Here is a 54,832-nt window from a genome sequence, read left to right on the forward strand (position 1 = left end):
CGGGCTGACACCTCCACGAAGCCCGCCGCCGAGGCCAGGGCCCCCGCGCCGGCCTCGTCCAGGGGGAACGACAGGTCCGTCGGCACGAACTCGGCGAACGGGCCGGACGGCTTGAACCGCGACCCCGAAACCACCGAAAACGCCAGCCGCCCACCCGGCCGGAGCACGCGCAGCCAGTCCGCGAACGCGACCGCGCCCAGGAAGTGCAGCGAGGACGCGCACAGCACCACGTCGGCCGACGCGTCCGGTGAAGGCATCGGCACCGCCGGCCCGACCCGCCACTCGATGACCCCGTCCGGGTCGAGCGAAGCCGCCTTCGCCGTGGCCCGCTCGACCATCGCCGGCGACAAGTCGACAGCCAGCACGCGCGACGGCTTCAGCTGCAATGCCGCGTACGCCGCGAAGCCCGTCCCCGTGGCGACATCCAGGACGAGTCCCGGCGAGGAGGGGAGTGGTGAAACCAGCGCGTCGGCCACCAAAGCGTGAAATTCGTCTTCGTCGTAGTGCTCGGCCGTGCTGTCGAAGAGGGCTGCCCTCGAGTCGTGGTCCACGGACCCAACCTAGTGGGGCTCACCAGCGAATTTCAGGGGACGGCGGCCCGCGAACCCCAGGTCGGTGCGGTGGTACCAGCCCAGCTCCGGGTCGCCTTCCAGCCAGCACAGCAGCACGTCGACGCCGTCGAGCTCGGCCGGGAAGTCGACCAGTAGCGGCGCGAACCCCTTCAGCTCCGCGCCGGTGTGCTGGACCGTCGTCATCAGGTCGTCGAGCCGGGCCTGCGCGGCCTTCCACTCGGGCAGCCCGCCCAGCTCCGTGGCCCGCCCGCCGGGGCGCAGCGACGCCGCCAGCTCGGCCGCGTCGGCCCGGACGCGGACCAGTTCGTCGAGGACCGGCCGCAGCCGCGCCAGTTCGTCGCGTGCCTCCGCGACGGTGAACAAACCCATCGCGCGATGATCCCACCGGCGTCGCTCAGGCCTCCCGGCGCCGCCGCACCAGCGCGTTGGCCAGCCCGCTGCCGACCAGCAGGAAGCCCACGCCGAGCAGGCCGCCGATGAACAGGAAGTCCATGACGCCGTACGCGATGTCGCTCTTCGGCATCAGGTTCACCAGCTTGAAGCCCCACTCCGGGACGGCCATCGCGGCCACGCCCGGCAGGACGCCGTAGATCAGCCCGCCCAGGATCGGGCCGACCGCGGACAGCGCGCCGAGCGCGGCGACGACCAGCAGCAGGATCGCCCCGCCGGCCAGCAGCGCGATGCCCAGCGGGTCGCGGTTGGTGCTCAGCGTCGCCTGGATCAGCTGCTGCTGGCGCAGGCCGCCCCAGCTCAGCAGGCCGAGCGCGACCGGTGTGAGCAGGAGCCCTCCCAGCGCGCTGACCAGGTGGGCGACACCGCGGCGCGGCCGCTCGTCCAGCACGTCCGTGGTGTCGTCGTAGTCCTCGTAGTCGTCTTCGTACTCCGCGTACCGATGGGTCGACAAGGCCGTCACCTCCCGCATGATGAGTTCACGGGTGGCATCGTGCCCTGGTTCACCCCATCGCGCGACGGTCGCTCGGCGAGCGGTCGGATCCGGCGAACGGCGGTACCGCCCCGTGAGGCTCGCCACAACGCGCGGGTGGAGACTTGATACCGACCACTACTTGAACCATCCAGGTCCGTCAAGCAGTACGCTTGTACCGCTACCGGCGAAGACTTAAAGAAGAACGCGAAGATCCGCGGAAGGAGCACCGCTGCTCATGGCCAAGATCAAGGTCCAGGGCACCGTCGTCGAACTCGACGGCGATGAGATGACCCGCATCATCTGGCAGTTCATCAAGGACAAGCTGATCCACCCGTACCTGGACGTGAACCTGGACTACTACGACCTGGGTATCGAGGAGCGGGACCGCACCGACGACCAGGTCACCATCGACGCCGCCAACGCCATCAAGCAGCACGGCGTCGGCGTCAAGTGCGCCACGATCACCCCGGACGAGGCGCGCGTCGAGGAGTTCGGCCTCAAGAAGATGTGGCTGTCCCCGAACGGGACGATCCGCAACATCCTCGGCGGCGTGATCTTCCGCGAGCCGATCGTCATCCAGAACATCCCGCGCCTGGTCCCGACGTGGACGAAGCCGATCATCATCGGCCGCCACGCGCACGGCGACCAGTACCGCGCCACCAACTTCAAGGTCCCCGGCCCGGGCAAGCTGACCGTCAGCTACACCCCGGACGACGGCTCCGAGCCGATGGAGTTCCAGGTCGCGCAGTTCCCCGAGGGCGGCGGCGTCGCCATGGGGATGTACAACTTCAAGAAGTCGATCGAGGACTTCGCGCGCGCCTCGCTGCAGTACGGCCTCGACCGCGAGCTCCCGGTGTACCTCTCCACCAAGAACACCATCCTCAAGGCCTACGACGGCCAGTTCAAGGACGTGTTCGAGGAGATCTTCCAGAACGAGTTCAAGGCCGACTTCGACGCCAAGGGCATCACCTACGAGCACCGCCTGATCGACGACATGGTCGCCGCGGCGATGAAGTGGGAGGGCGGCTACGTCTGGGCGTGCAAGAACTACGACGGTGACGTCCAGTCCGACACGGTCGCGCAGGGCTTCGGCTCGCTCGGCCTGATGACGTCGGTGCTGCGCACGCCGGACGGCAAGACCGTCGAGGCCGAGGCCGCGCACGGCACGGTCACCCGGCACTACCGCCAGCACCAGCAGGGCAAGCCGACGTCGACCAACCCGATCGCGTCGATCTACGCTTGGACCCGCGGCCTCGAGCACCGCGGCAAGCTGGACGGCAACCAGGAGCTGATCGGCTTCGCGAACAAGCTGGAGCAGGTCGTCGTCGAGACCGTCGAGAGCGGCCAGATGACGAAGGACCTCGCGCTGCTCATCAGCAAGGACCAGCCGTGGCAGACGACCGAGGAGTTCCTCGCGACGCTGGACGACAACCTGGCGAAGAAGATCGCCCAGGGCTGAGTCGCTTTCGAAGAGGGCCCCTTCCCAGTTCCGCCGGGGAGGGGCCCTCTTCGTGTTCACGCCGTGTCACCACGGAGTGACGCCGCTGGCGCCTCCGGGTGGTTGCTGCGTCCGGCGCTGTCCGTCCGGGTAAAGGATTGCCTACCCTTGGCACGGGACGGGATTCGCGGTTGGAGGAAGGCGTCATGCTCGGGTTGTCGAAGAAGACGCTGATCATCATCGGTGCGGTCATCGCGGTCGTCGTCATCTACGCGTTGAACACCGACAAGCAGGCCTCGGGAGCTTCGGCGACCGGGTGCAAGGTGACCGTGACCGCGGACGTCCTGAACGCCCGCGAGACGGCCGACGGCAACGCCAAGATCGTCGGGAAGTACCTGCGGGACGCCCAGTTCGACGCGCTGCCGGGCGTGCAGAACGGCTTCCGGAAGGTGGCCGACGACAAGTGGGTCGCCGCGGCGTTCACCCAGCCGGTCGCCGGCTCCACCTGCTGAGCGCGTTCAGAGCCCGATCAGGTCGGCCGCGAGCGTCACGACACCGAACGCCGCGGCCGACAGGCCGAGCGTGCGGGCGCGCTTCGGGTCGCGTTTCGCGGCGGCGCGCCAGTAGAGGCCGATGCCGACGGCCAGCAGGAGCAGTTCGACGACGGCCGAGACAGCGGGCAGCCGCCAGAGCCCGAAGCCGAACGTCGGCAGGTCGCCGGCGTTGCCGGGCAGGATCGGCAGGTCGGCGCGGTGCACGACGAGGTCGAGCAGCCAATGTGAGAAGACGACGCCGCTTAAGATGAGCCCGGCTTCGCGGCCGAGCCAGTGGCTCGCGACCAGGCCGAAGAGCGCGGCGAGCACGAGTGCGCCGACGAGGGAGTGCGTGTAGTCGGCGTGGATGACGCCGCCGCCGTAGCCCTCGCCGTCGACCGTCTCGACGCCGGTCAGGTAGAGGGGCACGAAGACGACGTCGAGCCAGGCGGTGGCGAGCATGAGCGTCCACACGGGAATGGCCGGCCGTCCCGCCTTGACGGCCGCGGCGAGCCCGAAGTGCCCGGCGATCATCTGCGGGCCTCCGTCCAGGGGAAACGGGCGTCGAGCACGCCAAGCACGACGGTGAAGAGCAGGACGGCGATGATGAAACTCATGGTTGCTCCGCGTAGTTCGTGAGACCTTGGACGAGCATGGATTTGAGGACCTCGAAGCTCTGGTCGACGTCCTCGGGCCGGCCGAAGCCGCCGGACGCCTCGAGCCCGGCGAAGCCCTGGACGGCCGCGCGCAGGCACCGGGTCGCGTGCACGGCTTGGACGTGGTCGAAGCCGAACGGCCGCAGCACGGCGAAGACGACTTCCGCGACGGCGTGGGTGGCCTTGCTCAGTTCGGCATCGGCTTCGTCAGGAGCGGTGACGAGCGCGCGGGTGCGGTGCGGGTGCCGCCGCAGGTAGTCGCGGTAGGCATCGGCCACGGCTTCGACGGCTTTCGCCCCTTCCCTTCCGGTGGCGGCGTCCCGGAGTGCTTCAGCCATCTCCTGGACGACCCTCAGGTCGACGAGCCGCCGCAGGTCGGCGAGGTTCTTGACGTGCTTGTAGAGCGACGGCGCGGCAACCCCGGCGCGTTCGGCGACCTTGGCGAGGCTCAGGGTTTCCGGGCCGGCCTCGTCGATGAGGGTGAGGGCCAGGTCGACCACCGCTTCGGTGGTCAGGCCCGCTCTAGGTGACATCTGCTTGGCTACTGTGCATAGCTTTAAAGCTAATTGCCGTAGCCTGAGCCGTCAAGGCGCCGTTTTTGTCGGTGGTGGGTGCTAGAACTTTGGTCAGTGGAAGTTCGCAGGTCGGCGGCGTTGGGCCGCGGAAGAGGAGGTGCCCGCCCGGGGCCGGGCGACAACTGAATGCGGCAGGGGTGCGGCGGTGTCCGCGGGGTCTCCAGGGGGAGTCTCGCGGGCAGGTGGATCCTGGTTGCCGGGGGATCGCGCCTGGGGACCGCGCTCGGACGGGGGTCCGAGCGCGGGGGTGAGATTCACTTCGCTCGCGCGGTTCGGAGATCGACCGAAAGGTCCTCGCGTGCGTCATGAGGTCGACCGAAAGGTCCTCCGCGCGCGTCATGAGGTCGACCGTGAGGTCCTCCGCGCGCGTCAGAGTTCGACCGTGAGGTCCTCCTCGGCAACCAGCACCTCCCCGCCGAACTCGGCGGCGGCTTCCGCGGCGGCCGCGGCGCGGTCGGTGCCCGGCCAGAAGTGGGTCAACAGCAACCGGCGTGCTCCGGCGCGTGCGGCCCACTCGCCGGCCTCGGTCGCGGTCATCAAGAAGCGAGGCTCCCCCTCCGCCGGTGGGGTGCGGAGGGTGGCGTCGCAGATGACCAGGTCCGCGTCGCGGCCGAGGTCGGCCAGGGCCGGTGAGGGGCCCGTGTCGCCGGTGTAGACCACCGTGAGCCCGGGTGCGGTGAGGCGCACGCCGAAGTTCGGCACGTAGTGCGGCAACGAGAACGCCGTCATGCGGAACGGGCCGAGGTCGGCCGGTGTGGCGATGTCGTGCACGTCGAACAGTTCCGCGGGGTGCGGCCGCGGCTCCATCGCCTCGAGGCGATGGACCGTGCCGGGCGTGCAGAACATCGGCAGCCGTGGCGGCTCGCCGGTTGCCTCGGCCTGGACCGTGTAGTGCCAAGCCCGCCCGAGCGCGCTCACGTCGGCGCAGTGGTCCGGGTGCTCGTGCGTCACCACGACGGCGTCCGGCAGCCGGTCGCGGCTGTGCGCGAACAGCCGCGAGGCGGCGCCGTACCCGAGGTCGAGGACGACGCGGAAGCCGTTGTGCGACAACAGGAATCCGGCGCACGCCCGCCCGGGTTCCGGCCACGCACCGCAACTCCCGAGCACGGTCAGCCGACTCTCGTCCATGGCGGCAGTCTGGCACGGCGGGCCTGCCACCCGGGTCAACGCGCGACGCCTCGCCGGGTAGCGTGCAGGACGTGCTGACCGTCTCCACCGTGAACGTCAACGGCCTCCGCGCCGCCGCCAAGAAGGGCTTCGTCGAGTGGCTCGCGGCCACGAAGGCAGATGTCGTCTGCTGCCAGGAAGTGCGCGCCACGGCGGAGCAGCTTCCCGCGGACGTCGTCGAGCCCGAGGGGTGGTTCGCGGTGCACGCGCCGTCCGCCGCCAAGGGGCGCAACGGCGTCGCCGTCTACAGCCGGGTCGAGCCCGAGGAAGTCCGCGTCGGCTTCGGCGAGCCCGAGTTCGAAGACAGCGGCCGGTACCTCGAAGTGCACCTGCCGAACGTCGTCGTCGCGAGCCTCTACCTGCCCAGCGGGGACGTCGGCACCGAACGCCAGGACGAAAAGGAACGCTTCATGGCCGCGTTCCTGCCCTACCTCGTCGAGCTCCGGGCGAAGGCCGCCGCGGCCGGGCGCGAAGTCGTCGTCGTGGGGGACTGGAACATCGCCTACGACACCATCGACCTCAAGAACTGGCGCGGCAACCGCAAGAACTCCGGCTTCCTCCCCGAGGAACGCGCCTGGCTCGGTCGCGTCTACGCCGAAGCCGGCTACACGGACGTCCAGCGCCGCCTCGACCCCGAAGGCCCCGGCCCCTACACCTGGTGGTCCTACCGCGGCCAGGCCTTCGACAACGACTCCGGCTGGCGCATCGACTGCCAGCTCGCGACGCCCGGCCTGGCCGAGAAGGTCGTCGAGGTCGTGGTCGAGCGCGCCGACTCCTACGACCGGCGGTGGTCCGACCACGCGCCGGTCACCGCCACCTACGACATCTAGGCCGCGCGGGCGGCGCGCCACACCTCGCTGTCCACGAAGTGGTTGTCGAACCGGTCCTGCGACGCCAGGATCTCCGCCGGCGACGCCTCGCCCCGCCGGATCCGGTCGATCATCCGGAAGTACTCGAAGCGCTCGACGCCGGGCGTGAACACGATCAGCACGTCGGCGCCGGATCTCGACGTCGCCCCGAACGCGTGGTTGTTGTGCGGCGGCACGAACAGCATGTCGCCCGCGCGCACCGTCACGATCCCTTCACCGTTCAGCACTTCCAGTTCGCCGTCCAGCACGAAGAACATCTCCGCCGAGGACGTGTGGAAGTGCGGCGTCGCGCCGTCGCGCCCGCGGCCCAGTGACGCGCGGTTCGCGCTCAGGTGCCCGCCGGTGTGGGACACGTCCGCGAGCAGGGTCATGGTGTCGGGGGTCGAGCCGAGCGTCTCGGCTTCGTCGTGCCGTACCAGCAAGGTCGTCATGCCCGAGATGATTCCACGTCTGATAGTTCGCTGTCAAACTATCAGGCGACGAATAGTGCTGGCATCGAATAAGCTGGGCCGGTGAGTGACGAAGACGCCGTCGACGCCGTCGTGTCGGCCTGGCAACGCGAACGCCCCGACCTCGACCTGACCGCCATCGGTGTGGCCGGCCGGCTCGGGCGGCTGAGCCTCGTGCTCGGGCCGGCCCAGGAGCGCGTGTTCGGCAAGTTCGGCCTGCAACGCGGGGAGTTCGACGTCCTGGCCGCGCTCCGCCGGTCGGGGTCGCCGTACACGCTGATCCCGTCCGAGCTGTCCGCGACGCTGATGATGTCCCGCGCCGGCATGACCAGCCGCCTCGACCGGCTGGAGAAGGCCGGGTTCGTCGAGCGCGCGCTCGACCCGAACGACCGGCGCAGCTTCCGGATCCGGTTGACCGACAAGGGTTTCGAGGCCGTCGACGCCGCGATGACCGAGCACACGGCGAACGTCACCGAGCTGCTGTCTTCCTTGGGGGGTAAGGAAATCGCCCTGCTCGACGACGTCCTGCGCAAGCTCCTCGCCGCGTTCGACACGCCTTGAGCGCGAAGAAGGGCCTCCCCGGGCGAACCCGGGAAGGCCCTTCTCGCCGCGCCCGGCTCAGCAGGAAAGGTTGTCGCCCGTCGGGACGCCGAGGATCCCGGTGATCTGGGTGTACTTGTCGATCCGGCTCTGGACCTGGGCGGGGTTGCCGCCGTTGCACTCGATCGAGCCGTTGATGCTGCGGATGGTCTCGCCGAAGCCGCGCTGGTTCACCATCGCGTCGTGCGGGGTCATCGTGCCCGGGCCGGTCTGCGTGTTCCAGTACCAGAGGCCGGTCTTCCACGCGACGGCCGCGTCCTGTTCGACGAGGTAAGGGTTGTTGAGCAGGTCGATGCCGAGGTTGTCGCCCGCGGCCTTGTAGTTGAAGTTCCAGCTCAGCTGGATCGGGCCACGGCCGTAGTAGGCGGCCTGGCCGGCCGGGCAGCCGTAGGACTGGCTCGCGTCGCAGTAGTGCGGGTAGTTCGCGGTGTTCTGCTCGACGATGTAGACCAGCCCGCCGGTTTCGTGGTCGACGTTCGCGAGGAACGCGGCGGCTTCTTGCTTCTTCACGGTGTCGTCGCCGGTGTTCGCGAAGGCGGGGTACGCGGACAGGGCGTCGGTGAGGCCGCTGTAGGTGTAGAAGCTGTTGCGGCCCGGGAAGATCTGGTTGAACTGGGCCTCGCTGACGACGAACGAGGCGTCGGGGGCGGCGGACGCGGTCGTGCCGGGCAGGACGATGGCCGCGGCCGCGGCGGCGAGCGCGCTCACCGCCACTCCGGCGCGCTTCAGGAACCGGGGGATCGACATTCGGGACTCCTCTTGATCACGCCGGTCGTGCGCGGTCCGACCGAGCCGAATGGGCTACTCCAAGAGGTATAGACCAATCACTATCGTGTGAAAAGTTTTCCGAATAAGAGGGCGCGATCGGAGCAGTGGGCACTGCGGCAAATGGCAGAGGGTGAGAGCCGATTGGGTTGAACGGGTGATGAACGACCGGACAAGGATCGGCCACTCTCTACTTTGGGTATGAGCGTTCCGCCTTCCGCAACACCCACTCGGGTGGCGACGTGAACCGCGGGGGTGCCCGGATCGTGTTCTCGGTTGGGCGATACCCTCGGCCACCGAGTCGACAGGGACCTCCGGGCCTTGACACACTCGGTAGTTTTTTGACCAGTAGCACGCAGCGTCTCACTCGTATGGGTGAGACTTTGGGTGAAGACACTGCGCTCGTCACTCGCGGGAGGCACTCCGGTGCGCAACCCAGGTCAACTCCTGATGCGGTCCACGCTGCGCGGATTCCGCGCGGCCGCCGTCGTCGCGCTCGCCCCGGCCGGGCTGCTCCTGGCCGGCGCCGGCAGCGCGTTCGCCGACGCGACGACCGTGCAGGCCGACACCAACGCGGAAGCCTTCGGCGTGCTCGGCCCGGTCGGGCTGGTCGCGGTCGCGCTCGGCATCGTCGGCATGACGCTGGGAGTGCTGCGCCAGCGCCGCAAGACCCGCGAAGCCGCGGCGACGGCGGCGCAAGCCCCGGCCGCACCACCGGTCGACCCGAGGGTGGCGGCCCCGGAGGTCCGAGGCCCGGTCACGGCAATGGCCGAGGCGGTCCTGGCCGACCCCGACGCGACGCCGACCCGCCCGCTGTTCACCCAGCGCCCGCACGCCTGACCCAGCCTCTCCGCAGGGAGTACCCGGCTGGAGGCGCTCGCCACGGGACGGCCCTGCTGTGGCCGAGAACCGGCCGGAGGTCCCGGCTCGCTCGCCGCGGGACGGCCCTGCTCACCGCCGAGAACCCCGGCTGGAGCGGTGCCTGGCTGCCCTTTCGGGAAGATTCCACCCCGAATTCAGCGGGGTCCCGCGTCCGCCGCGAACACCGGCCGTCCTGGGGGAAACCCCAAGGCTGGGCCCCCTCCGCGCCCGCTGCCGCCCCGGGCCTGGAAGAATCCTTGCGTGTCCGATGAGCAGACCGTCGCCGCCGCACGTCGTCCGCGGGTTCTTTCCGGGATCCAGCCGACCGCCGACTCGTTCCACCTCGGGAACTACCTCGGTGCGCTGCGCCAGTGGGTGCGGCTGCAGGACACCCACGAGTGCTTCTACAGCGTCGTCGACCTGCACGCCATCACCGTCGAGCAGGACCCGAAGGTCCTGCGGCAGCGCACCCGCGTCTCGGCCGCGCAGCTGCTCGCCATCGGCATCGACCCGCAGCGCACCGCGCTGTTCGTGCAGAGCCACGTCCCGGAGCACGCCCAGCTGAGCTGGGTCATGGAGTGCCAGACCGGCTTCGGCGAGGCCGGCCGGATGACGCAGTTCAAGGACAAGTCCGCGAAGCAGGGCTCCGACCGCTCCAGCGTCGGCCTCTTCACCTACCCGGTCCTGCAGGCCGCGGACATCCTGCTCTACCAGGCCGACGCGGTCCCGGTCGGCGAGGACCAGCGCCAGCACCTCGAGCTGACGCGCGACCTCGCGCAGCGCTTCAACAACCGGCTGGGCGCCACGTTCGTCGTGCCGGAGCCGTACATCATCAAGGACACGGCGAAGATCTACGATCTCCAGGACCCGACGGCCAAGATGAGCAAGTCGGCGCCCACCGTCAACGGCCTGATCGAGCTGCTCGACGACCCGAAGCGCTCGGCGAAGAAGATCCGCTCGGCGGTCACCGACACCGGCCGTGAGGTCAGGTTCGACCCCGAGAACAAGGCGGGCGTCTCGAACCTGCTGACCATCTACTCGGCGTTGAGCGAGCGGACGATCCCCGACCTCGAAGCCGCGTACGAGGGCAAGGGCTACGGCGACCTGAAGAAGGACCTCGGCGAGCTGTTCGTCGAGTGGGTCACGCCCATCCAGGAGCGCGCCAAGTCCTATTTGGACGATGTCGCCGAGCTCGACAAGGTGCTCGCCGCGGGCGCCGAGCGAGCCCGTGAGGTGGCCTCGAAGACCCTGGCCAAGACCTACCGCCGGATCGGGTTCCTGCCGCCGGTGCGGTGAAGCTGCTCCTGCTGAACGGCCCGCCGGGCAGCGGCAAGTCGACGCTCGCCCGGCGGTACGCCGACGACCACCCGCCGGCGCTGGCCCTCGACGTCGACCGGCTCCGCGCGATGGTGGGCGGCTGGCGCGCGGAGCCGGGCCACGCGGGCCTGCTGGCACGTGACGTCGCCGTCGCGGCCGCGCGGGCGCACCTGATCGCGGGGCACGACGTCGTCGTGCCGCAGCTGGTCGCCCGGCCGGGCTTCCCGGAACGGCTCGAGGAACTGGCCCGCGAGACGCAGGCGACCTTCCACGAGTTCGTGCTCCTGCCGGGGCGCGAAGTGGCTCGACAACGCTTCGCCGAGCGTGGGACGTCGGAGGTCGAGGCCGTCGTGCCGCTGGGCGGGTCCGAACTGGACGCGGCCTACGACGCCGTCGAGGCGTTCGCCGCGAGCCGCGGGGTGCCGGCCCTCACCGCCGCGGACGCCTACCCGGGCCTGCTCGCCTCCCTCGCGTAGGCCGCTCGCGTTGCGGGAGTCACGGGCCGTGGTTAGCGTTTCACAGTGGCGAACGAAGAGAAGGAAAAGCTCCTGCCGCGGTTGCGGCGGAAGTACCCGTGGCTCGACCACCTGATCCGCGCCAACGACGCCTTCACCGAGCGGTACGGCAACCACTACGCCGCCGCGATCACCTACTTCAGCGTGCTGTCGGTGTTTCCGCTGTTCATGGTGGGCTTCGCCGTGTTCGGGCTGGTCGTCAACCACGACCAGGCGATCATCCACAACATCACCCAGAGCATCAACGACTCCGTGCCCGAGGGCCTGCGCGGTCTCGTCATGAGCATCGTGAACGGCGCGGTCGACTCCGGGGGCGGGATCGGGATCTTCGGTCTCCTCCTCGCCCTCTACTCCGGCATCGGCTGGATGTCGAACCTGCGGGACGCGCTCACCGCGCAGTGGGGCCAGGAAAAGCAGTCACAGCCGATCGTCAAGCAGACGCTCAAGGACCTCGTCGCGCTGATCGGGCTCGGCGTCGCCTTGGCCGTCTCGTTCGCGCTGACCGCCGTCGGCGGGTTCGTGGGGCACAGTCTGCTCAAGCTCGTCGGGCTGGAAGGGGCCGGCTGGGCGAACTTCCTGCTCCGCGTCGCGACGATCGTCCTCGGCCTGCTCGCCAACACCCTCGTCTTCCTCTGGGTGATCGCGCGGCTGCCGCGTGAGCGGGTCGCGCTGCGCAGTGCCGTGAAGGGCGCCGTGGTCGCGTCCGTCGGGTTCGTCGTCCTGCAGCAGGTCGCCACCGTCTACCTGGCGAGCGTCACGAAGTCGCCCGCGGCCGCGATCTTCGGGCCGGTCATCGGGTTGCTCGTGTTCGCGAACCTCGTCTCGCGCTTCCTCCTGCTCATCACGGCCTGGACCGCGACGGCGAAGGAGAACGAGCGCCGGGTCGTCGTGCCCCCGCCGCCGGTGCGGCTCGAGCAGAGCGTCACGGTCCAGCGCGGACCGGGCCTGGGTGCCGTCGCGGGGGCGTTCAGCGCCGGTGCGCTGCTCGCGTGGCTCGGGGGCCGCCGCAAGCCTTGACAGCGAGCACGGCGGTAAAGAAACTGAACCGGTAAGAAATCTGAACCGGAGGTTTCATGCTGGACGCCGCCCGCGAGTGCGCCGCGCTCGCCCGGACGCTCGCACCCGTCACCGAACGGCAGCGCGCCCTGCCCGCCGAACTGGTCGCGAAGCTGACCGACGCCCAGCTCCTGCGCAGCGGCGTCCCGGGCTACCTCGGCGGCCCCGAAGCGCCGCCGGCGCTCAGCCTCGAAACAGCCGAGACGGTCGCGCGCGGCGACGCGTCGGCGGGCTGGTGCGTCTCGATCGCCGTGACGAGCAGCCTGCTCTCGGCCTACGCGCCGCGTAAGTGCGCCGAGGAGGTCTTCGGGGACCCGGACACGGTCGCGGCGGGCGTCTGGGCACCGCGCGGCACCGGCGAGAAGGTCGACGGCGGCTACACCATCTCCGGCCGCTGGGCGTTCTGCAGCGGTATCTCGCACTGTGACTGGCTTTTCGCCGGGTTCGTGCACGAGGGCGCGCTGTCCGTGGCGGCGCTGCCGAAGGCCGACATCGAGGTGCTCGACACCTGGCACACCACCGGCCTGCGCGGCACCGGCAGCCACGACTGCGTCGCCGACGACCTGTTCGTCCCCGAGCACCGCGTCTTCTCGGTGCTGGGCGGGCCGCCGGAAGAAGCCGTTGCGCTGCACCGGTTCCCGCTCTTCGGCTACTTCGCGCTGTCGGTCGCGGCGGCCGCGCTCGGCAACGCGCGCGGCGCGATCGACGACCTCGTCGAGCTCGCCTCGACGCGCAGGCCGCTCGGCTCCAGCCGGTCGCTCGCCGAACGGTCGCAGACACAAGCCGCGGTCGCCGAGGCCGAAGCCGCGCTGCGCGCCGCGCGGTTGCTGTATTACACGAGCATCGACGACGCCTGGCAGGCCGCGCAGGGCACCGAACCCGTGCCGGACCAGCTGAAACTCGGTCTGCGCCTGGCCGCCACGCACGTCACGCGCACGGCCGCGAAGGTAGCCGAAAGCATGTACGACCTCGGCGGCGGCGCCGCGATCTATGAGACTTCGCCGCTGCAGCGCCGGTTCCGCGACGCCCACACGGCGACCGCGCACTTCCAGGTCAACCCGGCCAGCTTCGAGCTGTCCGGCAAGCTCCTGCTGGGCGTGCCCGCCCGCACCGAACAGCTCTGAGGAGTCCCGTGCCCGTCAACGCCCAGTACCGCCTCGCCGCCCGCCCGGCCGCCGGGCTGCCGAAGGACACCGACTGGCAGTACACCGAGGAAGCCGTCCCGTCGCCCGGCGAAGGGGAGTTCCTGGTCGAGGTCCAGTACCTCTCGCTCGACCCCGCGATGCGCACCTGGATGAACGCCGGCCGCTCGTACGTGCCGCCGGTCGGGATCGGCGAGGTGATGCGCGCGGCCGGCATCGGGGAGGTCGTCGAGTCGCGCCACCCCGGGTTCACGGCCGGGCAGCACGTCTTCGGCACCTTCGGCGTCCAGAACTTCGCGGTCTCCGACGGCAAGGACGTCCAGGTCGTCGACACCTCGCGCGCCCCGGCGCCGACGTTCCTCGGCACGCTCGGGATCAGCGGGATCACCGCCTACTTCGGGCTCTTCGACGTCGGACGGCCCGAGCCGGGCCAGACGGTCGTGGTGTCCGCCGCGGCCGGGTCGGTCGGGATCGTCGCCGGGCAGCTCGCGAAGATCCACGGCTGCCGCGTCGTCGGCATCGCCGGCGGGCCGGAGAAGTGCCGGATGCTCGTCGAGGAGTACGGCTTCGACGCCGCCGTCGACCACCGCGCCGGGAACGTCCGCGCCGACCTCAAGGAGCACGCGCCCGACGGCATCGACGTCTTCTTCGACAACGTCGGCGGCGAGGTCCTCGAGGCGGCGCTGGCGCGGCTCGCGCGCGGCGCCCGCGTGGTGCTCAGCGGCGCGGTTTCCCAGTACAACAGCACCGAAGGGCCGCGCGGACCGGCGAACTACATGCAACTGCTGGTGCGGCGCGCGTCGATGACCGGGTTCGTCGTCTTCGACTACGCCGACCGGTACGCCGAAGCGGTCGACGCACTCGCCGGCTGGTTGCGCGAAGGCAAGCTGAAGTCGCGCGAGGACGTCGTCGCGGGCGGGATCGCGAAGTTCCCGGAGACGCTGCTCAAGCTGTTCCGCGGCGAGAACACCGGCAAGCTGGTACTCGCGCTGTGACCGACCTGCGGCACCGGTTCACCGCGGACTCGGTCGGGCGCGCGCTCGACCTGGTCGGCGAGCGGTGGAGCCTGCTCATCCTGCGCGAGTCGTTCTTCGGCGTGCGGCGCTACGGGGAATTCGCGCGCCACCTGTCGATCCCGCGCCCGACGCTGTCGGCCCGGCTGAAGACCCTCGTCGACGCGGGCGTGCTCGAGCGCGTCGACCCCGTGCCCGAGTACGTGCTGACGAAGGCGGGGCGCGACCTGTTCGGCGCGGTCGTCACCCTCATGCAGTGGGGCGACAAGCACCTCGCCGGGCCGGAAGGGCCGCCGATCCTGCTGCGGCACAAGGACTGCGGCGAGATCGCCGACACGTATGTCGCGTGTGGACACTGCGGGGGCGCGATCGCCACCGACAAGGTGACCCCCGAGCCGGGCCCGGGGTTCCGCTAGCCGGCGGCCTTCTTGCGCTGGTGCCCGACGACGAACCCGCCGACGATGATCAGGAACACCACCAGCGTGATGATCCAGCCGGTCGTGCCGAACGGGTCCTCCTTGGCGGCGGATGCGGTCGAGGACGTCCCGCTGCCGCCGGTGCCGTCGGCGAGCGACGTCGGGTTGTTGCCCTGCGGCGTCGCCTGGGCGTTCTGGTAGTCGATCTTGCCGACCGGCTCGGCGTGGTCGGCCTCCAGCGCGAAGCCGTAGTCGAGCAGCTTGGCGGCCTGGTCGACCACCCGCGTCGGCTTCTGCTCGGCGCGCAGCATGACGACCGCGAGCCGCTTGCCCTTCTGCTGCGCCGCGCCGACGTAGGTGTGGCGGGCGTCGTCGGTGAAGCCGGTCTTGCCGCCGAGGAAGCCGGGGTAGACGCCGAGCAGCTTGTTGTCGTTGAAGATCGGGATGGCGGGCTTGCCGCCGGTCGCCGGGATTTCGAAGTTCTTCGTCGAGACGGTCTTCGCGAACTCCGGCTGCTTCATCGCGTAGTGGAAGATCAGGCTCAGGTCGTAGGCCGAGGTCGACATGCCCGGCCCGTCGAGCCCCGACGGCGTCGCGGTGCGCGTGTCGAGCGCGCCGATGCGGGCCGCGAGCGCGTTCATCTTCGCCACCGCCGCGTCGACCCCGCCGAGCTGCGTGGCGAAGGCGTGCGCGACGTCGTTGCCCGAGTGCATCAGCAGGCCGTGCAACAGCTGGTCGACGGTGTACTGCCCGCCGGCGACGAGCCCGACGCAGGTGCACTCCTGCTCGGCGTCCTCCTTCGTCGCGACGACGACCTGCTGCGGGTTCAGCTGGGTGACGACGACGAGCGCGAGCAGCGTCTTGATCAGCGACGCCGGCCGCTCGCGGGCGTGCGGGTCCTTCGCCGCGATGATCGCGCCGGTGTCGAGGTCCTGCACCACCCACGAGGCCGCGGTGTTGCCGTCCGGCGGGTTGAGCGCGCCCTGCGGGGTGATCAGGCCGCACTCGGCCATCCGCGGACCGCCGACCGGGTCGGCGGGCACGGCGAGCGGCGCCGGGGCCTGGCGGCCCGGGGCCGGCTTCTCCGACGTGTCGACCGGCGCCGGCGGGGCCTGCCGGTTCGCGCACTGGCCCTGCTGCGGCGCCGCGGCCGCGAAGGCCGGCGTGCTCAGGGCCAGGAGGGCGGCGGCGAGCGTCGTCGTGAGGACCTTGAGCGACCGGGAAACAGCGGAGTGCACCCACGCAATCTAGCGCCGCGGCCCGGGCCGCATACTCAGGGGCATGCGCATTTCGCGAGGCACGTCGCTGTTCCTGCTGGCCTTCGGCGTGTGGTCCTGGATCATCTGGATCACGTTCGCCAAGAACCTGTGGGACAGCGACCGGTCCTGGACGCCCGACGGCTCGCCGACGGCGTACTTCGTGGTGCACGCGGTGCTGACCGTGGTGTCGTTCGTGCTGGGCACGATCATCGGCGTGCTGGGGTGGCGCGGGGTGCGTGCGCGGGCCGCTTCCTGACTTTGGTCGGTGGCGCGGTCCCCGGGGCCGGTTTAGGTTGACGCCACTGACTCTGGAGGTGGAATGTCCCGTTTACGCCGAATGGCGGCCTCGTTGGCACTGGTCGTCGGGGGCGGCCTGTTCGCCGCGGCACCGGCGGCCGAGGCCGCGCCGGTCGCCTGCGACACGACGAGCACGCCGTACACCTACGTGGTGACCTACCAGCCGGGCACGCGCGCGTCGGCGGTCGACAACGAGCTGGCGGCCAAGTGCGGCACGAAGGTGGCGTACTACGGCGAGATCGGCGTCGCGATCGCCAGCTCGCGCAACGCGGACTTCCAGCAGAAGATCGGCGTCTACCGGGCTTATTCGGGCGGCAAGGACGTGGCTTCCGCCGCTTCGGCCCGGTCCTCGCTGGGGGCGGTCCGGACGCTGGAGGACACGCGGTCCGTCACCGCGGCGGGTGACCTTTCGGCGCAGCAGTGGGACATGAAGGCGATCCACGCGCCCGAGGCGAACAAGGTCTACCAGGGCAGCTCGTCGGTGACGGTGGGCGTGCTGGACTCGGGCATCGACGCCACGCACCCGGCTCTCCGTGCCGCTGTCTCGCCTTCTTCGTCTGCGGGCTGCGTCACGGGCGCCCCTGACCTGACGCCGGCCTCGTGGGCCCCGACGACGTCCGACCACGGAACGCACGTGGCGGGCACGATCGCGGGCAAGGACCCGGCAGCGGGCTTCACGGGCATCGCGCCGGGGGTCCGCCTGGCCTCGGTGAAGGTGGTCAACGACGACGGCTACATCTTCCCGGAGTCGGCGGTGTGCGGCTTCGTGTGGGCGGCCAAGCACGGCTTCCAGGTGACGAACAACAGCTACTACATCGACCCGGGCATGTTCTTCTGCTCGCACGAGCCGGGCGACGCGGCGGCTTACGAGGCGGTGCGTCGGGCGGTCGAGTTCTCGACGCGCCACGGCGTTCTGAACGTCTCGGCGGCCGGCAACTCGGGCTTCGACACCCGGACGCAGACCACGGACCCGAACCGCCCGCACCCGGTGGATTCGTCGTGCGGCATCCTGCCGAAGGCGATCGACGGCGTGGTGACGGTCTCATCGGTGGGCTACGCGGGCACGAAGTCGTCGTTCAGCAACTACGGCGAGATCGACGTGACGGCCCCCGGTGGGGACTTCTCCCAGCAGCCTCCTGACGGCGCCGGTCCGGCCTGCCCCCTCTCGACGACGGTGTTCGGCGGGCCCTATGGCTCGAAGTGCGGAACGTCGATGGCTTCGCCGCACGCTGCCGGCGTCGCGGCACTGCTGGCATCGAAGTTCCGCGGCCTGCCGCCGCAGCTGCTTTCCCGGCTCCTGACAGGCGAGGCCGACCCGGTGAAGTGCGCATCGGCGGAGACGGAGTGCACAGGCCCGGCGAAGAACAACTCGTACTACGGCCACGGCTTGGTGAACGCATTGGACGCGGTGCGCTGACCGTGAGATGAAGGGCTCCTCGTCCGATGTGGACGAGGAGCCTTTCACTTGTTCGGACCACTGAACGCTTTCTTCGCCTGACCGAGTGTAATTTCGCAGCGGAAGAGAGCTGTTTTCCCTCGCCCGGTGTAACCTGACCGGACCAACTGGCCCGAACAAAGAGCCACCGGGAACGGCGGCTCGGGAATGGATTTCCATGTCAGGCGGCTCCGAGACGGGTGGCAACTGATCGTTTCGATCGGTGCTCCGCAGCCCGGACCGCCTTGGTGGCTCCGGGCTTTCTCGTGTCAGGACTGCGAATAGTCGGCGACGAACCCCATCCGCTGGTTCATCTCGGGTTCGCGCGCGGAGAACTCGACGATCACGTCTTGGCCGCGCCGGAGCCGCTGCAGGTTCTGGGCACCCTGGTTTCGCACCTTGAAGGCGTTGGGGTACCGGATGTTCCGGAAGATCACCCGGTGTTCGAACTGCCCGATTTCCTTGGCGAAGAGCACGTCGAAGCTCTCCGGACTCGTGCCGTTCATCAGGTCCGCCGAGAATCCCGGCCAGTCCCACTCGACCGTGACGAGGTCGCCGGCCTGGACCACGGAACCCAGGTGGATGTAGATGTCCAGCCGGGGCTTTCCTTCCCGCGAGAACGTCCACACGGAGGTGGCGTTCGCCCGTGTGCGCTCTTCGGTGTCGTCCTCCCCGGCATGGAACGCCTTGCACTGCACCTTCCGCCTGGCCCGGTTCGTCAGGCGGGTGCTCCCGTAGTAGACGAGGTTGACCGAGACGTACCGGAGAGTGCCGTTGGAAGCGGCGTCGAGGACCAGTTCGCGCCGGCATCGGGCGTCGCCGTTCTCGTCGACGACCACTTCTTGCCGCCATTCCCGCACCGCGAGCGGTGAACTGGAGTGCATTTGGTCGGCGTAGGTGTGCAAGAGCTGTTCAATGTGCTTGAGCTGGCTGCGCAGTCGTTGCGTCCCAGCGAAGGAAATGGCGCTGACCAGCACGAACAGGCCGGCCGCCAAGGTCGCGAAGGTGATCCGGAGCCAAGTCAGCCCGAGGATCTGGCCGAGCAGGCCGACGGTTCCGAGGGAGGCCAGTGCTCCGGCCAGCGCGCGGAAGTAGCCGTGCCGGAAAACGTACTCTTCGAGATCTGCGACCAGGGGCACCAACCGGCGCGCGACGAGTCTCCGGATGTCCGAAGCAGCACCCATTGCGCTCGCATTCCGTAGTCGGCCCGTAGAGAGACCGTTCCCACCAGCAACTCTTCACGTTAGCCCAACTACGCACCGTTTCACAGGAGTGCAACAACGAAGGGCCCTCCGACATAGTCGCCGGAGGGCCCTTCGATGTTGCGGAAGGTGTCAGACGCGCTTGAAGAGCAGCGCGCGCTTCACTTCCTGGATCGCCTTCGTCACCTGGATCCCGCGCGGGCAGGCGTCGGTGCAGTTGAACGTCGTGCGGCAGCGCCAAACGCCTTCGCCGTCGTTCAGGATGTCCAGGCGCTCCTCCGAGCCCTCGTCACGCGAGTCGAAGATGAACCGGTGCGCGTTGACGATCGCCGCGGGGCCGAAGTACGAGCCGTCGTTCCAGTACACCGGGCACGACGACGTGCAGCAGGCGCACAGGATGCACTTCGTCGTGTCGTCGAAGCGGTCGCGGTCGGCCTGGGACTGGATGCGCTCGCGCGTCGGCTCGTTCCCGTACGTGATCAGGTACGGCTTGATCGCGCGGTACGCCTCGAAGAACGGGTCCATGTCGACGTACAGGTCCTTCAACGTCGTCAGGCCCTTGATCGGGGCGATCGTGATCGTGGTCTTCTTGCCGTCCTTCTCGAGCAGGTCCTTCATCAGGACCTTGCAGGCGAGCCGGTTGATGCCGTTGATCTGCATCGCGTCGGAGCCGCACACGCCGTGCGCGCACGACCGGCGGAACGAGAACGTCCCGTCGATGTAGTCCTTCACGTAGAACAGCAGGTTCAGCAGCCGGTCGGTGCGCTGCGCCGGGACGTCGTAGGACTCCCAGTGCGGCTCCGTGTCGACCTCCGGGTTGAACCGGAGGATCTTCAGCGTGACCGTGATCGGGGTGTGCTCGTCCGAGGCAGAAGACGAAGGAGCTTCGGCAACGCTAGTCATCAGTACTTCCGCTCCATCGGCTCGTAGCGGGTGAAGGTGACCGGCTTGTAGTCCAGCCGGATGTCGGACGACAGACCCGAGCCCTCCTTGTAGGCCATGGTGTGCCGCATGAAGTTCGTGTCGTCGCGGGTCGGGTAGTCCTCGCGGGCGTGGCCGCCGCGGGACTCCTTGCGGGCCAGCGCGCCCACGACCAGGACCTCGGCCAGCTCCAGCAGGAAGCCCAGCTCGACGGCCTCGAGCAGGTCGGTGTTGTACCGCTTGCCCTTGTCCGCCACCGTGATCCGCTGGTACCGCTCCTTCAGTGCCTGGACGTCGGTCAGCGCCTGCTTCAGCGTGTCCTCGGTCCGGTACACCGACGCGTGCGAGTCCATCGTCTGCTGCATTTCCTTGCGGATGTCGGCGACGCGCTCGTCACCGTGCTCCGACAGCAGGCCCGCCAGCTGCTCTTCCACCAGCTGGGTCGGGTTCTCCGGCAGCTCGACGTGCTCGTGCGCCAGCGCGTACTCCGCGGCCGCGATGCCGGCGCGGCGGCCGAACACGTTGATGTCCAGCAGCGAGTTCGTGCCCAGGCGGTTCGAGCCGTGCACGGACACGCACGCGACCTCGCCCGCCGCGTACAGGCCGGGGATGACGTTCTCGTTGTCCCGCAACGCTTCGCCGTGCACGTTGGTCGGGATCCCGCCCATCACGTAGTGGCAGGTCGGGAACACCGGCACCGGCTCCTTGACCGGGTCGACGCCCAGGTAGGTGCGCGAGAACTCGGTGATGTCCGGCAGCTTGGTCTCGAGGACCTCGACCGGCAGGTGCGTGACGTCGAGGACGACGTAGTCCTTGTTCGGGCCGCACCCGCGGCCCTGCAGCACTTCCTGCACCATCGAGCGCGCCACGATGTCGCGCGGCGCGAGGTCCTTGATGGTGGGGGCGTAGCGCTCCATGAACCGCTCGCCGGAGGCGTTGCGCAGGATCCCGCCTTCGCCGCGGACGGCTTCGGAAATGAGGATGCCCAGGCCCGCGAGGCCGGTCGGGTGGAACTGGAAGAACTCCATGTCCTCCAGCGGCAGGCCCTTGCGGAAGATGATGCCGAGGCCGTCACCGGTGAGGGTGTGCGCGTTCGACGTCGTCTTGAAGATCTTGCCCGCGCCGCCGGTGGCGAACACGATCGACTTCGCCTGGAAGACGTGCAGCTCGCCGGTGGCCAGCTCGTAGGCGACGACGCCGGAGGCGATCGGGTTGCCGTTCTCGTCTTCCGAGGTGATCAGGTCGAGCACGTAGAACTCGTTGAAGAACTCCGTGCCGTACTTGACGCAGTTCTGGTACAGCGTCTGGAGGATCATGTGCCCGGTGCGGTCCGCGGCGTAGCAGGCGCGGCGCACCGCGGCCTTGCCGTGGTCACGCGTGTGCCCGCCGAAGCGGCGCTGGTCGATCTTGCCCTCGGGCGTCCGGTTGAACGGCAGGCCCATCTTCTCCAGGTCGAGGACCGCGTCGATGGCTTCCTTGGCCATGATCTCCGCGGCGTCCTGGTCGACGAGGTAGTCGCCGCCCTTGACCGTGTCGAAGGTGTGCCACTCCCAGTTGTCCTCTTCGACGTTCGCCAGCGCGGCGCACATGCCGCCCTGGGCCGCGCCGGTGTGGGACCGGGTCGGGTAGAGCTTGGTGAGGACCGCGGTGCGGGCGCGCTGGCCGGACTCGATGGCCGCGCGCATGCCGGCGCCGCCGGCGCCGACGATCACCACGTCGTACTTGTGGAACTGCATGGTGGGAGCTCTCCGGGCTTCAGTTCGCGGGCATGTTCGGGTCGAAGGTGAAGATCACCATCGTGCCGACGGCCAGGATCAGCGCCATGGACACGTAGAGCACGATCTTCAGCCAGAACCGCGTGCTGTCCTTGCGCGCGTAGTCGTCGATGATGGTCCGCAGGCCGTTGCCGCCGTGGATCTCGGCGAGCCAGAGCATGGCCAGGTCCCAGAACTGCCAGAACGGCGAGGCCCAGCGGCCGGCGACGAAGCCCCAGTTGATCCGGTGGACGCCGCCGTCGAGGATGTTCATGATCAGCAGGTGGCCGAGCACCAGGATGATCAGCGCCAGGCCCGAGATCCGCATGAACAGCCAGCTGTAGAGCTCGAAGTTGCTGCGGCGCGCGGCGGGACGCTTCGGCGTGCGGGGGTTCGCGAGGGCGAGGTCGGCCATGTCAGTTACCCCCGAAGAGCGTTTCGACGGTGCGCTTCAGCATGAAGAACGCACCGGGGACCATCACGACGACCCAGACCACGCCGATGACCCACAGCATCGCCTTCTGCAGCTTCGGGCCCTTCGACCAGAAGTCGACCAGCATGACGCGGATGCCGTTGAGAGCGTGGAACAGCACCGCGCCGACGAGGCCGACCTCCAGGAGGTTCACGATCGGCGTCTTGTAGGTCTCGATGACCTGGTCGTAGGTGTTCGGCGACACGCGCACGAGCGCGGTGTCGAGCACGTGCACGAACAGGAAGAAGAATGTGAGCACGCCGGTGATGCGGTGCAGCACCCAGGACCACATGCCGGGGTCACCCCGGTAGAAGGTCCCCTGCCGGCGTGAGGCACCCGCCCGATCGCTCGCGCCTGCCTCGGGGGCAGTGCTCGCCGTGGTGGACATCGGTGAACGGCCTCCAACGTCTGACTATGTGCCCGGTGGCCGTGAGGTCCGCAGTCGCCGTGAAGCGGCGGCAGTGCCGAGATCAACGTCATCGAGCCTGGATGAATCGGATGCTAGACCCGCACCCGGCACGCGGCTCACCTCCGGGTTCCTGTCTGTGATGGACCAGACACCGGTATTCCCGCCCCGCCACCCGGCGGTGTGGCGCAGCACACTCGGCCGTGCGGCCCAACTGTCCACGCTCCTCACTGGTGATCCGATCTCTGCGACATCTGATATCTGATGCGCTAGGCCGATAGGCTGGTACGTCCGGTTTTTTGTTGACCAACTAGCGGCCTATTCCTACTGTCACTCCCACATACATCGGATCTCTCACGATGGGGTGACGTTCTGGTGAGACGACTCGGCTTGGTGATCGCCGTCGCGGCCCTGCTCCCCGTGGTGGCGGTCACTCCCGCCCGGGCCCTGCCGGACGGGCTGGCGCTCAGTCCTCCGATGGGCTTCAACAACTGGAACACCACCGGGTGCGCCGTCGACGAGCAGATCATCCGCGACACCGCCGACATCTTCGTCGCGCAGGGCCTCGAAGCGGCCGGCTACCAGTACGTGAACGTCGACGACTGCTGGGCGGAGGCCCAGCGCGACGCCGACGGCCGGATGCAGGCGAACAAGGCGCGCTTCCCGCACGGCATCAAGGCGCTGGCCGACTACGTCCACTCGAAGGGCCTGAAGTTCGGCATCTACACCAGCGCGGGCACGCTGACCTGCGCGAAAACCCAGCCGGGCGCGCTCGACCACGAAGACGTCGACGCGCAGACGTTCGCGGACTGGGGTGTCGACTACCTCAAGTACGACAACTGCAACAACCAGGGCCGGCCCGCGCTCGAGCGCTACACGAAGATGCGCGACGCGCTCGCGAAGACCGGTCGCCCGATCGTGTACTCGCTCTGCGAGTGGGGTGAGAACAAGCCGTGGGAGTGGGGTGCGGACGTCGGGCACCTGTGGCGCACGACCGGCGACATCAAGGACAACTGGGCCAAGGTGCTCCAGATCCTCAAGGCGAACGCGCCGCTCGCGCCGTACGCCGGGCCGGGCCACTGGAACGATCCCGACATGCTCGAGGTCGGCAACGGCGGCATGACGACCGTCGAGTACCGGTCGCACTTCTCGCTGTGGGCGATGATGGCCGCGCCGCTGCTCATCGGCGCCGACCTGCGCAAGGTGTCGCCGGAGAACTTCGACGTCCTGCGCAACGCCGAGGTCATCGCGCTCGACCAGGACCGGCGTGGCGTCCAGGCGCGGGTGCTGTCCAACCAGGACGGTCGCTGGGTCTTCGCGAAGCCGCTGCAGAACGGCGACGTCGCGGTCGCGCTCTTCAACGAGACGTCCGCCAACGCCACGATCGGCACCACGGCCGCCGCCGCCGGGCTCCCGAAGGCCGCCGGGTACTCCGCGCGTGACCTCTGGGCGCACCGCGATCTCCAGACGGCGGGCCGGATCTCCGCGGTCGTCCCACCACACGCGACAGTCGTCTACCGGGTGCACGCGGGCGGCGCGTGGCTGGGCGACGCGCCCATGGTGAGCACGGGCGTCGAGCTGGCCGCGCCGGTGCCGGGCGTGCCGGGGGAGATCACCCCGGCGGGGAAGCCGTTCGAGGTCACGGTGTCCGCGACCGACGAAGCGCGCGTCCCGGTGTTCGACCCGCGGGTCACGCTGACCGCGCCCGCGGGGTGGCGGGTCGAGCAGCTGGCCCGGCCACGGGCGTTCGTCCTCGCCACGGGTGACACGGCGGCCGGGCGCTGGCGCGTGACCCCGCCGTCCGGCACCGAGGGCACGACGGCGGTGCTGAACAGCGGCGTCACCTACCGGACGCTCGGCTTCGGCCAGGTCTCGTGGCACGGCGACCAGCAGCTGACGGTGCCCGCGGCGCCCCCGGGCGCGCCCGCCTGGGCGAGCGACCTGCGCTGGGCGGCGGAGAAGAACGGCTACGGCCCGGTCGAGCGCGACATGTCCAACGGCGGCATCCCGGCGGGCGACGGCAAGCCGCTGACGATCAACGGCGTCGGCTACCCGAAGGGCCTGGGCGCGCACGCCCCGAGCGAGCTGGTCTTCTACGTCGGTGGCCGGTGCACGGCGTTCACGGCGGACATCGGCATCGACGACGAGCGCAAGGCGACGAACAAGCAGGGCTCGGCGACGTTCGAGATCTGGGCGGACGGCTCGAAGGTGGCCGCCACGGGCGTCCGCACCTGGCAGGACCCGGCGCTGCCGCTGGCGGCGGACCTGCACGGCGCCCAGTACCTGCGCCTGGTGATCACCGACGGCGGCGACGGGAACTCCTACGACCGCAGCGACTGGGCCGCCGCCCGGCTCACCTGCGGCTGAACCGGGCGTGATCTCACTGGGTGACCGGACTGGCCCAACCCTCGGACATTCCGGCACACTGAGTCACACAAAACGGCAGTTTGGCCGTCCCAGAGTGAGGTCGCTCGCCGAAAGCAGGCCCGCGCGTGCTCGATGATCACGTTCGGTGTCCAGTTCGTCGCGCGCAAGACTCGTGAGTAAACGTTTGTGTTACGTAGCGTGCCGTTCCTATGGCGCATTCCTGTCCGTTGGGTACGGTCCACCAGTCGACCCGGCAGTGGGCCCGGTCGTGCCCTGGACATCCGCTGGATCAGCGGGGAGGGAGAAACACGTTGCGTCGCATGCGTGGAACCGCGCTGGCCGCCGCGGCCATGGCCGGGGTGCTCGCCCTGGCCGGGTGCGCCAAGGACTCGAGCGGTGGCAGTAGCAACAACAGCGCCGCGCCTTCGTCGGGCGGCTCGGACTGCGTCACCGCGCAGAAGCCGCCCGCGGCCCCCGCCGCGTCGAGCAGCACGGCCGCCGCGGGCGGCAAGGTGGACGGCAGCAAGCTGAAGATCGGCCTGGCCTTCGACGTCGGCGGCCGGGGTGACGCGTCCTTCAACGACGCCGCCGCCGCGGGCACCGACAAGGCGAAGAGCGACCTCGGCGTCACGACGGTCAGCGAAAGCACCGCCAGCGCCAGCGAGGCCGAGTCGGCCAAGCAGCAGCGCCTCGACCAGATGGCCTCCTCGGGCCTGAACCCGATCATCGCGGTGGGCTTCGCCTACGCGCCGTCGGTCAAGGTCGTCGCGGCCAAGTACCCGAACACCAAGTTCGCGATCGTCGACGACGACTCGATCACCCTGCCGAACGTGACGCCGCTGGTCTTCGCCGAGGAGCAGGGCTCGTTCCTGGCCGGCGTCGCCGCCGCGTACAAGAGCAAGAGCTGCCACATCGGCTTCGTCGGCGGCGTCAACACCCCGCTGATCCAGAAGTTCGAGGCCGGCTTCCTGCAGGGCGCGAAGACGGTTTCGTCCAAGATCAAGATCGAGGACGAGTACCTGACCCCGGCCGGTGACTTCTCCGGCTTCCAGGACCCGCCGAAGGGCAACGCGAAGGCCCAGGCCGAGATCGCCAAGGGCGCGGACGTGATCTACCACGCCGCCGGCGCCTCCGGTAAGGGCGTCTTCGACGCCGCGAAGTCGGGCAACGCGCTGGCCATCGGCGTCGACTCCGACCAGTACAACCAGAAGACCGTCGAGGCGGACAAGGACGTCATCATCACGTCCATGCTCAAGCGCGTCGACGTCGCGGTCTTCGACTACGTGCAGGCCGTCGCGAAGGGTGACCTGAGCGGCCTGCCGAAGCGGTTCGACCTCAAGGTCGACGGCGTCGGCTACGCCACCTCCGGCGGCAAGGTCGACGACATCAAGGACGTCCTCGACGGCTACAAGGCCCAGATCATCTCGGGCGCGATCACCGTTTCGGACAAGCCGCAGAAGTAAGGCAGTTCGCGTCGGGGCTCGGAGGATTTCTCCTCCGGGCCCCTCACGCGTTTAGACGAGATATGGAATTCTCCCGCCCATGAGCACTGCCGAGGCCCCGGCCGAGGCCGTCCCCGACCGGGGCGCGCCCGCCGTCCAGCTGACCGGGATCACCAAACGGTTTCCCGGCGTGGTGGCCAACTCCGACGTCAACCTCACCGTCGCCACGGGCGAGGTGCACGCCATCTGTGGCGAAAACGGCGCCGGCAAGTCCACCCTGATGAAGATCCTCTACGGCATGCAGCCGCCGGACGAGGGCACGATCGCGATCAACGGCGAGGAGGTGCGCCTGCGCAACCCGCAGGACGCCATCCGCGCCGGGATCGGCATGGTGCACCAGCACTTCATGCTGGCCGACAACCTGACCGTCGGCGAGAACGTGTTCCTCGGTGCCGAGGCCCTGCACGGCATCGGCCGCGCGGCCCGCGCCCGGCTGGCCGAGCTGGCCCAGCGCACCGGCCTGCACGCGAAGCCGGACACGCTGCTCGAAGAGCTGGGCGTCGCCGACCGCCAGCGCGTCGAGATCGTCAAGGTGCTCTACCGCGGGGCGAAGATCATCATCCTGGACGAGCCGACCGCGGTCCTCGTGCCGCAGGAGGTCGACGCGCTGTTCGCGACCGTCCGGGAGATGAAGGCCGACGGCTACACCTTCCTCTTCATCTCGCACAAGCTCGACGAGGTCCGCGCGATCGCCGACACCGTCACGGTGATCCGCCGCGGCACCACGGTCGGCACCGCCGACCCGAAGACCATCACCTCCCGCCAGCTCGCGGAGATGATGGTCGGCTCGGAGCTGCCCAGCCCGGAGACCCGCGAGTCCACCGTCACCGACCGCCCCGTTCTGCGGCTGACCGGGCTGACGCTGGGCGCCGAGGGATCCGACCGCAACGCGCTCGACGACGTCACCTTCACCGTGCGCGCGGGCGAGGTGCTCGGCGTCGCCGGCGTCGAGGGCAACGGCCAGACCGAGCTCGTCGAGACGATCATGGGCATGCGCAAGCCGTCCGGCGGCACGATCGAACTCGTCGACGCGGACGGCAGGGCGCGCGACATCACCAAGGCGGGCACGCTGGCGCGGCGCGAAGCGGGCATCGGCTACATCGCCGAGGACCGCACGCGGCACAGCCTGCTGCTCACGCAACCGTTGTGGGTCAACCGGATCCTCGGCTACCAGACCCGCGAACCGGTCTCCAAAGGACAGTTGCTCGACATCGCGGGCGCCCGCGCCGACACCGAGCGGATCGTGCGCGACTACGACGTCCGCACGCCCGGGATCGACGTCCCGGCCGCCGCGCTTTCGGGCGGCAACCAGCAGAAGCTGATCGTCGGGCGCGAGCTGTCCGGCGAGCCGGTGCTGCTGGTCGCTTCGCACCCGACCCGCGGCGTGGACGTCGGCGCGCAGGCGCTGATCTGGGAGCAGATCCGCCTGGCCCGCGCGGCCGGCCTCGCCGTGCTGCTGATCTCGGCCGACCTCGACGAGCTGATCGGCCTGTCCGACACGATCCGCGTCATGCTGCGCGGCCGTCTCGTGAGCGAGGCCGACCCCGCCACCGTGACCCCGCAGGAACTGGGCTCGGCGATGACCGGCGCCGGAGAAGGTGACGCAGAATGACCTCCTGGCGCACGAAACTGCTGCCACCGCTGCTGGCGATCGTCTTCGCCGTGCTGCTGTCGGCCATCGCGCTGATCATTTCGGGGGCCGACCCGCTCACCGCGTACGGCACGATGATCGGCCAGATGTTCAAGGGCTCCACCGCGGTCGACACGGTGAACCTCGCGACGGTGTACTACCTGTCCGGGCTCGCGGTGGCCATCGGCTTCCAGATGAACCTCTTCAACATCGGTGTCGAGGGCCAGTACCGGTTCGCCGCGGTCGTCGCGGCCATCGCGGGCGGCGCGCTGAAGCTGCCGCCCGTGATCCACACGCTGGTGATCCTCATCGTCGCCGTGGTCGCCGGTGCGGCGTACGCGGCGATCCCGGCGATCCTCAAGGTCACCCGGGGGGTGAGCGAGGTGATCGCGACGATCATGCTGAACTCGATCGTCGGCGGCATCATCGCGTTCCTCATCAACGCCGACCAGTTCGGCGTGCAGACCGGCAACAACATCGGCACCCGCGTGATCGAGCCGTCCGGCCGGATCCCGGGCATCCCGCTCGGCTCGGGCACGCTCTTCGGGTTCGTGGTCATCGCGGCGGTCATCGGCGGCGCCTACTGGTTCATGCTCAACCGCACGCGGTTCGGCTTCGAGCTCAAGGCGTCCGGCGAGTCCACCACCGCGGCCGCCGCGGGCGGCGTCAACGCCAAGAAGATGACGCTGATCGCGATGCTGCTCTCCGGCGGCGTCGCCGGCCTGGTCGCGATGCCGGAGCTGCTCGGCCGCGACTACAGCTACGGCATCACCTCGACCCAGATGTACGGGTTCACCGGCATCGCGGTCGCGCTGCTGGGCCGCAACCACCCCGGCGGCATCGCGCTCGGCGCGCTGCTGTGGGCGTTCCTCGACACCTCCGCGGTGTCGCTGGAGCAGATCAACGTGTCCAAGGAGATCGCGACGATCATGCAGGGCATCATCGTGCTGTCGGTCGTCGTGGCGTACGAGGTCGTGCGCCGCGCCGACCTGGCCGCCGAACAACGCAGGGTCGGCCGCGCACTCGGCGGCAACGGCCGCAAGGGCGCTTCGGTCGCCGAAGGGGGTGCGGTCTGATGGCCGTCACCGACTTCTCCCGGCCGGAACCGGGGGCCGGCACGACGATGCCGGTGCACCGCAAGCGGTCCCGCATCCCCGGCTGGCTGCGCGGCGTGATCTGGGCCGTCGTCGCCATCGCCGTCATCTCGACGGCGTCGTACTCCACCGGCGTCTCCGCGCTGACGTCGTCGAACACCGCGTCGACGGCGTTGCGGCTCGCACTGCCGATCCTGCTGTGCGCGCTGGGCGGTCTCTGGGCCGAACGCGCGGGCGTCGTCAACATCGGCCTCGAGGGCATGATGATCCTCGGGACCTGGGGCGCCGCCTGGGGTTCGTACAACGGCGGGGTCTGGGCCGGGCTCGTGGCCGCGCTCGTCTTCGGCGCGCTCGGCGGGCTGCTGCACGCGGTGGCGACGGTGACGTTCAACGTCAACCACATCGTCTCCGGCGTCGCGATCAACCTGCTCGGCCTCGGCGTCACGAAGTACCTGGCGAACCTGATCTTCGAGCCGCTGTCGGGCAACCCGCGGCAGTCGCCGGTGGTGCCGAAGTTCGACACCTACTCCGCGACGTTCCTCTCGGACTGGCTGGGCGACCTCGAGAAGGAGCAGCGCGTCGGCATCTCCGACGTCGCGGGCATCCTGCGGGGCCTGGTCACCGAGGTGGCGCCGCTGACGATGATCGCGATCATCCTGGTGCCGGTGAGCTTCTGGGTCCTCTGGAAGACCCGCTTCGGCCTGCGGCTGCGCTCGTGCGGCGAGAACCCGGTGGCCGCGGAGTCGCTGGGCGTCAACGTCTACCGGCACAAGTACATCGCGATGCTGATCTCCGGCGCCCTGGCCGGCATGGGCGGCGCGTCGCTGGTGCTGCTGCGCGGCGGCGCGGACTACCTCGAGAACCAGACGAACGGCCGCGGGTACATCGGCCTCGCGGCGATGATCTTCGGCAACTGGCGCCCGGGCGGCCTGCTCGGCGGCGCGGCGCTGTTCGGCTACGCGGACGGTCTCCAGCTCGCCGGCGGTGGCGAAGCGGTGCTCGCGCTGCTGTACGGCGCGGTGATCCTGGTCGGCGTGATCGTCGTCGTGCAGCTGTTCCGCCGCCAGTGGATCGCGGCCGGGCTCGGCGTCGTCGGCGCCGGCGTGCTGTACGCGATCTACTGGTCGAACGACACGCTGCCGTCCGACCTGATCCCGTACACCGCGCACTTCGTGACGCTGATCGTGCTGGCGGTGGCTTCGCAGCGGCTGCGGCCGCCGAAGGCCGACGGCCAGCCGTACCGGCGGGGTGAGGACTGAGTGTCTACTGTGGACTGGGATGCGCTGCGCTCTCAGGCGATCGAGGCCGCTTCCCACGCCTATGCGCCCTATTCGGGGCTGCACGTGGGGGTCGCCGGGATCGTCGACGACGGACGCGTGGTGACCGGGTGCAACGTCGAGAACGCCTCTTACGGGCTCGGGCTGTGCGCCGAGTGCACGATGGCCGGGCAGCTGCGGCTGTCCGGCGGCGGGCGCCTGGTCGCGGTCGCGTGCCGCAGCGGCGCCGGTGACCTGCTGATGCCGTGCGGCCGCTGCCGGCAGATCCTGTTCGAGCTGGGCGGGTCCGCGTGCCTGGTGGACACGCCCAGCGGCATCCTGCCGATGTCGGACGTCCTGCCGGACGCGTTCGGCCCGGACGACCTGCCGTGAGCGCGTTCGCGGCGGTCGACGTGATCCGCGTCAAGCGGGACGGCGGCCGGCTGTCCGACGAGCAGATCGACTGGGTCGTCGACGCGTACACGCGCGGCGTGGTCGCCGAAGAACAGATGTCGGCGCTCGCGATGGCGATCTTCCTGCGGGGCATGGATTCCGGCGAGATCTCGCGCTGGACCGGCGCGATGATCGCGTCCGGTGAGCGGCTCTCCTTGGACGTCTCGCGGCCCACGGTCGACAAGCACTCGACGGGCGGTGTCGGCGACAAGATCACGCTGCCGCTCGCGCCGCTGGTGGCCGCGTGCGGGGCGGCCGTGCCGCAGCTGTCCGGGCGCGGGCTCGGCCACACCGGCGGGACGCTCGACAAGCTGGAGTCGATCCCCGGCTGGCGGGCCGCACTGTCCACTTCGGAGATCCAGGCGCAGCTCGAGGACGTCGGAGCGGTGGTCTGCGCGGCGACGTCCGGGCTGGCCCCGGCGGACAAGAAGCTGTACGCGCTGCGGGACGTGACGTCCACAGTGGAGTCGATCCCGCTGATCGCCAGCTCCATCATGAGCAAGAAGATCGCCGAGGGCGCGTCCGGGCTGGTCCTGGACGTCAAGTTCGGGTCCGGCGCGTTCATGAAGACCCTCGACCAGGCGCGGTCGCTGGCGACGACCCTGACCTCGATCGGCGTCGACCACGGCGTCCCGACGACGGCCCTGCTGACCGACATGAACGTCCCCTTGGGACGCGCGGTCGGGAACGCGGTGGAGGTCGCGGAATCGGTTTCGGTGCTCCAGGGCGGCGGGCCGGCGGACGTCGTCGAGCTGACTCTGGCGTTGGCCCGGGAGATGCTGGCCCTGGCCGGGATTTCGACGGACCCGGCGGCGGTGCTGGCGTCGGGCGAGGCGTACGAGACGTGGTGCCGGATGATCTCCGCCCAGGGCGGCGACCCGGCGGCGCCCCTGCCGACGCCTTCACACGTCCACACGGTCGTCGCGCCGGCTTCGGGCGTGCTGGCTTCGCTGGACGCGTACGGCGTCGGCGTCGCGGCGTGGCGGCTGGGCGCGGGCCGGGCCCGCAAGGAGGACCCGGTCCAGGCGGCGGCGGGCATCCTGTGCCTGGCCAAGCCCGGGGACGCCGTCACCGAGGGTGAGCCGCTGCTGGAATTGCACACGGACACCCCGGAAGCGGTTCCGGCGGCCTTGGAGGCGTTGGAAGGCGCCTACTCGGTAGCTTCGTCGGCGCCCGAGCCGGCGCCGATCGTCCGGGAGACGATCCGCGGCGAGCTGTGAGGCTCATCGCCGAGATGATCACCCTTCCGAGTGACGCCCGCGCCTCTCGAAGGCCATGAAGAAGGCCCCCGCCGTTCGCCGGCGGGGGCCTTCTTCATGAGTGCTGCTTATTCAGTGGCTTCTTCGGCGCCTTCGCCCGTCTTGGCCTTCGGGTCCGCGGCCTTCGGGGCCCGGCCGTTGCGCGAGCTGCGACGCGGCTGGCGCGGGGCGGGCGGGGGCGGGGCGATCTGCTGGACCGCGGGGCCGCCGCCGAGCATGAGCTCCGCGAACGTCGCCATGGCCTCGTCGAGCTGGCCGCCGATGCGGCGGACGCTCTCGTCGTTGCTCTTGCGGACCAGCGAGTCGACCGAGTCGGAGTCCGGCTGCTTCGCCAGCGTGTCCTCGACCTTGGACAGCCCGCTCTTGAGCGCGCCGTCGAGCTCGCCGATGCCGGAGAGGAAGCCGTCCTCCACCTTGTCGAGGCGGCCGGCCAGCTCGTCGAGGCGGGTGGTGACCGTCTCAAGCCGGTTGCCCAGGTTCTCCAGCCGGTCGGACGCGTCGATCATCTCGCCGGTCTCGGTCAGCGCGGTCTTGAGCGCCTCGGTGTTGGCCCCGATCCGCTCCTTGGTGGCGCGGTCGAGCTCGTCGACCTTCGCGCGCAGCTCGTGGTCCGCGGTGTCGACGCGCTCGCGCAGCGTCGACTCGGCCTGGTCGATCCGCTCGCGGACCGGGCCGTGCACCGACTGCGGCAGCGACTCGAGCTTCGCGTCCTGCTTGTCCAGGTGCCCGCCCAGCTCGTCGAGCCGGCGGTGGATGTTCTGGAGCTTGTCCTCCAGCCCGTCCATCCGGCCCGCGACACCCTCGAAGCGCGCGGCGACGCCGTCGAGGCGGCCGTCGAGCTGGGCGAAGGGCTTGGCGAGCTTGTCCGGGAGGGCCTCGATCGCGCGGGTCAGCGCCGCGAGGACGTTGTCCTGCGCCTCGAGGCGGGACATCGCTTCGTCGAGGCGCTCGGCGAGGACGCTGACCTCGGTGCGGTCGGGCATCTCGGACAGCCGCTTGCGGACCGCGCCCAGCGAGTCCACCGGCGCGAGGCGGGCGTAGATGTCGTCGAGCGCGTCGAAGATCTGCTGCTGCTCGCTCTCACGCACTTCGGCCGCGCGCACCAGCATGTTGCGCATCCGGTCGAAGGACGGGGCGGCAATGTGGTTGTCAGTGGTCACTGCTGTGTGTCCTTCGTCGGCGGGGAAATGGAGGGACGTGCCACGAAGCTTATCGATTGCAAAAATTGCTGTCTGTATGGCCCCCGTGAAGAGCCTATTGCGGAGGCAGCCCCCGGATGGCCGATTCGTCACATGATCGTCGACGCTGAGGGTTAGCGTGAGGCTGAGAGTTACGGCCATGTAGGGGAATGACAACGAGGTTACCGTTGGGGGATGCCTGACGAAAGCCCTGTTCTGACCAGCGAGACACTCCGCAGAGCCCCCAAGGTGCTCCTGCACGACCACCTCGACGGCGGCCTGCGCCCGGCGACCGTCGCCGAGCTCGCCGAAGCCACCGGCTACGCCGGTCTGCCCACCGCCGATCCCGCCGAGCTGGGCACCTGGTTCCGCCGGGCGGCGGACTCCGGCTCACTCGTGTCCTACCTCGAGACGTTCGCGCACACCTGCGGGGTGATGCAGACCGAGGAAGCGCTGGTCAGGGTCGCCGCGGAGGCGGTGGAGGACCTGGCCGCCGACGGCGTCGTCTACGCCGAGGTGCGCTACGCACCGGAGTTGTTCGTCGAACGCGGTCTGTCACTCGATGCGGTGGTCGAGGCTGTCCAGGCGGGGTTCACGGAGGGCACACGCCGGGTGGCCGCGAACGGCGGCACGATCCGCGTCGGGACGTTGCTCTGCGCGATGCGCCAGCACGCCCGCGCGCTCGAGATCGCGAACCTGGCCGTCCGCTACCGCGACGCCGGCGTCGTGGGGTTCGACATCGCCGGGCCGGAGGACGGATTCCCGCCGACCCGGAATCTCGACGCTTTCGAGTATTTGCGTCAGAACAATGCGCATTTCACGATTCACGCGGGCGAAGCGTTCGGGTTGCCGTCCATTTGGGAGGCGATTCAGCACTGCGGTGCCGAGCGGCTCGGGCACGGCGTGCGGATCGTCGAGGACATCAAGACCGACGCGGACGGCACGGTCCACCTTGGACGGTTGGCGGGCTACGTCCGCGACCGCCGCATCCCGCTGGAGATCTGCCCGACGTCGAACGTCCAAACAGGCACGGTCCGCTCGATCGCCGAGCACCCGATCGGCCTGCTCAAGCGGCTGCGCTTCCGGGTGACCGTGAACACGGACAACCGGCTGATGAGCGGATGCACGATGACCAGCGAATTCACCGCGCTGCACGAGACCTTCGGGTATGGCCTCGACGACTTCCGCTGGTTCACGATCAACGCGATGAAATCCGCGTTCATCGATTTCGACTCCCGGCTCGCGCTGATCGACGACGTCATCAAGCCCGGGTACGCCGCGCTGAGATGAGCCTTTCCGCTTCGGACCGCAACTCGCTTGCGGTCCTTAGCCATGCCAACTATCGTTCACTATGTAGGAAGTACTTCTCAATATCTGAGACGGTGACGATGATGGCGCAGGTCGCTGGCGATGCGGGTGAGCAGGTGCACGCGAGTTCACGGCGGTGGCTCATCCTCGCGCTCGGCCTCGCCGCGCAGACCGCGAGCTGCTCGTTCCTCTACGGCATCCCGTTCCTGGTCCCGGCCATGCAGGCGGACCAGGGGCTGTCGCTGGCCCAGGCGGGCACGGTCGTCGCGGCGCCGAGCATCGGGCTGCTGTTCACCCTGATCGTGTGGGGCGCGGCTGCGGACCGTTACGGAGAGCGTCTGATCATGGCGCTCGGACTGGGGGCGTCGGGGTTACTCCTGGTGTACGCCGGCGTCGGCACTCACCCGGTCGGCCTCCTCTTTGGAGTGTTCTTGGCGGCCGGAGCGTGCACGGCTTCGGTGAACGCGGCCAGCGGTCGCGTCGTGATGGGCTGGTTCGCGAAGTCCGAGCGCGGCGTCGCGATGGGCATCCGCCAGACGGCCCAGCCGCTCGGCGTCGGCGTCGCCGCGCTCGGGCTGCCGCCGCTGGCCGCGCACTTCGGGTTCCGCGCGGCCGTCCTGCTGCCGGCCGGGCTGGCGATCGTCGTCGCGCTGCTGGTGGCGTGGCTGGTGACGGACCCGCCGCGCCCGCCGCGGCCGGCTTCGGGGGAGAAGCCGCCTTCGCCGTACCGGCACGCGGCGCTGTGGCGGGTGCACGGCGCGAGCGCGTTGCTGGTGGTGCCGCAGTTCGCGGTGTCGGCGTTCGCGCCGGTGTACCTGGTGGCGGTGCAGCACTGGAGCCCGCTGTCCGCGGGCTGGTACCTGGCGGTGGTCCAGGTGCTGGGCGCGGCGGGGCGGCTCGGGTCGGGCTGGTGGTCCGACCGCGTCGGCAGCCGGCTGCGCCCGATGCGTCAGCTGGCGGTGCTGAGCTGTCTGGTCATGCTGCTGGTGGCGCTGGGCGACGTTTCCTGGCCGTGGCTGGTGCTGCTGGCGCTGGCCCTGGCGGGCGTCATCACGGTGGCGGACAACGGCCTGGGCTTCACGGCCTCGGCCGAGCTGGCCGGCCTGGCGTGGTCGGGCCGCGCGATGGGCACGCAGAACACGGGCCAGAACATCGCGGCCTCGCTGACACCGCCGTTGCTGGGCCTGGTGATCGGCGACAGCCGCTACGCGCTGGCCTTCTGCGTGGCAGCGATCTTCCCGGCCCTGGCAGTGCTGGTGGTCCCGACCCGCGCCGAACACCCGTCGGAGGACTGACCCCCGTGTCGACCCTCCAATCACGAGTGATGCCCCTTCAATCACGCGAGATGCCCGCTCAATCACGCGAGATGCCTGCTCAATCACGCGAGATGCCCGGCTGAGCACGTAAACCGGCTCCGGCCGCGCGTGTCTGGAGGGTCGACACGCGTGACTGCGGGGTCGACTCGCGTGATTGGAGGGTCGACACGCGTGATTGAGGGGTCGACATGGCGAAGGCCGCCTGCCGGACGGGTCCGGGAGGCGGCCTTCGGCGGGAAAAATCAGGCGAAAGTCAGGCTACCGTCAGGCGGTTCTCGAACGTCTCCACGAGCTTCCGCCACGCGCTCTGCTCCGCGTCGAACGGGGCCGACGGCTCGAGGCGCGTCGGGTCCGGGCGCAGCACGAACGACACCAGCCAGCCCAGGCTTTCGTTGCCCGCCAGTGCCGTCTCCGCCGAGTCGTCGCCCGCCCAGTCGGCTGCGTCCGTGATCAGCTCGACCGCCAGCTCCAGCTGCGTCGGGTCGATCGCCTCGGGGCCTTCCGCGATGTCCGCGTCCAGACCCGTGAGGACGTACGTGTTCTCGGTGTCGACCTCGATCTCGAGCTCGCCCGCCGTCGCCTTCGCCAGGACCTCTTCCCACGTCGAGACGTCGGCGAGGTCGGTGTCGGCCAGGTCCTTGCCGTCGGCCAGGGCGCGCGCCAGGGCCTTCTCCGACGTGAAGACGTCGATCTCGCCTTCGCTGCCGAGGAACACCGGCGCGTCGTCGAGGTAGCAGCGCAGCGTGTAGTACTCCGCGCCGGACGTGATGATCTTGATCGGGTCGATGCCGACCTCGGCCCAGAAGCCGACCGGGGCGTCGTCTTCCTCGTCCTCGTCGTCGGAGTCCGCGGAGTCGATGGCCTCGAGGTCCTCTTCGCCCTCCGCACCGGCCTCGGCTTCGGCGGACTCCTCGTGGAACGCCGCCAGCTCTTCGGCCGTCTGCTCCAGGACCTTCTCGTCGACGTCCGGCTGGGTCACCAGGCCGTCGATCGCGTCGAGGACGGTGTCCCACTTCTGCGACACCGTCTCGGACAGGTCGTTCCACACCTGGACGCCGACGCTCCCGGTGAACGGCAACGTGCCCTGGTCCAGCAGCGAGAAGCCCTCGGTCGAGTCGAGGATCTCGTGCACCTCTTCGAGGTCGCAGACGTCGGCGAGCGACCGCACGATGCCGACGATCTCGGCCAGCTCGGCGATGTGCCAGACGTCCGGCTCCTCGGCGACGAGCTCGGGCACGCCGACGAGGTCGTAGGTGTGGTCCTCGTCCGGGATCAGCTCCGGCACGTTCAGCGACGGCACAGCGTCCCACGCCGGGTGGTCGATCAGGTCGTGCCGCTCGGACGTGCGGACGAAGGCGGCCAGGTGGGCGGCGTCCGGGAAGGCGTACAGGTCGTCCTCGTCGCCGAGGAACGCTTCCCACTCCTCGCCGTCTTCCCGCCAGCGCGGCGCCCACAGGGTGACGACGTCGCCCTGCGGCAGCCCGAGTTCGATCGGGATGATGTCCTGTGCCATTCCTTAGCCCTCCGGAGTACCGCCCGTGTGCGCGCGAGACCGGAAGTATCTCCCGGGACCATCGCGGTACCGCGAAGCCTACGGGTTTACCACGCGCGATGCGATCGCCCCTGCCGACTTTGCGACGAGCGGATGGCACGATGGACGTCTGATGACTCTCACAGACCTCCTGCCTGCGGATCCCGACCCCGACGCCCTGTTCGAAGCCTTCACGGCCTGGACGGCCGAGCGGGGCATCGAGCTGTACCCGGCGCAGGAGGAGGCGGTGATGGAGGTCGTCTCCGGATCGAACGTCATCCTCTCGACGCCGACCGGGTCCGGGAAGAGCCTCGTGGCCGTCGGCGCGCACTTCACCGCGCTCGCCCAGGGCCGCCGCAGCTACTACACCGCGCCCATCAAGGCGCTGGTGTCGGAGAAGTTCTTCCAGCTCATCGACATCTTCGGCGCCGACAACGTCGGGATGATGACCGGCGACTCGAGCGTCAACCCGGATGCCCCGATCATCTGCTGCACGGCGGAAATCCTGGCGAACATCGCGTTACGGTTCGGGGCGGACGCGCCGGTCGGGCAGGTCGTGGCCGACGAGTTCCACTTCTACTCCGAGCCCGACCGCGGCTGGGCGTGGCAGGTGCCGCTGCTGGAGCTGCCGAACGCCCAGTTCGTCCTGATGTCGGCGACCTTGGGCGACGTGTCCTTCTTCGAAAAGGACCTCACCCGCCGCACCGGCAGGCCGACGGCCGTCGTGACGTCGGCGCAGCGCCCGGTGCCACTGACCTTCAGGTACGCGCTCACGCCGCTGCACGAGACGATGTCCGAGCTGCTCAACGGCGGTCAGGCGCCGGTCTACGTCGTGCACTTCTCGCAGGCCGCGGCCATCGAGCGCGCGCAGACGCTGATGAGCATCAACGTCACGACCAAGGCGGAAAAGGAAGCCATCGCCGAGCTGATCGGCGATTTCCGCTTCTCCGCCGGCTTCGGCAAGACGCTCTCGCGGCTGGTCCGCCACGGCATCGGCGTCCACCACGCCGGGATGCTGCCGAAGTACCGGCGGCTGGTCGAGACCTTGGCGCAGTCCGGGCTGCTCAAGGTGATCTGCGGGACCGACACCCTCGGCGTCGGTATCAACGTGCCGATCCGGACGGTGGTCTTCTCCGCGCTGACCAAGTACGACGGCGTCCGCCAGCGCCACCTCAAGGCGCGCGAGTTCCACCAGATCGCGGGCCGCGCCGGGCGCGCGGGCTACGACACCGACGGCTACGTCGTCGTGCAGGCGCCCGACCACGTCGTCGAGAACGCGAAGGCGCTGGAGAAGGCGGGCGACGACCCGAAGAAGAAAAAGAAGATCGTCCGGAAGAAGGCGCCGGAAGGCTTCGTCAACTGGACCGAGAGCACGTTCGACCGGCTGATCGCGGCCGACCCCGAGCCGCTGACCTCCAGCTTCAAGGTCACGCACTCGATGCTGCTCAACGTGATCTCGCGGCCGGGCAACGCGTTCGACTCGATGCGCCACCTCCTCGAGGACAACCACGAGGACCGGCCGTCGCAGCGCAAGCTGATCCTGCGCGCGATCGCGATCTACCGCGCGCTGCTCGCCGCCGGCGTCGTCGAGCGGCTGTCCGAACCGGACGACCAGGGCCGGATCATCCGGCTCACCGTCGACCTGCAGTTCGACTTCGCGCTCAACCAGCCGCTTTCGCCGTTCGCGCTGGCCGCGATCGAGCTGCTCGACCTGGAGTCGCCGTCGTACCCGCTCGACGTCGTGTCCATCGTGGAATCCACTGTGGACAATCCGCGGCCGGTGCTCTCGCAGCAGCAGTTCAAGGCCCGCGGCGAGGCCGTGAACGCCATGAAGGCCGAGGGCATCGAGTACGACGAGCGGATGGAGCTGCTCGAGAACGTCACGTACCCGAAGCCGCTCGAGGAGCTGCTCGAAGCGGCGTTCCGCAGCTACCGGCAGGGCCACCCGTGGGTCGCCGACTACGAGCTCTCGCCGAAGTCGGTCGTGCGCGACATGTACGAGCGCGCGATGAACTTCGTCGAGTACATCGGGTTCTACCAGCTCGCCCGGTCGGAAGGCCTGGTGCTGCGCTACCTCGCCGACGTCTACGACGCGCTGCGCCACACCGTGCCCGACGAGGCGAAGACCGAGGCGCTGCAGGACCTCATCGAGTGGCTCGGCGAGCTCGTCCGGCAGGTCGACTCGAGCCTCCTGGACGAGTGGGAGGCGCTGCGGCACCCGGAAGAGGAAGGCCCGGTGTCGCACCGGCCGCCGGCCGAGCCGCCCGCCGTCACGCGCAACGAGCGCGCGTTCCGCGTCCTGGTGCGCAACGAGCTGTTCCGCCGGGTCGAGCTGTTCGCGCGGCGGGCGTGGTTCCCGCTCGGCGAGCTGGACGCGGCGTCCGGCTGGGACGCCGACGCGTGGCAGGAAGCCGTCGAGGACTACTTCGAGGAGTACGACTCGCTCGGCACGGGCCCGGACGCGCGCGGCCCGCAGCTGCTCATGATCGAGCAGCAGCCGGACGTCTGGAAGGTGCGGCAGATCTTCGACGACCCGGCGGGCGACCACGACTGGGGCATCAGCGCGGAGGTCGACCTGGCGGCGTCGGACGAGGCGGGTGCGGCCGTGGTGCGGGTGACCGAGGTGGGGCCGCAGTAACCGTTGCGGATTCCTGACCGCTCAGTCATCGTGATCACATGGTGGCGACAGTGCGGGAGCACCGGATCGGCGACGTGCGCTGGACGATCGTCCGGGGTCCCCGGGAAGCCGCTTTCCGGGCGCTGGGGGAGTACGCCGCCGAGGACATCCGGACCGTCCTCGACGGACTCTCGCAGTGGCCGGTGACCGCGCGGGCGAAGCGGTCGCCGGTGCTGTTCCGGGCGGTCGAATCGGCGTCGCAGGTCGAGCACCCCGACGCGTACGCCGAGCTGACGGCGCTGGCGGCGGGCGCGGGCGTGCCGTTCGACGACCTGCTGCTGGCCAACCTGCGCGGCGACCTCGGCACCGGCGACGGCACCGGGTGCACCGACCTCGCGTGGGTGGGTTCGCCGAGCCTGCTGGGGCACAACGAAGACGGCGCCCCGGTGTTCGACGGCATCGGGCGGCTGCTGACGCTGCTGATCGAGGGCGAGCCCGGCGTGTGCGTCTGGTGGTACCCGGGTTTCCTGCCGGCCAACACGTTCACCATCACGACCCACGGGCTGGTGTGGGGGATCGACAGCGTGAGCGTGGTGGCGCCTTCGCCGTGCGCGGGCCGGCACTTCGTGGCGCGCTCGGCGCAACGCGCGACGAACGTCCGGGAGGCGGTGTCCCTGCTGCGCAGGCGGCCGTCGGCGGGCGGGTTCGCGTACACGATGGGACAGGTCGGCTCGCCGTCCGTCACCGTGGTGGAGAAGGCGGGCAGCGAGACGGCCGTGCTGACCGTCGCGAGTGGACTTTCCTGGCACACCAACCACTTCCGGCAGCTGCCGCCCACTTTGGACGCCGCGCCGGAGGAGAGCCTGAACCGGGCCGAGCTGTGCGCGCACCTGAGCGCGCCGGACCCGGACGCCGCGTGGCTGGTCTCGGCGCTGACCGGCGGCGTGTACCGCAACGCCACCGGCGGCGACGACCTGATGACGGTGAGCACGCTGGTCGCGGACCTGGACTCGGGGCTGGTGACCGTGGTCCCGCGCGGCGGCGAACCCCTGCGCGCCCGTGCGGCGGAGCTGGCCATGGGCGACATCGACGCAGTCGGTGCGCTCAACGGCGCAATCGCCGCCGGGCAGGGCGCTTCCCGCGCTAGCGTGGAAGCTCCGGAACCTGGGAGGGAACCATGGTGAAGCGGTTGCTGGCGGGGATCTTCGCCGCGGGAGTGCTGGCGTTCGTGCTCGCCCCGGCGGCCACGGCGGCGACGGCGGTCGAGTACGCGACCGACGCGACCGCCATCGAGTACGGCCTCTGACCGGTCAGGCCGGCGGTAGCCCGGCGCGGCCCGGGTCCAGCAGATCCGGGTCGAGCCGGATCAGCTCGTCCTCGAAGGCTTTCCAACCGTGCGAAGCGACGTAAGCCGCCTCTCCGGCCGAGATCGGCACCAGCCAGACGATGGCCGCCCGGTTCCCGTCGTCGACGTCGACCGCCGCGAACGCGTCGTCGAAGTACACGGGACTCGCCGCGTACAGCGCCTCCATCGCGCTGCCCGGCGTGAACGGCCCGCGCGGGCCGAGGACGTCACCGCGCAGCAGCGGCCGCCCCGACGCGATGACCTCGTCCGCGACTTGGCCCAGCAGGTGCGGCAGGCCTTCGGCGAACTCGCCCGGGTAGCTGCCCGCGACCAGTTCCAGCCACAGGTGCCGTCCCGACCGGGGAGAATGCAGGGGGTGCCGGCTCAGCCCGGCGGTCGCGAACCACTTCGCGCCGAAGGCGCCGGCGTACGCGCCGACCTGGAAGCCGTCGCGTCGCCAGCCGCCGGTGAGCGGGCCCAGCCGCTCCTCGAGGTGTTCGATCAGTCCCACCGCGTCATTCTCACCCGGCCGGCGCTAGGACGGCCGGGCGCGCACGGCGACGGCACATCGGGCGCGGCCCGGGCTCTCACGACGGGGGGTTCTTCGCGGCCAGGGTCAGCAGCGGCACCGCGGCCGCGGCGTCGGTGATCAGCGTCGACACCATGCCGGACCGCAGGACCGCGTCCACCGCCGCCGCTTTCGGACGGCTGTAGCCCAGCGCGATCACCTCCGGGACCGCCATCAGCTCCTCGTGGCTGATCGCCAGCACGTGGTGCGCCAGCCCCGTCGACAACGCGTTCCCCGAGGCGTCGAACAGGCGCGCCGCCACCTCCGCCGTCGCGCCGCGGGCCGCGATCGCCGCTCGCTCGGCTTCGTCCAGCGCGTCGTACACCGTCGACTCTCCCGGCTGCCACGCGCCGATGCTGACCACGGCCTTCGTGAGGTGCCGGAACTGCCCGAACGTTTCCGCGATGCCGGGCTGACGCCGCAACGTCTCCGTGGTCCGGCGGTCCGGCAGCACCAGCGGGCCGAAGATCGGGTAGGCGTCGCCGCCGGACACGGCCGTCACGCGGCTGACCGTCTCCACCGAACGGCCGCGCATGTCCATCCCGGCCTGCACCCCGCAGAGCTGGACGACCGGGCACCGCGGCAGCGACCGGATCGCCTCGGTCATCGCGTTCACCGAACGCGCCCACGACAGCCCGACGACGTCGTCCGGCCGGACGATCTCCTCCAGCAGCCGGGCGGCCAGGGTCCCGATCTTGGCCCGGACCACCTCCTTCGGCTCGCGCTCGGTTGAGCGTTCGAGCACCAAAGCCTGCTTCAGCCCGTAGGCCGAGCGCACCTCGTCGGACAGCGCCAGGTCCACCGGCGCGGGCAGCGAGAACTCGACGCGCACCAGGCCGGACTCCATGGCCGTGTCGAGCATCCTCGCGACTTTGAAGCGGCTGACGCCGAACTCGTCGGCGATCTCCAGCTTGGAGCGTCCCTGCACGTAGAAGCGCCGGGCGATGGTGGCCAGCAGGATCGCCTCCGTGAGCGAAGACTGCTTCTTAGACGCGCTCATATGAGCACTATAGACCGAAATCTGCCCGAAAGGTTGACGTAACACCGACGTCAGACCTGTAATGCCTTCACATGTTCTCGACGCCATAGGTCAACGCCGCTCATATGAGCGCGAGGAAGGGGCTAGGCATGCGTGCCGCCATCGTCGACCGGCCCGGTGAGATCAGGGTCGGCGAGGTGCCCGATCCGAAACCCGGAGAACGTCAGGTCGTCGTCAAGGTCGGAGCGTGCGGGATCTGCGGGACCGACCTGCACATCGCGGACGGGCACTTCCCGCCCACCCCGTACCCCATCGTCCCCGGTCACGAGTTCGCCGGGGAGATCGTCGAGCTCGGCGCGGACGTGCCGGGCGAGTGGAAGATCGGCGACCGCGTCGCCGTCGACCCGTCCCTGTTCTGCGGCTACTGCGGCCCGTGCCGTGCGGGCCACGGCAACCTCTGCGCGAACTGGGGCGCCACCGGCGACACCGTCGACGGCGCCTTCGCGGAGTTCGTCGCCGTCCCGTCGGCCAACTGCTACCGCATGCCCGACTCGATGACGTGGGAGCAGGGCGCGCTGGTCGAGCCCGTCTCCTGCGCGGTGCACGGCGTGCGCCGCGTCGGCGTCGAGGCCGGCGAACGGTTCCTGGTCGTCGGCGCCGGCACGATGGGCCTGATCATGCAGCAGCTGCTGCAGCGCTCCGGCGCGCAGGTCACGGTGGTCGACCGCAACGCGGCCCGGCTGCCGCGGGCGACCAGCCTCGGCGCCGTCGCCACCGCGACCGACGTCGGCGAGCTGAACGGCGAGAAGTTCGACGTCGCCGTCGACGCCACCGGCGCCGCCCCCGCCATCGAAGCCGCTTTCGACTCGATCCGGCGCGGCGGCCGGCTGCTCGTCTTCGGCGTCGCACCGGCCGAGGCCCGCGTCGCGCTTTCGCCGTTCCGCATCTACAACGACGAAATCACCGTGGTCGGCTCGATGGCCGTGCTGCACAGCTTCGGCACCGCGCTCGACCTCGTCGCCGGCGGCGCGATCGACACCGATTCGCTGCTCACGGACACGCTGCCGCTGGAGCAGTACCCCGAAGCGCTGGCCAAGATGCGCAGCGGCTCGGGCCTCAAGGTCCAAGTACTCCCGGGAGGCGGCCGTGCGTAAGCTCCTCACCCTCCTCGCCGCGACGTCGCTGCTGGCCACCGGCTGCGCGGGCGCCGGCTCGATCGGCACCGGGGGCAGCACGCTCGTCATCGCGATCGTGTCCAACCCGCAGATGAAGGACGCGATCTCGCTCGCGCCGGAGTTCGAAAAGGCCACCGGCATCAACCTGAAGTTCGTGTCGCTGCCGGAAAACCAGGCCCGCGCGAAGATCACCGCGTCGACCGCCACCGAGGGCGGCGAGTTCGACGTCGTCATGATCAGCAACTACGAGGCCCCGCAGTGGGCGGCCAACGGCTGGCTCGAGAACCTCGAACCGCACATGGCGGCCACCCAGGGCTACGACGAAGGCGACTTCATCCCCAGCATCAAGCAGTCGCTGTCCTACCAGAACCAGATGTACGCGGTGCCGTTCTACGGCGAGTCGTCGTTCCTGGCCTACCGCAAGGACCTCTTCGAGAAGGCCGGGATCACCATGCCGGCCAAGCCGACGTGGCAGCAGATCGCCGAGTACGCCGCGAAGCTCGACGACAAGGCCAACGGCGTCAGCGGCATCTGCCTGCGCGGCAAGCCCGGCTGGGGCGAGAGCCTCGCGCCGTTCACGACCGTGGCGAACACCTTCGGCGCGCAGTGGTTCGACAAGGACTGGAACGCCAAGCTGACGTCGCCGGAGTTCAAGGAAGCCGCGAACTTCTACGTCAACCTGATCCGCGATCACGGCGAAGTCGGCGCCTCCAGCGCCGGGTTCTCCGAGTGCGGCACGCGCTACACGCAGGGCCAGGCCGCGATGTGGTACGACGCGACGGTCATGGCGGGCACGAACGAGGACCCGTCGAGCAGCAAGATCGTCGGCAAGTCCGGCTACGCGCCCGCCCCGGTCGTCAAGACGCAGGCCAGCGGCTGGCTCTACACCTGGGCGCTGGGCATCCCGAAGGTCGCCAAGGACAAGGACGCGGCCTGGAAGTTCATGGCCTGGATGACCGACAAGGCGTACGTGCAGAAGGTCGGCCAGACCTACGGCTGGAACCGCGTCCCGCCGGGCGTGCGCCAGTCGACCTACGGCATCCCCGACTACGCGAAGGCCGCCGCGGCCTACGCGAAGCCGACGCTGGACGGCATCGCGGACGCGAACCAGCAGAAGGCCATGGCGAACCCGGTGCCCTACCCCGGCATCCAGTTCGTCGGCATCCCCGAGTTCCAGGACCTGGGCACCCGGGTGAGCCAGCAGCTGTCGGCGGCGATCGCCGGCCGCGAGTCCGTTGACGACGCGTTGAAGCAGTCCCAGGACTACGCCCAGACGGTGGGCGACTCCTACAAGGCGGTGCAGTGATGTCCACGCTCTCCGTAGACACGCCCCAGTCCCACACCCACGCGAAGGTCGAGGAGAAGAAGGGCCTGAGCACGGCGGCCAAGCGGCGGCTGCCGCTGCTGCCCGCGCTGATCTTCGTCATCGCGGTGACGCAGCTGCCCTTCCTGCTCACCGTGTTCTACTCGTTCCAGTCGTGGAACCTGGTCCGGCCGGGTTCGCGGCACTTCGTCGGCCTCGACAACTACATCGACGTCTTCAGCGACACGACGTTCCTGGTCGCACTGCTCAACACGGTGGTGCTGACCGTCGTGTGCGTGCTGGTCGCGCTGCTGCTCGGCCTCGGCCTGGCGATCCTGCTGGACCGGAAGTTCTTCGGCCGCGGCGTCGTCCGGACGCTGCTGATCACTCCGTTCCTGATCCTGCCGGCGGCCGGCGCGCTGCTGTGGAAGACGACGATGTTCGACCCGACCTACGGGTTGCTGCACTTCGTCTTCGGCACCGACGTCGACTGGCTTTCGGAGTTCCCGCTGGCCTCGGTGATGGCGCAGATCGTGTGGCAGTGGACGCCGTTCATGATGCTGCTCATCCTCGCGGGCCTGCAGAGCCAGTCCAAGGAGGTCCTCGAAGCGGCCTCTGTGGACGGTGCCAGCCGGTGGCGCACGTTCGTCTCCATCACGCTGCCGCACCTGTCCCGGTTCCTGCAGCTGGCGACGCTGCTGGGCGCGATCTACATCGTGAACAGCTTCGACGCGATCTTCCTGATGACCCAGGGCGGGCCGGGCACGGCGAGCACCAACCTGCCGTACTACATCTACCAGCGCGCGTTCGAAGGCTTCGACGTCGGCCAGTCGTCGGCGATGGGCGTGATCGTCGTGATCCTGACGATGATCGTCGCGACCTTTGCGCTGCGCTTGATGTTCCGCACCTTCTCCGTGAGCGGAGGCGTGAAATGACTGCCGCTGTCGCAAGCCGTCCGCGCAAGCGCGCCTACGGGAAGGGGTCGCTGACCCTGGCGACCTGGGTGCTGGCCATCCTCTTCGTCTTCCCGCTGCTGTGGATGATCCTCACGGCGTTCAAGCAGGAAGCGGACGCCTACACCGACCCGCCGAAACTGCTGTTCAGCCCGACGTTCGACCAGATCTCGAACGTCCTCAACGGCGGGTTCCTGCCGTACGTGTCGAACTCGGCGTTCGTCACGATCCTGTCGACGATCCTGGTGCTGCTCTTCGGTGTCCCGGCGGCGTATGCGCTGTCGCTGGCGCCGGTGAAGGGCACGTCGAACGCCCTGGGCTTCTTCCTCTCGACGAAGATGCTGCCGATCGTCGCGGCGATCATCCCGCTGTACATCATCTCCCAGAACACGGAGCTGTTGGACACGGTGTGGGCGCTGGTCATCCTCTACACGTCGATGAACCTGCCGCTCGCCATCTGGATGATGCGGTCGTTCTTCCTGGAAGTCCCGCACGAGATGATCGAGGCGGGCCGCATCGACGGCGCCAACCTGCCGACGCTGCTGCGCAAGATCATCATGCCGGTGGTCGCGCCCGGGATCGCGGCGACGGCGCTGATCTGCGTGATCTTCTCCTGGACCGAGTTCTTCTACGCGGTCAACCTGACGGCGGCGCGCGCCGGCACCGTGCCGGTGTTCCTCGTCGGGTTCATCACCAGTGAGGGCCTGTACTGGGCCCAGCTTTCCGCCGCCGCGCTGCTGGCCTCGCTGCCGGTGATGATCGTCGGCTGGATCGCGCAGAACCACCTCGTCCGGGGCCTGTCGATGGGAGCGGTGAAGTAGTCATGGCCGGAGTGAGCTACGAACAGGCGTCGCGGATCTACCCGGGCGCCCAGGAAGTGCGCGCGGTCGACAAGCTCGACCTCGCCGTGCCGGACGGCGAGTTCCTGGTGCTGGTCGGGCCTTCGGGCTCGGGCAAGTCGACGGCCCTGCGGATGCTCGCCGGGCTCGAGGACGTCGACGAGGGCGCCATCCACATCGGCGACCGGGACGTCACGAACCTGCCGCCGAAGGACCGGGACATCGCGATGGTGTTCCAGTCCTACGCGCTGTACCCGCACATGACGGTGGCCGAGAACATGGGCTTCGCGCTGAAGCTGCGTGGACTGTCCAAAGCGGACATCGACGCCAAGGTGGCCGAAGCGGCGAAGCTGCTGGACCTGTCGAAGTTCCTGGAGCGCAAGCCGAAGGCGCTGTCGGGCGGGCAGCGGCAGCGCGTCGCGATGGGCCGGGCGATCGTGCGCGAGCCGAGCGTGTTCCTGATGGACGAACCACTGTCCAACCTGGACGCGAAGCTGCGGGTGGAGACGCGCGCGAACATCGCCCAGCTGCAACAGCGGCTCGGGACGACGACCATCTACGTCACGCACGACCAGGTCGAGGCGATGACGATGGGTGACCGGGTGGCGGTCCTGAAGGACGGCGTGCTGCAGCAGTGCGCGTCGCCGCGCGAGTTGTACGAGAACCCGAAGAACTCGTTCGTGGCGGGGTTCATCGGCTCACCGGCGATGAACCTGGCGACACTGCCGCTGACCGAAGGCGGCGTCAAGCTGGGTGACGTCGTGCTGCCGCTGCCGCGGTCGGTGCTCTCCGCGGCAGGTGACCTGCGTGAGGTGGTGTTCGGGGTGCGCCCGGAGTCGCTGGAGCTGGTCTCCGAAGGCGGCTTCGAGCTGGTGGTGGAGCTGGTCGAGGAGCTGGGCGCGGACGCCTACCTGCACGGCAAGGTGGGCGACGACCGGTTCGTCGTCCGCGTCGACGGCCGCACGCCGCCGCGGATGGGCGACAACGTCCGGGTCGGCCTGCGCGGCGAAGGCGAAACCCACGCCTTCAACCCGGAGACGACCCTCCGCCTCTCCTGAAAGAACAGACCACGGCCACCTCGCGGGAAACCCCTTGCCCGCGAGGTGGCCGTTTCCGTCGCTACTCCTGCAGGGAGAGGGCCTGGCTGGGGCAGACGTGCACCGCTTCGCGGGCCTTTTCGACCAGCGCGCCCTCGGGCGTTTCGTTCAGGACGATGACCGTGCCGTCGTCCTCGCTCTGGTCGAACAGGTCGGGCTCGGTGAGCACGCACTGACCGGCGCCGACGCACTTGCCGGTGTCCGCGATGATCTTCATGGTTCTCTCCTGTGGTGGGATGGCCCTTCGATCTCTACCAGGTCACCGGCAGCCGGTACAGGCCGTAGATGTTCGCGTCGTCCTTGAACGGCAGGTCGTCCACCGGCGCGGCCAGTCCGAGCGAAGGAACGCGCCGGAACAGCGTGTCGAACACGATCTGCAGCTCCATCCGGGCGAGGTTCTGGCCCAGGCACTGGTGCGGCCCGAAACCGAACGCCACGTGGTGGCGCGCGCCCCGCTCGATGTCGAGCTCGTCCGGGTCGGAGAACGCCCGCGGGTCGCGGTTGGCCGCGTAGCCGAGCGCCAGGACGCCTTCGCCGGCGCGGATCAGCTGCCCGCCGACCTCGATGTCCTCGACGCACAGGCGCGCGGTGGCCGCGTCGACGATCGTCCAGTAGCGCAGCATCTCCTCGACGGCGTCGAGCGTCTTGCCCGGGTCGGCCTTGATCACCGCGAGCTGTTCCGGGTTGCGCAGGAACGCCACGGTGGACAGCGAGATCATGTTCGCCGTCGTCTCGTGCCCGGCCACCAGCAGCAGGAACCCGGTCGCCGCCAGCGACTCCCGGCGGTACGTGCCGTCCTCGCGGAGCTTGACGATCTGCCTGCCGAGCAGGTCGTCCGGCGGGTTCTGCTCCTTCTCCGCGATGAGGTCCGCCATGTAGCCGCGGATGGTGTCGAACGCCGCCCGCCGTTCCTCGGGCGGTGTCGCGCGCTTGATGAGCTTCGCCGTGTGGGTCTGGAAGAAGTCGTGGTCGGCGTAGGGCACGCCCAGCATCTCGCAGATCACGAGCGAAGGGATCGGCAGCGACAGCTTCTCCACCAGGTCGCCGGGCTTCGGCCCGGCCAGCAGCGCGTCGATCTGCCCGTCGACGATCTCCTGGATCCGCGGCCGCAGCGCCTCCATCCGGCGCACGGTGAACTCGCCGAGCACGGCCTTGCGCGCCGGGCCGTGCTCGGGCGCGTCCATGGTGATCATCGTGCGTTCGTCGCCCTGGCGGCGGAACCCGCCCTTGACCAGCTGCGGGAAGTCCGGGTGCTGCCGGTCGGCGCTGAACCGCCGGTCGTTCAGCACGGTCCGGACGTCCTCGAGCCGGGTGACGACCCAGGCGTGGCCGCCGTCGGGCAGCCGGACCCGCTCGACGGAGCCGCCCTCGCGGATCTCCTCGTACGCCGGCGGCGGTGCGAACGGGCACGTGCGGGTCATCGGGAACTCGTGCTTTTCGACGGTGGTCATGGCGTCCCCCTCACCAGGTCACGGGCAGGCAGTAGAGGCCGAAGATCTGCGAGTCGTGCTTGAACGGCAGCTGGTCGACCGGCGCGGCCAGCTTCAGCTCCGGAATGCGGCGGAACAGCGTGTCGAAGACGATCTGCAGCTCCATCCGGGCCAGGTTCTGCCCGAGGCACTGGTGCGGGCCGAACCCGAACGCGACGTGGTGGCGGGCGCCGCGTTCGAGGTCGAGCTTGTCGGCGTCCTCGAACGCGCTTTCGTCGCGGTTGCCGGAGTAGCTCAGGCCCAGGACACCCTCGCCCGCACGGATCAGCTGCCCGCCGATCTCGACGTCTTCGGTGGCGACGCGCGACGTCGCGAACTCCGCGATCGTGAAGTACCGCAGCAGCTCCTCGACGGCGTCGAGCGTCTTGCCGGGGTCGTTCTTGATGAGCTCGAGCTGGTCGGGGTTCTCCAGCAGCGCGACGGTGCCGAGCGAGATCATGTTCGCCGTCGTCTCGTGCCCGGCGAGGAGCAGGAGGAACGCCAGCGAGACCAGCGAGTCGTGGTCGACGTCGCCGTGCTCCTCGCGCTGCTTGAGGACCTGGCGGCCGAGGAGGTCGTCGGTCGGGTCGGCTTCCTTGGCGCTGACCAGCTGGTCGAGGTAACCCTGCATCTCTTCGACCGCCTGCATGCGCGCTTGCTGCGTCACCTCCCGGTTCAGCAGGGTGGAGCTGCGCGACTGAAAGAAGTCGTGGTCGGCGTACGGGACGCCGAGCTGCTCGCAGATGACCAGCGACGGCACCGGCAGGCTCAGCGCCGAGACGAGGTCAGCGGGCTTCGGGCCGGCGAGGATCGCGTCGATGTGCTCGTCGACGATCTGCTGGATCCGCGGCTGCAGCGCCTTCATCCGCTTGACGGTGAACTCGCCGACGACCTCGCGGCGGGCGGCGCCGTGCTCCGGCGGGTCCATGTTGATCAGCGACGCGGTGAAGCGGCGGCGCTGCGGGCGGCCCTCGCGGGTCAGGATGGGGAAGCCCGGGTTGAACCGGTTCGAGCTGAACCGCGGGTCGGTCAGCATCTCGCGGACCTCTTCCAGCCGGGTGATGGCCCACGCCTCGGAGCCGTCGGGCAGGCCGACGCGCTGGACCGGACCTGCCGCGCGCAGCTTCTCGTATGACGGCGGCGGGGCGAACGGGCACGTGCGGGCGAGCGGGAAGACGTCGCCCTTCGTGGTGGGTTCGGCGACTTCGGTCATTTCGGGCCCCCTAAATCGGACGTAACGTATGCGGAGGATTACATTCCGGTTCTAGTCCCCAAGGTACCGAAGTGGAAGGAAGTCGTCCACTAGCTAACGGGTGACCCACTGGAGTTCGAGTGCGTGGCCCCCTGACCATGCGAGAATCACCCCGCGCGATTCAGCGAGAGGCGAACGGCATGACGGCAGACCCCGAGACCACCCTGCGGGCGGACGCGCGGCGCAACCGCGATCAGATCCTGGCCGCCGCGAAGAGCATCTTCGCCCTCTCCGGGCCCGAAGTGCCGATGGAGGAGATCGCCCGCGCCGCCGGCGTCGGTGTCGGCACGCTGTACCGCCGGTTCCCCGACCGTGACGCGCTGGTCCGCGCGGTCGCGATGGACAACTTCGAGCGCGTGCTCGTCGACGCCAGGGTGATCGCCGCCGAGGAGACGTCCGCGTGGCGTGCGCTGGAGCGGCTGCTGCGCCAGTCGGTGGAGCTGCAGCTGAGCGTCCAGCTGGCGATGGTGTCGCAGCGGGCGCTGGTCATCCTGAAGAGCGACCCCGAGGTCCGGCGGCTGCGCGACGAGATCCTGGCGGTCCTCGACGAGTTCGTCGACGGCGCCAAGGCCGAGGGCATGCTGCGCCCGGACGTCGGCGCGGGCGACATCGCGATCCTGTTCGCGACGCTCCTGCGGCAGATGCGCGCGAAGTCGCCGGAAGTGGCGGAGATGGCGGCTCGCCGGTGCGTCGGAATCATGATCGACGGGCTTTCGGCGCGGCCGGGCTCGGAACTGCCCGGGCGGCCGATCACGTCGCACGATCTGGATCCCGCGGACGACCACACCTGATTCTCAGATTCGCGTGTTAAGGTCCCGCCTCGTTCTGCCGGACATCAGGCTGCGGGCGGGAAAATGCGACGAAGAATGCTGGCCGCGTTGTGGGCGATTCCCTTTCTCGTGCTCGCCGGCTGCGGCGACGGCCCGGTGGGCGGCGTGGCCGCGCCGGCCTCGGTCCCGGTGCCGGCGACCACCTCGCCGTCTTCGTCGTCACCGCCGTCTTCGCCGGCCTCTACCACGCCTTCTTCCCGTGCGGCAGTACCGGCTCCGGCCGCACCGTCGACGACGCCGGTGCGCGGCTGCCGCAGCCCGGAGTTCTCGACGAGCGACCCCGACGGCGGCTGGTCGGACGGCGGCTACTACGTCCACAACAACATGTGGAACTCCGACGAGGCGGGCCCGGAAACGCTGCGGGCGTGCGCGTACGACAACTGGTACGTGGATTCCAGCCAGCCCGATTCGACGTCGGTGAAAACCTACCCGAACGTCCACAAGGACATTAACGACCTCAACGGAAAACCGTTCAACGACTATTCGGTGATCAAATCGACGTTCGCCGGCCGCGGTCCGGGTGTCGGCATCTACGACGTGGCGTACGACCTGTGGCTGAACGGCGTCGGCGACGGCCCGGGTGTCAGCGAGCTGATGGTGTGGACGGAGAACCTGAAGCAGGTCCCGTCGGGCGACAAGCTGACGACGTACACGGCGGCCGGAGAGACGTACGACGTCTGGGCGAACGACGGCGGCTACCTGGCGTTCGTATCCCGCGCGACGCAGTACTCGGGAAGCGTGGACCTGAAGGCGATGATCGCGTGGGCGATCGGCAAGGGCCTCATCCCGGCGAACCCGACGGTCAACCAGATCGGCTACGGCATCGAGTTCTGCTCAACGGGCGGCGGCAAGGCCCGGTTCACGTTGACGGACTTCTCGGTGACGATGAGCTAGCGGGCGTACCGCAGGATCGTCCGCTGCGACGGGCGGAACAGCGGCCAGCCGACCACGAGGTTTGTCACTGTCAGCCCGACGGCGACGAGCGGAAGCATCAGGTAGAGAGCGATCGCCGGGGTCACCGGGTGCACGTTCGCCGGATGCGGGGCGTCGTTCCAGGTGATGTTCGCCGTGAAGGTGGCGCCGAAGAAGAGGGTGCACAGCAACGAAGCGACGGCGGCCACCGCCTGGGCGGTGGCCTCCGTCGTCGGGAACTCAGACGCCCAGGGGGTGCCAGACCGTCTTGGCCTCCAGATACCTCCGCAGCCGGGTCAGGTCGGGGGCTGCTGTCCAGTCCGGCTCGGATGCCGGGACCGTCAGCACTCGCTTCACCGTGTTCGCCGCTTCGCGTGCCAACCCTGGGCGGTCCTCCGGGGTCGCCCCCGTCGGGTCCAGGGCATTGACGTCGCCGTGCGATGCCAGCCATGGGCCCAGCTCGGCTGCGTGGCCCGTCAGGATGTTCGCCACTCCGCCCGGGACGTCCGACGTTGCCAGGACCTCCGACAGGGTGATCGCCGGCAACGGACGTTCCGCGCTCGAGACCACCACCGCCGTCGAGCCGGTCGCCAGGACCGGGGCCAGGACCTCGACCAGGCCCAGCAGGGACGACTGCTGCGGCGCCAAGACGCCCACCACGCCCGTCGGCTCCGGGACCGTGAACGAGAAGTACGGGCCCGCCACCGGGTTCGCCGCGCCGAGGACCGTCGCGATCTTGTCCGTCCAGCCCGCGTACCAGACCCAGCGGTCGATCGCCGCGTCCACGATGGACTCGGCCTTCTTCGCGGTCAGGCCCTCGGACGCCGACACCTCGGCGATGAACTGGTCACGGCGGCCTTCCAGCACCTCGGCCACCCGGTAGAGCACCTGGCCGCGGTTGTAGGCCGTCGCCGCCGACCAGCCCGGGAACGCCTTGCGGGCCGCCACCACCGCGTCGCGGACGTCCTTGCGGGACGCGTGCGCCGCGTTCGCCAGGAACTTGCCCTTCGGGTCCGTCACCGGGTAGACCCGGCCCGACTCCGATCGCGGGAACTTGCCGCCGATGTACAGCTTGTACGTCTTGGCGACGGAAATCCGGTCAGACATCGAGGTAGGCCTCCAAGCCGGTGCGGCCGCCTTCGCGCCCGAAGCCGGATTCCTGGTAGCCGCCGAACGGCGCGGCGGGGTCGAAGCGGTTGAAGGTGTTGGCCCAGACCACGCCGGCGCGCAGCTGGTTCGCCATCCACAGGATCCGGGAGCCCTTTTCGGTCCAAATACCGGCCGACAGCCCGTACGGCGTGTTGTTCGCCTTCGCGACGGCCTCGTCCGGCGTGCGGAACGTCAGCACCGACAGCACCGGGCCGAAGATCTCTTCACGCGCGATGCGCATCGACTGGTGGACGTTCGCGAACACCGTCGGGGCGAAGAAGAACCCGCGGTCCGGCACCGGGCAGGGACTGGTCCAGCGCTGCGCGCCCTCGGCGTCGCCGGACTCGACGAGCCCGCGGATCTTCGCCAGCTGCTCGGCCGAGTTGATCGCGCCGATGTCCGTGTTCTTGTCCAGCGGGTCGCCGATGCGCAGCGTGGACACCCGGTAGCGCAGCTTCTCCAGCACCTCTTCGGCGATCGACTCCTGGACCAGCAGCCGCGAGCCCGCGCAGCAGACGTGGCCCTGGTTGAAGAAGATGCCGTTGACGATGCCTTCGACGGCCTGGTCGAGCGGCGCGTCCTCGAAGACGACGTTCGCCGCCTTGCCGCCCAGCTCGAGGGTCAGCCTCTTCGGCGTGCCCGCGACCTGGCGCTGGATCGCCTTGCCGACCTCGGTCGAGCCGGTGAACGCGATCTTGTCGATGCCGGCGTGCTCCACAATGGACGCGCCGATGTCGCCCGCGCCCGGCAGGATGTTGACGACGCCCGGCGGCAGCTCCGCCTGCTGGCAGATCTCCGCGAACACCAGCGCGGTCAACGGGGTCGTCTCCGCGGG

At 69.5% G+C, this 54,832-nt stretch carries 56 protein-coding genes (2 of these 56 running past the window's edge); 32 read left to right on the forward strand and 24 right to left on the reverse strand.

Going from position 1 to position 54,832, the window contains the following annotated elements:
- The 3 genes in view from ACYVLJ_RS27980 to ACYVLJ_RS27990 are tightly spaced (at most 25 nt apart) and all read right to left on the reverse strand, a layout consistent with a single transcriptional unit that may run on beyond the window.
- Positions 1 to 551 carry the 5' portion of a class I SAM-dependent methyltransferase gene (locus ACYVLJ_RS27980; protein ID WP_460440922.1) on the reverse strand. The gene continues 67 nt to the left of window position 1, outside the view, so only the first 551 of its 618 coding nucleotides appear in the window; its start codon is at positions 549 to 551; the stop codon falls past the left edge of the window.
- A 9-nt stretch (positions 552 to 560) separates the two neighbouring features.
- Entirely contained in the window at positions 561 to 941 is a 381-nt protein-coding gene (locus ACYVLJ_RS27985) for a DUF2203 domain-containing protein (RefSeq protein WP_451977838.1), read from the reverse strand.
- Between the two features lie 25 nt (positions 942 to 966).
- Positions 967 to 1,476, reverse strand: a complete 510-nt coding sequence (locus tag ACYVLJ_RS27990; RefSeq protein WP_451977835.1) for a hypothetical protein — start codon at positions 1,474 to 1,476, stop codon at positions 967 to 969.
- Between the two features lie 256 nt (positions 1,477 to 1,732).
- On the opposite strand from ACYVLJ_RS27990, the gene ACYVLJ_RS27995 reads away from it, so the two are divergent.
- Positions 1,733 to 2,956 (forward strand): NADP-dependent isocitrate dehydrogenase, encoded by a 1,224-nt coding sequence (locus ACYVLJ_RS27995; protein WP_451977832.1) that lies wholly within the window; start codon positions 1,733 to 1,735, stop codon positions 2,954 to 2,956.
- 194 nt (positions 2,957 to 3,150) lie between these two features.
- Positions 3,151 to 3,447 (forward strand): SH3 domain-containing protein, encoded by a 297-nt coding sequence (locus ACYVLJ_RS28000; protein ID WP_451978171.1) that lies wholly within the window; start codon positions 3,151 to 3,153, stop codon positions 3,445 to 3,447.
- Positions 3,448 to 3,453: 6 nt separating this feature from the next.
- Here ACYVLJ_RS28000 and ACYVLJ_RS28005 read toward each other — a convergent pair whose 3' ends face one another.
- From ACYVLJ_RS28005 to ACYVLJ_RS28015, 3 genes are all read right to left on the reverse strand, one after another.
- Entirely contained in the window at positions 3,454 to 4,002 is a 549-nt protein-coding gene (locus ACYVLJ_RS28005) for a permease (protein ID WP_451977829.1), read from the reverse strand.
- A 79-nt stretch (positions 4,003 to 4,081) separates the two neighbouring features.
- Positions 4,082 to 4,657 (reverse strand): TetR/AcrR family transcriptional regulator, encoded by a 576-nt coding sequence (locus ACYVLJ_RS28010; protein WP_451977826.1) that lies wholly within the window; start codon positions 4,655 to 4,657, stop codon positions 4,082 to 4,084.
- Between the two features lie 411 nt (positions 4,658 to 5,068).
- The gene (locus ACYVLJ_RS28015; protein ID WP_460440923.1) at positions 5,069 to 5,827 is read right to left on the reverse strand and encodes an MBL fold metallo-hydrolase; all 759 of its coding nucleotides are present in this window, start codon (positions 5,825 to 5,827) and stop codon (positions 5,069 to 5,071) included.
- 62 nt (positions 5,828 to 5,889) lie between these two features.
- Here ACYVLJ_RS28015 and ACYVLJ_RS28020 point away from each other — a divergent pair, with 62 nt between their 5' ends.
- Positions 5,890 to 6,696: an exodeoxyribonuclease III gene (locus ACYVLJ_RS28020; RefSeq protein WP_451977820.1), complete on the forward strand. Its 807-nt coding sequence runs from the start codon at positions 5,890 to 5,892 to the stop codon at positions 6,694 to 6,696.
- Here ACYVLJ_RS28020 and ACYVLJ_RS28025 read toward each other — a convergent pair.
- Entirely contained in the window at positions 6,693 to 7,166 is a 474-nt protein-coding gene (locus ACYVLJ_RS28025; protein WP_460440924.1) for a cupin domain-containing protein, read from the reverse strand. The two genes, ACYVLJ_RS28020 and ACYVLJ_RS28025, sit on opposite strands and share 4 nt — an antisense overlap.
- 81 nt (positions 7,167 to 7,247) lie before the next feature.
- Here ACYVLJ_RS28025 and ACYVLJ_RS28030 point away from each other — a divergent pair, with 81 nt between their 5' ends.
- Positions 7,248 to 7,745, forward strand: a complete 498-nt coding sequence (locus ACYVLJ_RS28030; protein WP_460440925.1) for a MarR family winged helix-turn-helix transcriptional regulator — start codon at positions 7,248 to 7,250, stop codon at positions 7,743 to 7,745.
- Positions 7,746 to 7,802: 57 nt separating this feature from the next.
- On the opposite strand, the gene ACYVLJ_RS28035 is transcribed toward ACYVLJ_RS28030, so the two are convergent.
- Positions 7,803 to 8,531, reverse strand: a complete 729-nt coding sequence (locus ACYVLJ_RS28035; protein ID WP_460440926.1) for a chitinase — start codon at positions 8,529 to 8,531, stop codon at positions 7,803 to 7,805.
- A gap of 468 nt (positions 8,532 to 8,999) precedes the next feature.
- Between ACYVLJ_RS28035 and ACYVLJ_RS28040 the strand changes: the two genes are divergently transcribed.
- The 7 genes from ACYVLJ_RS28040 to ACYVLJ_RS28070 all read left to right on the forward strand — a co-directional run bounded on the left by ACYVLJ_RS28040 (position 9,000) and on the right by ACYVLJ_RS28070 (position 14,869).
- The gene (locus tag ACYVLJ_RS28040) at positions 9,000 to 9,389 is read left to right on the forward strand and encodes a hypothetical protein (protein WP_451977808.1); all 390 of its coding nucleotides are present in this window, start codon (positions 9,000 to 9,002) and stop codon (positions 9,387 to 9,389) included.
- 282 nt (positions 9,390 to 9,671) lie between these two features.
- The gene (gene trpS / locus ACYVLJ_RS28045; RefSeq protein ID WP_451977805.1) at positions 9,672 to 10,706 is read left to right on the forward strand and encodes a tryptophan--tRNA ligase; all 1,035 of its coding nucleotides are present in this window, start codon (positions 9,672 to 9,674) and stop codon (positions 10,704 to 10,706) included.
- Positions 10,703 to 11,203 carry an AAA family ATPase gene (locus ACYVLJ_RS28050; protein WP_460440927.1) on the forward strand — a complete coding sequence of 167 codons (501 nt, stop codon included), beginning with the start codon at positions 10,703 to 10,705 and terminating at the stop codon, positions 11,201 to 11,203. The genes trpS and ACYVLJ_RS28050 overlap by 4 nt, the downstream gene beginning before the upstream one ends.
- 45 nt (positions 11,204 to 11,248) lie before the next feature.
- Positions 11,249 to 12,259, forward strand: a complete 1,011-nt coding sequence (gene yhjD, locus ACYVLJ_RS28055) for an inner membrane protein YhjD (protein WP_451977799.1) — start codon at positions 11,249 to 11,251, stop codon at positions 12,257 to 12,259.
- Positions 12,260 to 12,315: 56 nt separating this feature from the next.
- On the forward strand, positions 12,316 to 13,422 hold the full coding sequence (locus ACYVLJ_RS28060) for an acyl-CoA dehydrogenase family protein (protein WP_460440928.1): 1,107 nt from the start codon (positions 12,316 to 12,318) through the stop codon (positions 13,420 to 13,422).
- Between the two features lie 8 nt (positions 13,423 to 13,430).
- Positions 13,431 to 14,435 (forward strand): NADP-dependent oxidoreductase, encoded by a 1,005-nt coding sequence (locus ACYVLJ_RS28065; protein ID WP_460440929.1) that lies wholly within the window; start codon positions 13,431 to 13,433, stop codon positions 14,433 to 14,435.
- Positions 14,432 to 14,869, forward strand: a complete 438-nt coding sequence (locus ACYVLJ_RS28070) for a winged helix-turn-helix transcriptional regulator (protein WP_451977791.1) — start codon at positions 14,432 to 14,434, stop codon at positions 14,867 to 14,869. The genes ACYVLJ_RS28065 and ACYVLJ_RS28070 overlap by 4 nt, the downstream gene beginning before the upstream one ends.
- On the opposite strand, the gene ACYVLJ_RS28075 is transcribed toward ACYVLJ_RS28070, so the two are convergent.
- A complete protein-coding gene (locus tag ACYVLJ_RS28075) occupies positions 14,866 to 16,107 on the reverse strand; it encodes a D-alanyl-D-alanine carboxypeptidase family protein (protein ID WP_460440930.1) in 1,242 nt (413 codons plus the stop codon). The two genes, ACYVLJ_RS28070 and ACYVLJ_RS28075, sit on opposite strands and share 4 nt — an antisense overlap.
- A 43-nt stretch (positions 16,108 to 16,150) precedes the next feature.
- Between ACYVLJ_RS28075 and ACYVLJ_RS28080 the strand changes: the two genes are divergently transcribed.
- Together ACYVLJ_RS28080 and ACYVLJ_RS28085 are read left to right on the forward strand one after the other, a co-directional pair.
- On the forward strand, positions 16,151 to 16,384 hold the full coding sequence (locus tag ACYVLJ_RS28080) for an SCO4848 family membrane protein (protein ID WP_451977785.1): 234 nt from the start codon (positions 16,151 to 16,153) through the stop codon (positions 16,382 to 16,384).
- A gap of 63 nt (positions 16,385 to 16,447) precedes the next feature.
- On the forward strand, positions 16,448 to 17,842 hold the full coding sequence (locus ACYVLJ_RS28085; protein ID WP_460440931.1) for a S8 family peptidase: 1,395 nt from the start codon (positions 16,448 to 16,450) through the stop codon (positions 17,840 to 17,842).
- Between the two features lie 287 nt (positions 17,843 to 18,129).
- Here the strand turns inward: ACYVLJ_RS28085 and ACYVLJ_RS28090 are convergent, their stop codons facing one another.
- From ACYVLJ_RS28090 to sdhC, 5 genes are all read right to left on the reverse strand, one after another.
- Complete coding sequence (locus ACYVLJ_RS28090) at positions 18,130 to 19,044, reverse strand: hypothetical protein (RefSeq protein ID WP_460440932.1); 915 nt, start codon at positions 19,042 to 19,044, stop codon at positions 18,130 to 18,132.
- A 150-nt stretch (positions 19,045 to 19,194) separates the two neighbouring features.
- Entirely contained in the window at positions 19,195 to 19,965 is a 771-nt protein-coding gene (locus ACYVLJ_RS28095) for a succinate dehydrogenase iron-sulfur subunit (protein ID WP_451977776.1), read from the reverse strand.
- Positions 19,965 to 21,719: a succinate dehydrogenase flavoprotein subunit gene (gene sdhA, locus ACYVLJ_RS28100; protein WP_460440933.1), complete on the reverse strand. Its 1,755-nt coding sequence runs from the start codon at positions 21,717 to 21,719 to the stop codon at positions 19,965 to 19,967. Before sdhA ends, ACYVLJ_RS28095 begins: the two co-directional genes overlap by 1 nt.
- A gap of 19 nt (positions 21,720 to 21,738) precedes the next feature.
- Positions 21,739 to 22,152 (reverse strand): succinate dehydrogenase hydrophobic membrane anchor subunit, encoded by a 414-nt coding sequence (locus tag ACYVLJ_RS28105; RefSeq protein ID WP_451977770.1) that lies wholly within the window; start codon positions 22,150 to 22,152, stop codon positions 21,739 to 21,741.
- A gap of 1 nt (position 22,153) precedes the next feature.
- Positions 22,154 to 22,597 (reverse strand): succinate dehydrogenase, cytochrome b556 subunit, encoded by a 444-nt coding sequence (gene sdhC / locus ACYVLJ_RS28110; protein ID WP_285456018.1) that lies wholly within the window; start codon positions 22,595 to 22,597, stop codon positions 22,154 to 22,156.
- Between the two features lie 393 nt (positions 22,598 to 22,990).
- Between sdhC and ACYVLJ_RS28115 the strand changes: the two genes are divergently transcribed.
- The 7 genes from ACYVLJ_RS28115 to ACYVLJ_RS28145 all read left to right on the forward strand — a co-directional run bounded on the left by ACYVLJ_RS28115 (position 22,991) and on the right by ACYVLJ_RS28145 (position 32,137).
- Positions 22,991 to 24,982: an NPCBM/NEW2 domain-containing protein gene (locus tag ACYVLJ_RS28115; RefSeq protein ID WP_460440934.1), complete on the forward strand. Its 1,992-nt coding sequence runs from the start codon at positions 22,991 to 22,993 to the stop codon at positions 24,980 to 24,982.
- Positions 24,983 to 25,302: 320 nt separating this feature from the next.
- Complete coding sequence (locus ACYVLJ_RS28120) at positions 25,303 to 26,445, forward strand: BMP family lipoprotein (RefSeq protein ID WP_451977764.1); 1,143 nt, start codon at positions 25,303 to 25,305, stop codon at positions 26,443 to 26,445.
- A 79-nt stretch (positions 26,446 to 26,524) separates the two neighbouring features.
- A complete protein-coding gene (locus ACYVLJ_RS28125) occupies positions 26,525 to 28,096 on the forward strand; it encodes an ABC transporter ATP-binding protein (RefSeq protein ID WP_460440935.1) in 1,572 nt (523 codons plus the stop codon).
- Positions 28,093 to 29,190 carry an ABC transporter permease gene (locus tag ACYVLJ_RS28130; RefSeq protein ID WP_451977758.1) on the forward strand — a complete coding sequence of 366 codons (1,098 nt, stop codon included), beginning with the start codon at positions 28,093 to 28,095 and terminating at the stop codon, positions 29,188 to 29,190. The genes ACYVLJ_RS28125 and ACYVLJ_RS28130 overlap by 4 nt, the downstream gene beginning before the upstream one ends.
- The gene (locus ACYVLJ_RS28135) at positions 29,190 to 30,467 is read left to right on the forward strand and encodes an ABC transporter permease (RefSeq protein WP_451977755.1); all 1,278 of its coding nucleotides are present in this window, start codon (positions 29,190 to 29,192) and stop codon (positions 30,465 to 30,467) included. Before ACYVLJ_RS28130 ends, ACYVLJ_RS28135 begins: the two co-directional genes overlap by 1 nt.
- Positions 30,468 to 30,857, forward strand: coding sequence for a cytidine deaminase (locus ACYVLJ_RS28140; protein ID WP_103353020.1), 390 nt, complete (start codon positions 30,468 to 30,470; stop codon positions 30,855 to 30,857).
- Positions 30,854 to 32,137 (forward strand): thymidine phosphorylase, encoded by a 1,284-nt coding sequence (locus ACYVLJ_RS28145; RefSeq protein WP_451977752.1) that lies wholly within the window; start codon positions 30,854 to 30,856, stop codon positions 32,135 to 32,137. Before ACYVLJ_RS28140 ends, ACYVLJ_RS28145 begins: the two co-directional genes overlap by 4 nt.
- Before the next feature lie 107 nt (positions 32,138 to 32,244).
- Here the strand turns inward: ACYVLJ_RS28145 and ACYVLJ_RS28150 are convergent, their stop codons facing one another.
- Entirely contained in the window at positions 32,245 to 33,336 is a 1,092-nt protein-coding gene (locus tag ACYVLJ_RS28150; protein WP_451977749.1) for a PA containing protein, read from the reverse strand.
- 213 nt (positions 33,337 to 33,549) lie between these two features.
- Here ACYVLJ_RS28150 and ACYVLJ_RS28155 point away from each other — a divergent pair, with 213 nt between their 5' ends.
- Together ACYVLJ_RS28155 and ACYVLJ_RS28160 are read left to right on the forward strand one after the other, a co-directional pair.
- Entirely contained in the window at positions 33,550 to 34,644 is a 1,095-nt protein-coding gene (locus ACYVLJ_RS28155) for an adenosine deaminase family protein (protein WP_460440936.1), read from the forward strand.
- A gap of 101 nt (positions 34,645 to 34,745) precedes the next feature.
- Positions 34,746 to 35,957: an MFS transporter gene (locus ACYVLJ_RS28160; RefSeq protein ID WP_451977744.1), complete on the forward strand. Its 1,212-nt coding sequence runs from the start codon at positions 34,746 to 34,748 to the stop codon at positions 35,955 to 35,957.
- Positions 35,958 to 36,231: 274 nt separating this feature from the next.
- Here the strand turns inward: ACYVLJ_RS28160 and ACYVLJ_RS28165 are convergent, their stop codons facing one another.
- Positions 36,232 to 37,491 (reverse strand): primosomal protein, encoded by a 1,260-nt coding sequence (locus ACYVLJ_RS28165; RefSeq protein ID WP_451977741.1) that lies wholly within the window; start codon positions 37,489 to 37,491, stop codon positions 36,232 to 36,234.
- 151 nt (positions 37,492 to 37,642) lie between these two features.
- Between ACYVLJ_RS28165 and ACYVLJ_RS28170 the strand changes: the two genes are divergently transcribed.
- Genes ACYVLJ_RS28170 through ACYVLJ_RS28180 form a run of 3 tightly spaced genes read left to right on the forward strand, consistent with a single transcriptional unit; the run spans position 37,643 to position 41,432 of the window.
- The gene (locus tag ACYVLJ_RS28170; protein WP_460440937.1) at positions 37,643 to 40,147 is read left to right on the forward strand and encodes a DEAD/DEAH box helicase; all 2,505 of its coding nucleotides are present in this window, start codon (positions 37,643 to 37,645) and stop codon (positions 40,145 to 40,147) included.
- 38 nt (positions 40,148 to 40,185) lie between these two features.
- Positions 40,186 to 41,310 (forward strand): C45 family peptidase, encoded by a 1,125-nt coding sequence (locus ACYVLJ_RS28175; protein WP_460440938.1) that lies wholly within the window; start codon positions 40,186 to 40,188, stop codon positions 41,308 to 41,310.
- Entirely contained in the window at positions 41,304 to 41,432 is a 129-nt protein-coding gene (locus tag ACYVLJ_RS28180; RefSeq protein WP_451977733.1) for a hypothetical protein, read from the forward strand. Before ACYVLJ_RS28175 ends, ACYVLJ_RS28180 begins: the two co-directional genes overlap by 7 nt.
- 4 nt (positions 41,433 to 41,436) lie before the next feature.
- On the opposite strand, the gene ACYVLJ_RS28185 is transcribed toward ACYVLJ_RS28180, so the two are convergent.
- Together ACYVLJ_RS28185 and ACYVLJ_RS28190 are read right to left on the reverse strand one after the other, a co-directional pair.
- The gene (locus tag ACYVLJ_RS28185; protein ID WP_451977730.1) at positions 41,437 to 41,982 is read right to left on the reverse strand and encodes a suppressor of fused domain protein; all 546 of its coding nucleotides are present in this window, start codon (positions 41,980 to 41,982) and stop codon (positions 41,437 to 41,439) included.
- Positions 41,983 to 42,058: 76 nt separating this feature from the next.
- Positions 42,059 to 43,039 (reverse strand): sugar-binding transcriptional regulator, encoded by a 981-nt coding sequence (locus ACYVLJ_RS28190; protein ID WP_451977727.1) that lies wholly within the window; start codon positions 43,037 to 43,039, stop codon positions 42,059 to 42,061.
- Between the two features lie 128 nt (positions 43,040 to 43,167).
- On the opposite strand from ACYVLJ_RS28190, the gene ACYVLJ_RS28195 reads away from it, so the two are divergent.
- Genes ACYVLJ_RS28195 through ACYVLJ_RS28215 form a run of 5 tightly spaced genes read left to right on the forward strand, consistent with a single transcriptional unit; the run spans position 43,168 to position 48,346 of the window.
- The gene (locus ACYVLJ_RS28195; protein WP_451977724.1) at positions 43,168 to 44,172 is read left to right on the forward strand and encodes a zinc-dependent alcohol dehydrogenase family protein; all 1,005 of its coding nucleotides are present in this window, start codon (positions 43,168 to 43,170) and stop codon (positions 44,170 to 44,172) included.
- Entirely contained in the window at positions 44,165 to 45,499 is a 1,335-nt protein-coding gene (locus ACYVLJ_RS28200; protein WP_460440939.1) for an ABC transporter substrate-binding protein, read from the forward strand. The genes ACYVLJ_RS28195 and ACYVLJ_RS28200 overlap by 8 nt, the downstream gene beginning before the upstream one ends.
- Entirely contained in the window at positions 45,499 to 46,431 is a 933-nt protein-coding gene (locus ACYVLJ_RS28205) for a carbohydrate ABC transporter permease (RefSeq protein ID WP_451977719.1), read from the forward strand. The genes ACYVLJ_RS28200 and ACYVLJ_RS28205 overlap by 1 nt, the downstream gene beginning before the upstream one ends.
- On the forward strand, positions 46,428 to 47,270 hold the full coding sequence (locus ACYVLJ_RS28210) for a carbohydrate ABC transporter permease (protein WP_451977716.1): 843 nt from the start codon (positions 46,428 to 46,430) through the stop codon (positions 47,268 to 47,270). The genes ACYVLJ_RS28205 and ACYVLJ_RS28210 overlap by 4 nt, the downstream gene beginning before the upstream one ends.
- A 2-nt stretch (positions 47,271 to 47,272) precedes the next feature.
- A complete protein-coding gene (locus ACYVLJ_RS28215) occupies positions 47,273 to 48,346 on the forward strand; it encodes an ABC transporter ATP-binding protein (protein WP_460440940.1) in 1,074 nt (357 codons plus the stop codon).
- 61 nt (positions 48,347 to 48,407) lie between these two features.
- On the opposite strand, the gene ACYVLJ_RS28220 is transcribed toward ACYVLJ_RS28215, so the two are convergent.
- Genes ACYVLJ_RS28220 through ACYVLJ_RS28230 form a run of 3 tightly spaced genes read right to left on the reverse strand, consistent with a single transcriptional unit; the run spans position 48,408 to position 51,067 of the window.
- Positions 48,408 to 48,602 carry a ferredoxin gene (locus tag ACYVLJ_RS28220; RefSeq protein WP_460440941.1) on the reverse strand — a complete coding sequence of 65 codons (195 nt, stop codon included), beginning with the start codon at positions 48,600 to 48,602 and terminating at the stop codon, positions 48,408 to 48,410.
- Between the two features lie 34 nt (positions 48,603 to 48,636).
- Positions 48,637 to 49,836 (reverse strand): cytochrome P450, encoded by a 1,200-nt coding sequence (locus tag ACYVLJ_RS28225; protein ID WP_460440942.1) that lies wholly within the window; start codon positions 49,834 to 49,836, stop codon positions 48,637 to 48,639.
- Between the two features lie 10 nt (positions 49,837 to 49,846).
- A complete protein-coding gene (locus tag ACYVLJ_RS28230) occupies positions 49,847 to 51,067 on the reverse strand; it encodes a cytochrome P450 (RefSeq protein WP_451977707.1) in 1,221 nt (406 codons plus the stop codon).
- Positions 51,068 to 51,246: 179 nt separating this feature from the next.
- Between ACYVLJ_RS28230 and ACYVLJ_RS28235 the strand changes: the two genes are divergently transcribed.
- Positions 51,247 to 51,897, forward strand: a complete 651-nt coding sequence (locus tag ACYVLJ_RS28235; RefSeq protein WP_460440943.1) for a TetR/AcrR family transcriptional regulator — start codon at positions 51,247 to 51,249, stop codon at positions 51,895 to 51,897.
- Positions 51,898 to 51,960: 63 nt separating this feature from the next.
- Positions 51,961 to 52,830, forward strand: a complete 870-nt coding sequence (locus ACYVLJ_RS28240; RefSeq protein ID WP_451977701.1) for a GH12 family glycosyl hydrolase domain-containing protein — start codon at positions 51,961 to 51,963, stop codon at positions 52,828 to 52,830.
- Here the strand turns inward: ACYVLJ_RS28240 and ACYVLJ_RS28245 are convergent.
- The 3 genes in view from ACYVLJ_RS28245 to ACYVLJ_RS28255 are tightly spaced (at most 31 nt apart) and all read right to left on the reverse strand, a layout consistent with a single transcriptional unit that may run on beyond the window.
- Positions 52,827 to 53,057, reverse strand: coding sequence for a hypothetical protein (locus tag ACYVLJ_RS28245; protein ID WP_460440944.1), 231 nt, complete (start codon positions 53,055 to 53,057; stop codon positions 52,827 to 52,829). The two genes, ACYVLJ_RS28240 and ACYVLJ_RS28245, sit on opposite strands and share 4 nt — an antisense overlap.
- 31 nt (positions 53,058 to 53,088) lie before the next feature.
- On the reverse strand, positions 53,089 to 53,955 hold the full coding sequence (locus ACYVLJ_RS28250; protein ID WP_460440945.1) for an aldehyde dehydrogenase family protein: 867 nt from the start codon (positions 53,953 to 53,955) through the stop codon (positions 53,089 to 53,091).
- On the reverse strand, positions 53,948 to 54,832 hold the 3' portion of the coding sequence (locus ACYVLJ_RS28255; protein ID WP_460440946.1) for an aldehyde dehydrogenase family protein. 549 nt of this gene lie beyond the right edge of the window; 885 of the gene's 1,434 nt are visible here — the last part of the coding sequence; its start codon lies off the right edge, out of view — the gene reads right to left on this strand; its stop codon occupies positions 53,948 to 53,950. The genes ACYVLJ_RS28250 and ACYVLJ_RS28255 overlap by 8 nt, the downstream gene beginning before the upstream one ends.

It is taken from the genome of Amycolatopsis stemonae (assembly GCF_054781455.1).

Bases quoted from the DNA above. Each gene is read 5' to 3' on its own strand.
- ACYVLJ_RS28165 (WP_451977741.1), bottom strand. From the start codon at position 37,491: ATGGCACAGGACATCATCCCGATCGAACTCGGGCTGCCGCAGGGCGAC.
- ACYVLJ_RS28240 (WP_451977701.1), top strand. From the start codon at position 51,961: ATGCGACGAAGAATGCTGGCCGCGTTGTGGGCGATTCCCTTTCTCGTG.
- ACYVLJ_RS28095 (WP_451977776.1), bottom strand. From the start codon at position 19,965: ATGACTAGCGTTGCCGAAGCTCCTTCGTCTTCTGCCTCGGACGAGCAC.
- ACYVLJ_RS28190 (WP_451977727.1), bottom strand. From the start codon at position 43,039: ATGAGCGCGTCTAAGAAGCAGTCTTCGCTCACGGAGGCGATCCTGCTG.
- ACYVLJ_RS28035 (WP_460440926.1), bottom strand. From the start codon at position 8,531: ATGTCGATCCCCCGGTTCCTGAAGCGCGCCGGAGTGGCGGTGAGCGCG.
- ACYVLJ_RS28235 (WP_460440943.1), top strand. From the start codon at position 51,247: ATGACGGCAGACCCCGAGACCACCCTGCGGGCGGACGCGCGGCGCAAC.
- ACYVLJ_RS28015 (WP_460440923.1), bottom strand. From the start codon at position 5,827: ATGGACGAGAGTCGGCTGACCGTGCTCGGGAGTTGCGGTGCGTGGCCG.
- ACYVLJ_RS28205 (WP_451977719.1), top strand. From the start codon at position 45,499: ATGTCCACGCTCTCCGTAGACACGCCCCAGTCCCACACCCACGCGAAG.
- ACYVLJ_RS28025 (WP_460440924.1), bottom strand. From the start codon at position 7,166: ATGACGACCTTGCTGGTACGGCACGACGAAGCCGAGACGCTCGGCTCG.
- ACYVLJ_RS28010 (WP_451977826.1), bottom strand. From the start codon at position 4,657: ATGTCACCTAGAGCGGGCCTGACCACCGAAGCGGTGGTCGACCTGGCC.
- ACYVLJ_RS28105 (WP_451977770.1), bottom strand. From the start codon at position 22,152: ATGGCCGACCTCGCCCTCGCGAACCCCCGCACGCCGAAGCGTCCCGCC.
- ACYVLJ_RS28135 (WP_451977755.1), top strand. From the start codon at position 29,190: ATGGCCGTCACCGACTTCTCCCGGCCGGAACCGGGGGCCGGCACGACG.
- ACYVLJ_RS27995 (WP_451977832.1), top strand. From the start codon at position 1,733: ATGGCCAAGATCAAGGTCCAGGGCACCGTCGTCGAACTCGACGGCGAT.
- ACYVLJ_RS28215 (WP_460440940.1), top strand. From the start codon at position 47,273: ATGGCCGGAGTGAGCTACGAACAGGCGTCGCGGATCTACCCGGGCGCC.
- ACYVLJ_RS28080 (WP_451977785.1), top strand. From the start codon at position 16,151: ATGCGCATTTCGCGAGGCACGTCGCTGTTCCTGCTGGCCTTCGGCGTG.
- ACYVLJ_RS28175 (WP_460440938.1), top strand. From the start codon at position 40,186: ATGGTGGCGACAGTGCGGGAGCACCGGATCGGCGACGTGCGCTGGACG.
- sdhA (WP_460440933.1), bottom strand. From the start codon at position 21,719: ATGCAGTTCCACAAGTACGACGTGGTGATCGTCGGCGCCGGCGGCGCC.
- ACYVLJ_RS28250 (WP_460440945.1), bottom strand. From the start codon at position 53,955: ATGTCTGACCGGATTTCCGTCGCCAAGACGTACAAGCTGTACATCGGC.
- ACYVLJ_RS28220 (WP_460440941.1), bottom strand. From the start codon at position 48,602: ATGAAGATCATCGCGGACACCGGCAAGTGCGTCGGCGCCGGTCAGTGC.
- ACYVLJ_RS28130 (WP_451977758.1), top strand. From the start codon at position 28,093: ATGACCTCCTGGCGCACGAAACTGCTGCCACCGCTGCTGGCGATCGTC.
- ACYVLJ_RS28125 (WP_460440935.1), top strand. From the start codon at position 26,525: ATGAGCACTGCCGAGGCCCCGGCCGAGGCCGTCCCCGACCGGGGCGCG.
- ACYVLJ_RS28170 (WP_460440937.1), top strand. From the start codon at position 37,643: ATGACTCTCACAGACCTCCTGCCTGCGGATCCCGACCCCGACGCCCTG.
- ACYVLJ_RS28195 (WP_451977724.1), top strand. From the start codon at position 43,168: ATGCGTGCCGCCATCGTCGACCGGCCCGGTGAGATCAGGGTCGGCGAG.
- sdhC (WP_285456018.1), bottom strand. From the start codon at position 22,597: ATGTCCACCACGGCGAGCACTGCCCCCGAGGCAGGCGCGAGCGATCGG.
- ACYVLJ_RS27985 (WP_451977838.1), bottom strand. From the start codon at position 941: ATGGGTTTGTTCACCGTCGCGGAGGCACGCGACGAACTGGCGCGGCTG.
- ACYVLJ_RS28180 (WP_451977733.1), top strand. From the start codon at position 41,304: ATGGTGAAGCGGTTGCTGGCGGGGATCTTCGCCGCGGGAGTGCTGGCG.
- ACYVLJ_RS28120 (WP_451977764.1), top strand. From the start codon at position 25,303: ATGCGTGGAACCGCGCTGGCCGCCGCGGCCATGGCCGGGGTGCTCGCC.
- ACYVLJ_RS28155 (WP_460440936.1), top strand. From the start codon at position 33,550: ATGCCTGACGAAAGCCCTGTTCTGACCAGCGAGACACTCCGCAGAGCC.
- ACYVLJ_RS28085 (WP_460440931.1), top strand. From the start codon at position 16,448: ATGTCCCGTTTACGCCGAATGGCGGCCTCGTTGGCACTGGTCGTCGGG.
- ACYVLJ_RS28160 (WP_451977744.1), top strand. From the start codon at position 34,746: ATGGCGCAGGTCGCTGGCGATGCGGGTGAGCAGGTGCACGCGAGTTCA.
- ACYVLJ_RS28090 (WP_460440932.1), bottom strand. From the start codon at position 19,044: ATGGGTGCTGCTTCGGACATCCGGAGACTCGTCGCGCGCCGGTTGGTG.
- ACYVLJ_RS28225 (WP_460440942.1), bottom strand. From the start codon at position 49,836: ATGACCACCGTCGAAAAGCACGAGTTCCCGATGACCCGCACGTGCCCG.
- ACYVLJ_RS28210 (WP_451977716.1), top strand. From the start codon at position 46,428: ATGACTGCCGCTGTCGCAAGCCGTCCGCGCAAGCGCGCCTACGGGAAG.
- ACYVLJ_RS28005 (WP_451977829.1), bottom strand. From the start codon at position 4,002: ATGATCGCCGGGCACTTCGGGCTCGCCGCGGCCGTCAAGGCGGGACGG.
- ACYVLJ_RS28040 (WP_451977808.1), top strand. From the start codon at position 9,000: ATGCGGTCCACGCTGCGCGGATTCCGCGCGGCCGCCGTCGTCGCGCTC.
- ACYVLJ_RS28230 (WP_451977707.1), bottom strand. From the start codon at position 51,067: ATGACCGAAGTCGCCGAACCCACCACGAAGGGCGACGTCTTCCCGCTC.
- ACYVLJ_RS28060 (WP_460440928.1), top strand. From the start codon at position 12,316: ATGCTGGACGCCGCCCGCGAGTGCGCCGCGCTCGCCCGGACGCTCGCA.